The sequence below is a fragment of the Streptomyces sp. NPDC001668 genome, assembly GCF_042893155.1.
In the GTDB taxonomy this organism is placed as follows: domain Bacteria; phylum Actinomycetota; class Actinomycetes; order Streptomycetales; family Streptomycetaceae; genus Streptomyces.
This window is the reverse complement of record NZ_JBIAUQ010000027.1, coordinates 1-52011: the sequence shown is the minus strand read 5'-3', so window position 1 is coordinate 52011 and position 52011 is coordinate 1. Positions and strand designations below refer to the sequence as shown.

General features: G+C 70.3%; 52 protein-coding genes. 31 read left to right on the top strand and 21 right to left on the bottom strand.

Translation table 11 applies throughout. The annotated features are described in order from the left end of the window. Positions 1–118 precede the first annotated feature (118 nt). From ACFYZ8_RS44490 to ACFYZ8_RS44450, 9 genes are all read left to right on the top strand, one after another. Positions 119–763: an HAD family hydrolase gene (locus ACFYZ8_RS44490; protein WP_388542352.1), complete on the top strand. Its 645-nt coding sequence runs from the start codon at positions 119–121 to the stop codon at positions 761–763. A gap of 69 nt (positions 764–832) precedes the next feature. Continuing rightward, positions 833–1516 (top strand): VC0807 family protein, encoded by a 684-nt coding sequence (locus ACFYZ8_RS44485; protein WP_388542354.1) that lies wholly within the window; start codon positions 833–835, stop codon positions 1514–1516. Between the two features lie 66 nt (positions 1517–1582). Next, positions 1583–2797: an MFS transporter gene (locus tag ACFYZ8_RS44480; RefSeq protein ID WP_388542356.1), complete on the top strand. Its 1215-nt coding sequence runs from the start codon at positions 1583–1585 to the stop codon at positions 2795–2797. Continuing rightward, the gene (locus ACFYZ8_RS44475) at positions 2748–3920 is read left to right on the top strand and encodes an acetoin utilization protein AcuC (protein ID WP_359039428.1); all 1173 of its coding nucleotides are present in this window, start codon (positions 2748–2750) and stop codon (positions 3918–3920) included. Before ACFYZ8_RS44480 ends, ACFYZ8_RS44475 begins: the two co-directional genes overlap by 50 nt. A 176-nt stretch (positions 3921–4096) precedes the next feature. Then, complete coding sequence (locus ACFYZ8_RS44470; protein ID WP_359039426.1) at positions 4097–4912, top strand: phosphatase; 816 nt, start codon at positions 4097–4099, stop codon at positions 4910–4912. Between the two features lie 129 nt (positions 4913–5041). Continuing rightward, positions 5042–5251 (top strand): helix-turn-helix domain-containing protein, encoded by a 210-nt coding sequence (locus tag ACFYZ8_RS44465; protein ID WP_016437488.1) that lies wholly within the window; start codon positions 5042–5044, stop codon positions 5249–5251. A 178-nt stretch (positions 5252–5429) separates the two neighbouring features. Continuing rightward, positions 5430–5528 carry a 30S ribosomal protein bS22 gene (locus ACFYZ8_RS44460; protein ID WP_003948845.1) on the top strand — a complete coding sequence of 33 codons (99 nt, stop codon included), beginning with the start codon at positions 5430–5432 and terminating at the stop codon, positions 5526–5528. Between the two features lie 218 nt (positions 5529–5746). Next, a complete protein-coding gene (locus ACFYZ8_RS44455) occupies positions 5747–6808 on the top strand; it encodes an NAD-dependent epimerase/dehydratase family protein (RefSeq protein ID WP_359039424.1) in 1062 nt (353 codons plus the stop codon). A gap of 14 nt (positions 6809–6822) precedes the next feature. After that, positions 6823–7875 (top strand): lysophospholipid acyltransferase family protein, encoded by a 1053-nt coding sequence (locus ACFYZ8_RS44450; RefSeq protein ID WP_388542359.1) that lies wholly within the window; start codon positions 6823–6825, stop codon positions 7873–7875. A 69-nt stretch (positions 7876–7944) separates the two neighbouring features. Here the strand turns inward: ACFYZ8_RS44450 and ACFYZ8_RS44445 are convergent, their stop codons facing one another. From ACFYZ8_RS44445 to ACFYZ8_RS44435, 3 genes are all read right to left on the bottom strand, one after another. Further along, on the bottom strand, positions 7945–9165 hold the full coding sequence (locus ACFYZ8_RS44445) for a DUF5667 domain-containing protein (protein WP_388542361.1): 1221 nt from the start codon (positions 9163–9165) through the stop codon (positions 7945–7947). Between the two features lie 233 nt (positions 9166–9398). Continuing rightward, the gene (locus ACFYZ8_RS44440; RefSeq protein WP_356096583.1) at positions 9399–10172 is read right to left on the bottom strand and encodes an ECF subfamily RNA polymerase sigma factor, BldN family; all 774 of its coding nucleotides are present in this window, start codon (positions 10170–10172) and stop codon (positions 9399–9401) included. A 315-nt stretch (positions 10173–10487) separates the two neighbouring features. Further along, positions 10488–11390: an HAD family hydrolase gene (locus ACFYZ8_RS44435; RefSeq protein ID WP_388542363.1), complete on the bottom strand. Its 903-nt coding sequence runs from the start codon at positions 11388–11390 to the stop codon at positions 10488–10490. A gap of 94 nt (positions 11391–11484) precedes the next feature. Here ACFYZ8_RS44435 and ACFYZ8_RS44430 point away from each other — a divergent pair, with 94 nt between their 5' ends. The 12 genes from ACFYZ8_RS44430 (at position 11485) to ACFYZ8_RS44375 (ending at position 26705) form a co-directional block, all read left to right on the top strand. After that, entirely contained in the window at positions 11485–11772 is a 288-nt protein-coding gene (locus ACFYZ8_RS44430) for a glutaredoxin family protein (RefSeq protein WP_388542365.1), read from the top strand. 235 nt (positions 11773–12007) lie between these two features. Beyond that, positions 12008–12781 carry a redox-sensing transcriptional repressor Rex gene (locus ACFYZ8_RS44425; protein ID WP_359039413.1) on the top strand — a complete coding sequence of 258 codons (774 nt, stop codon included), beginning with the start codon at positions 12008–12010 and terminating at the stop codon, positions 12779–12781. Then, complete coding sequence (locus ACFYZ8_RS44420; protein WP_388542367.1) at positions 12778–14487, top strand: glutamyl-tRNA reductase; 1710 nt, start codon at positions 12778–12780, stop codon at positions 14485–14487. Before ACFYZ8_RS44425 ends, ACFYZ8_RS44420 begins: the two co-directional genes overlap by 4 nt. Beyond that, positions 14484–15443, top strand: coding sequence for a hydroxymethylbilane synthase (hemC, locus tag ACFYZ8_RS44415; protein WP_359039408.1), 960 nt, complete (start codon positions 14484–14486; stop codon positions 15441–15443). The genes ACFYZ8_RS44420 and hemC overlap by 4 nt, the downstream gene beginning before the upstream one ends. Beyond that, on the top strand, positions 15440–17143 hold the full coding sequence (locus ACFYZ8_RS44410; protein ID WP_359039406.1) for a bifunctional uroporphyrinogen-III C-methyltransferase/uroporphyrinogen-III synthase: 1704 nt from the start codon (positions 15440–15442) through the stop codon (positions 17141–17143). Before hemC ends, ACFYZ8_RS44410 begins: the two co-directional genes overlap by 4 nt. A gap of 184 nt (positions 17144–17327) precedes the next feature. Next, entirely contained in the window at positions 17328–21278 is a 3951-nt protein-coding gene (locus ACFYZ8_RS44405; RefSeq protein ID WP_388542369.1) for a helix-turn-helix domain-containing protein, read from the top strand. A 352-nt stretch (positions 21279–21630) separates the two neighbouring features. Beyond that, entirely contained in the window at positions 21631–22281 is a 651-nt protein-coding gene (locus ACFYZ8_RS44400) for a hypothetical protein (RefSeq protein ID WP_388542371.1), read from the top strand. A gap of 84 nt (positions 22282–22365) precedes the next feature. Further along, positions 22366–23244, top strand: a complete 879-nt coding sequence (locus tag ACFYZ8_RS44395; protein WP_388542373.1) for a glycine betaine ABC transporter substrate-binding protein — start codon at positions 22366–22368, stop codon at positions 23242–23244. A 41-nt stretch (positions 23245–23285) separates the two neighbouring features. Beyond that, complete coding sequence (locus ACFYZ8_RS44390) at positions 23286–23645, top strand: hypothetical protein (protein WP_359039398.1); 360 nt, start codon at positions 23286–23288, stop codon at positions 23643–23645. Between the two features lie 81 nt (positions 23646–23726). Beyond that, positions 23727–24719: a porphobilinogen synthase gene (gene hemB / locus ACFYZ8_RS44385; protein WP_359039396.1), complete on the top strand. Its 993-nt coding sequence runs from the start codon at positions 23727–23729 to the stop codon at positions 24717–24719. Positions 24720–25012: 293 nt separating this feature from the next. Continuing rightward, a complete protein-coding gene (locus ACFYZ8_RS44380) occupies positions 25013–25369 on the top strand; it encodes a DUF805 domain-containing protein (RefSeq protein WP_388542375.1) in 357 nt (118 codons plus the stop codon). A gap of 433 nt (positions 25370–25802) precedes the next feature. After that, positions 25803–26705 carry an SAM-dependent methyltransferase gene (locus ACFYZ8_RS44375; RefSeq protein WP_359039392.1) on the top strand — a complete coding sequence of 301 codons (903 nt, stop codon included), beginning with the start codon at positions 25803–25805 and terminating at the stop codon, positions 26703–26705. A gap of 186 nt (positions 26706–26891) precedes the next feature. Here the strand turns inward: ACFYZ8_RS44375 and ACFYZ8_RS44370 are convergent, their stop codons facing one another. The 11 genes from ACFYZ8_RS44370 to ACFYZ8_RS44320 all read right to left on the bottom strand — a co-directional run bounded on the left by ACFYZ8_RS44370 (position 26892) and on the right by ACFYZ8_RS44320 (position 35648). Then, a complete protein-coding gene (locus ACFYZ8_RS44370; protein ID WP_388542377.1) occupies positions 26892–28094 on the bottom strand; it encodes an acyl-CoA dehydrogenase family protein in 1203 nt (400 codons plus the stop codon). A 1-nt stretch (position 28095) separates the two neighbouring features. Beyond that, positions 28096–29070 (bottom strand): 3-hydroxyacyl-CoA dehydrogenase NAD-binding domain-containing protein, encoded by a 975-nt coding sequence (locus tag ACFYZ8_RS44365; RefSeq protein WP_388542379.1) that lies wholly within the window; start codon positions 29068–29070, stop codon positions 28096–28098. After that, positions 29067–29813, bottom strand: a complete 747-nt coding sequence (locus tag ACFYZ8_RS44360) for an acetoacetate decarboxylase (RefSeq protein ID WP_388542381.1) — start codon at positions 29811–29813, stop codon at positions 29067–29069. Before ACFYZ8_RS44360 ends, ACFYZ8_RS44365 begins: the two co-directional genes overlap by 4 nt. Before the next feature lies 1 nt (position 29814). Further along, a complete protein-coding gene (locus tag ACFYZ8_RS44355; protein WP_388542383.1) occupies positions 29815–30594 on the bottom strand; it encodes a crotonase/enoyl-CoA hydratase family protein in 780 nt (259 codons plus the stop codon). Positions 30595–30613: 19 nt separating this feature from the next. After that, positions 30614–31774 (bottom strand): CoA transferase, encoded by a 1161-nt coding sequence (locus ACFYZ8_RS44350; RefSeq protein WP_359039382.1) that lies wholly within the window; start codon positions 31772–31774, stop codon positions 30614–30616. Positions 31775–31894: 120 nt separating this feature from the next. Beyond that, on the bottom strand, positions 31895–32803 hold the full coding sequence (locus tag ACFYZ8_RS44345) for a LysR family transcriptional regulator (RefSeq protein ID WP_388542385.1): 909 nt from the start codon (positions 32801–32803) through the stop codon (positions 31895–31897). 88 nt (positions 32804–32891) lie between these two features. Then, positions 32892–33395 carry a hypothetical protein gene (locus tag ACFYZ8_RS44340; protein ID WP_388542387.1) on the bottom strand — a complete coding sequence of 168 codons (504 nt, stop codon included), beginning with the start codon at positions 33393–33395 and terminating at the stop codon, positions 32892–32894. Then, positions 33392–33640, bottom strand: a complete 249-nt coding sequence (locus tag ACFYZ8_RS44335; RefSeq protein ID WP_388542389.1) for a polymorphic toxin type 24 domain-containing protein — start codon at positions 33638–33640, stop codon at positions 33392–33394. The genes ACFYZ8_RS44340 and ACFYZ8_RS44335 overlap by 4 nt, the downstream gene beginning before the upstream one ends. A 71-nt stretch (positions 33641–33711) precedes the next feature. Continuing rightward, on the bottom strand, positions 33712–34536 hold the full coding sequence (locus ACFYZ8_RS44330) for a DUF4253 domain-containing protein (RefSeq protein WP_388542391.1): 825 nt from the start codon (positions 34534–34536) through the stop codon (positions 33712–33714). A gap of 42 nt (positions 34537–34578) precedes the next feature. Then, positions 34579–34824 carry a DUF397 domain-containing protein gene (locus ACFYZ8_RS44325; protein WP_388542392.1) on the bottom strand — a complete coding sequence of 82 codons (246 nt, stop codon included), beginning with the start codon at positions 34822–34824 and terminating at the stop codon, positions 34579–34581. Then, entirely contained in the window at positions 34821–35648 is an 828-nt protein-coding gene (locus ACFYZ8_RS44320; protein ID WP_388542394.1) for a Scr1 family TA system antitoxin-like transcriptional regulator, read from the bottom strand. The genes ACFYZ8_RS44325 and ACFYZ8_RS44320 overlap by 4 nt, the downstream gene beginning before the upstream one ends. Before the next feature lie 113 nt (positions 35649–35761). On the opposite strand from ACFYZ8_RS44320, the gene ACFYZ8_RS44315 reads away from it, so the two are divergent. Beyond that, entirely contained in the window at positions 35762–36262 is a 501-nt protein-coding gene (locus tag ACFYZ8_RS44315) for an ATP-binding protein (protein ID WP_388542395.1), read from the top strand. Further along, complete coding sequence (locus ACFYZ8_RS44310; RefSeq protein WP_388542397.1) at positions 36186–37016, top strand: phosphotransferase enzyme family protein; 831 nt, start codon at positions 36186–36188, stop codon at positions 37014–37016. Before ACFYZ8_RS44315 ends, ACFYZ8_RS44310 begins: the two co-directional genes overlap by 77 nt. Here the strand turns inward: ACFYZ8_RS44310 and argS are convergent. Next, positions 36994–38748 (bottom strand): arginine--tRNA ligase, encoded by a 1755-nt coding sequence (argS, locus tag ACFYZ8_RS44305; protein ID WP_388542399.1) that lies wholly within the window; start codon positions 38746–38748, stop codon positions 36994–36996. The two genes, ACFYZ8_RS44310 and argS, sit on opposite strands and share 23 nt — an antisense overlap. A gap of 127 nt (positions 38749–38875) precedes the next feature. Here argS and lysS point away from each other — a divergent pair, with 127 nt between their 5' ends. Beyond that, positions 38876–40624: a lysine--tRNA ligase gene (gene lysS / locus ACFYZ8_RS44300; RefSeq protein ID WP_388542401.1), complete on the top strand. Its 1749-nt coding sequence runs from the start codon at positions 38876–38878 to the stop codon at positions 40622–40624. Positions 40625–40683: 59 nt separating this feature from the next. Here the strand turns inward: lysS and ACFYZ8_RS44295 are convergent, their stop codons facing one another. The 3 genes from ACFYZ8_RS44295 to ACFYZ8_RS44285 form a co-directional block, all read right to left on the bottom strand. Next, on the bottom strand, positions 40684–41937 hold the full coding sequence (locus ACFYZ8_RS44295; RefSeq protein WP_388542403.1) for a DUF2637 domain-containing protein: 1254 nt from the start codon (positions 41935–41937) through the stop codon (positions 40684–40686). Between the two features lie 104 nt (positions 41938–42041). Then, a complete protein-coding gene (locus ACFYZ8_RS44290; RefSeq protein WP_388542405.1) occupies positions 42042–42950 on the bottom strand; it encodes a DUF3558 domain-containing protein in 909 nt (302 codons plus the stop codon). Between the two features lie 133 nt (positions 42951–43083). Continuing rightward, entirely contained in the window at positions 43084–43896 is an 813-nt protein-coding gene (locus ACFYZ8_RS44285) for a DUF3558 domain-containing protein (RefSeq protein ID WP_359039358.1), read from the bottom strand. 218 nt (positions 43897–44114) lie between these two features. On the opposite strand from ACFYZ8_RS44285, the gene ACFYZ8_RS44280 reads away from it, so the two are divergent. Beyond that, positions 44115–45308 (top strand): RtcB family protein, encoded by a 1194-nt coding sequence (locus tag ACFYZ8_RS44280; RefSeq protein ID WP_388542407.1) that lies wholly within the window; start codon positions 44115–44117, stop codon positions 45306–45308. A 7-nt stretch (positions 45309–45315) separates the two neighbouring features. On the opposite strand, the gene ACFYZ8_RS44275 is transcribed toward ACFYZ8_RS44280, so the two are convergent. Next, on the bottom strand, positions 45316–45450 hold the full coding sequence (locus tag ACFYZ8_RS44275; protein WP_359039354.1) for a hypothetical protein: 135 nt from the start codon (positions 45448–45450) through the stop codon (positions 45316–45318). Beyond that, entirely contained in the window at positions 45447–46223 is a 777-nt protein-coding gene (locus ACFYZ8_RS44270) for an SDR family NAD(P)-dependent oxidoreductase (protein WP_388542409.1), read from the bottom strand. The genes ACFYZ8_RS44275 and ACFYZ8_RS44270 overlap by 4 nt, the downstream gene beginning before the upstream one ends. Positions 46224–46357: 134 nt before the next feature. On the opposite strand from ACFYZ8_RS44270, the gene ACFYZ8_RS44265 reads away from it, so the two are divergent. Beyond that, a complete protein-coding gene (locus tag ACFYZ8_RS44265) occupies positions 46358–46789 on the top strand; it encodes an ester cyclase (RefSeq protein WP_388542411.1) in 432 nt (143 codons plus the stop codon). 10 nt (positions 46790–46799) lie between these two features. Here ACFYZ8_RS44265 and ACFYZ8_RS44260 read toward each other — a convergent pair whose 3' ends face one another. Continuing rightward, positions 46800–47135 carry a YnfA family protein gene (locus ACFYZ8_RS44260; protein ID WP_359039348.1) on the bottom strand — a complete coding sequence of 112 codons (336 nt, stop codon included), beginning with the start codon at positions 47133–47135 and terminating at the stop codon, positions 46800–46802. A gap of 130 nt (positions 47136–47265) precedes the next feature. Here ACFYZ8_RS44260 and ACFYZ8_RS44255 point away from each other — a divergent pair, with 130 nt between their 5' ends. From ACFYZ8_RS44255 to ACFYZ8_RS44235, 5 genes are all read left to right on the top strand, one after another. After that, positions 47266–47724, top strand: coding sequence for a hypothetical protein (locus tag ACFYZ8_RS44255; RefSeq protein ID WP_359039346.1), 459 nt, complete (start codon positions 47266–47268; stop codon positions 47722–47724). A 131-nt stretch (positions 47725–47855) separates the two neighbouring features. Next, positions 47856–48947: an LLM class flavin-dependent oxidoreductase gene (locus ACFYZ8_RS44250; protein ID WP_359039344.1), complete on the top strand. Its 1092-nt coding sequence runs from the start codon at positions 47856–47858 to the stop codon at positions 48945–48947. After that, entirely contained in the window at positions 48944–49549 is a 606-nt protein-coding gene (locus tag ACFYZ8_RS44245) for an FMN reductase (protein ID WP_359039342.1), read from the top strand. Before ACFYZ8_RS44250 ends, ACFYZ8_RS44245 begins: the two co-directional genes overlap by 4 nt. Positions 49550–49634: 85 nt before the next feature. Further along, complete coding sequence (locus ACFYZ8_RS44240; protein ID WP_388542415.1) at positions 49635–50351, top strand: response regulator transcription factor; 717 nt, start codon at positions 49635–49637, stop codon at positions 50349–50351. Then, entirely contained in the window at positions 50352–51776 is a 1425-nt protein-coding gene (locus tag ACFYZ8_RS44235) for an ATP-binding protein (RefSeq protein ID WP_388542413.1), read from the top strand. Positions 51777–52011 lie beyond the last annotated feature (235 nt).

Sequence of the window (52011 nt, the reverse complement as noted above, 5' to 3'; positions counted from 1 at the left end):
TGGTACTGCAGGGGGGACCCTGTGGGAGAGTAGGACACCGCCGAACAATTTTTGGGAAAACCCCCGTGCCATTCGGCACGGGGGTTTTCTGCGTTCAGGGTCGTTTAGGGTCAATGACATGCGCTATGACCTCGTCATCTTCGACAACGACGGTGTCCTCGTCGACAGTGAGCCGATCTCCAACCGGCACCTGGCCGCCTATCTGACGGAGCTCGGGCACCCGACCTCCTATGAGGACTCCGTCCGGGACTACATGGGGTCCGCCATGCACCGGATCCATGACCTCGTCCTGGAGCGGACCGGGCAGCGGTTGCCGGCGGACTTCGACGACGTCTTCCATGCGAGGGTCTTCGCCGCGTTCGAGCGGGAGTTGAAGGCCGTGGCCGGCGTCACCGGCGTACTGGAGAAGCTGACCGCCGACGGGGTGCCGTACTGTGTCGCCTCCTCCGGGAGTCATGCGCGGATCCGGGTGGGGCATCGGGCGGCCGGGCTGGACCGGTGGTTCGACGACGCGCGGATCTTCAGCTCGGAGGATGTGGGGCGGGGGAAGCCGGCGCCGGATCTGTTCCTCCATGCCGCCGCGCGGATGGGGGTCGAGCCCCGGCGGTGTGTGGTGGTCGAGGACAGTCCGCTGGGGGTGCGGGCGGCCAACGCGGCGGGGATGGACGTGTACGGGTTCACCGCCATGACGCCTCCGGACAAGCTCGCGGGTGCCACTCAACTCTTCTCCGGCATGGGCGAGTTGGTGGACCTGCTCGTCTGACATTTGTCATGCCGAGGTCCGGACGATCGTTTCTACTGGCACCCCCTCGCCGGACGAGAAGCTGAGGGCATGACGACGAAGACGAACTCGAAGCGCGCGAACCTGGTTCCTCTGATCGTGGACGTGGCGGTGCCGATCGGGGCGTACTACCTGCTCAAGGACGGGCTCGGGATGAGCACGCTGATGGCGCTGGGCCTCAGCAGTGTCGTGCCCGCGGTGCGGACCGGCTGGAGCGTGGTGAAGGAGCGGACGGTCAACGGCCTCGCCGCCCTCATCCTCGTGGTGAACGTCGCGGGGCTGCTGCTCAGCTTCGTCGCCGGTGACCCGCGGCTCATGCTCGCCAAGGACAGCGGGGTCAGCAGCGTGGTCGGGATCGGCATCCTCGTCTCTGTGGCGCTGGGGAGGCCGATGATGACCGCGGGGATGAAGCCCTGGCTGGTGAAGGGCGTCGCGGAGCGGGAGGCCGCCTGGACGCGGCTCCTGGAGGGGTCCGCGGACTTCCGGCGGGCCGAGCGGCGGTTCTCCGTGGTGTGGGGTGTCGTACTGCTGGCGGAGTGCGTGCTGCGGGTCGTGGGGGCGTACACGCTGCCGGTGGACACGATGGTGTGGCTCGGGTCCGTGGTCATGGTCGTGTCGATGGCGGTGGCGTTCCTGGTCAGCGGGGCGATCGGGGCCGGACCCATGGCCCGGATGCTGATCGCCGAGACCCGGGTGTGCGCTCCCGCGAGGCCCGAGGTCGCCCTCGCCCGATAAAGCTGAGGGAAATTCATCTTTGGCTGGATCTACCCACGAGTACGCCGGGGCCCTACGCTCGCCGCCATGACAGATGTGCTGCGGCGCGGTAGGGCCTCGCTGGCGTTCAGCTTCTTCGCGCAAGGTGTTGCCTTTGCTCTGCTGGTGACGCGGATCCCCGCCATCCAGGACCGGTACGGCGTCTCCGACGCGCTGCTGCCGGCGTTCCTGGCCGCCGTGCCGATCCTCGCCGGGGTCGGAAGCGTCTCGACCGAGCACCTGGTGAAGCGAATACGGCCCAGCCGGCTGCTGCGGTTCGCCCAGCCCGTCGTGCTCCTGGCGCTGCTCGGGGTGGGGGCCGGGGACACGACGGTCGAACTGGGGGTCTCGCTCGCCGCGTTCGGGCTCGCCGTCGGCATGCTCGACGCGTCCATGAACATGCTCGGAGTGAGCCTGCAGCGGTCGTACGGGCGCAGCATCATGCTGAGCTTCCACGCGGTGTTCAGTCTCGGCGGGATCGTGGGGGCCTCGCTCGCCTGGGTGGGGGCGCACTGGCATCTCGCGCTGTTCGTGTCCTACCTGCCCGTCGTGGTGGTGCTGGCGCCGCTGTGCCTGGTGGGGAGCCGGTGGTACGTCGACGGGGACGGCGCCGCGGTGGAGGAGAAGGCGGCGGGGGGTGGGGACGGGATCGTCTTCAAGTTGCTGCTGCCGCTGTGCCTGGTGATGACCTTCGCCTATATCGGGGACTCCACCGTCTCCAACTGGAGTGCGAAGTACCTCCAGGACGTGCTCGGGAGCAGCGAGCAGCTGGCGACCGTGCCGTACAACGTCTACATGGTGACGACCCTGCTGGGGCGGGCCATCGGGGACTTCGGGGTACGGCGGTTCGGGGCGGCGACGGTCGTACGGGCCGGGGCGCTGGTGGCGGCCGGGGGGTTCGCGGTGGTGGCCGTGGCGCCCGGGCCGTGGGTGGGGATGCTCGGGTTCACGCTGCTGGGGCTGGGGCTGTGCGTGCTGGTGCCGCAGACCTTCGCGGCGGCCGGGCGGTTGTTCCCGGGGGCCTCGGATGCGGCGGTCGCGCGGCTCAATGTCTTCAACTATGTGGGGTTTCTGGTCGGTTCGCCGTTGGTGGGGGCCTTGGGGGACGCGTGGAGCTATCGCGGGGCCATGCTGGTGCCGATGGTGTTGGTGCTGGTGACGCTGGTGTACGCCAAGTCGTTCGCCGCTCAACCGGACCGATACGGTGGCGGGCATGAGCGGCCGCGCACAGCTGATGTGGGACGAGGCAGTAACGGGCTATGACTTCGGCCCGGACCATCCGATGGACCCGGTCCGGCTCGACCTGACCCGGCGCCTGGTGGACGCCTTCGGGCTGGACCGGGACGTGGAGGTCGTGGCCGCGAAGGCGGCGGGCGAGTCGACGCTGCGGCTCGTACACCGGGAGGACTACGTCGAGGCCGTGAAGGCGGCTTCCGTGGACCCGGAGGCGGCCGACCAGTCGTACGGGCTCGGGACGATGGACGATCCGGCCTTCGCGCGGATGCACGAGGTGTCCGCGCTGATCGCCGGGCAGTCGGTGGGGGCCGCGGAGGCCGTGTGGCGGGGGGACGCGCTGCACGCGGTGAACTTCGCGGGCGGGCTGCACCATGCGATGCCGGGTGGGGCGTCGGGGTTCTGCATCTACAACGACGCCGCGCTGGCGATCGCCCGGCTGCTGGAGCTGGGGGCGCAGCGGGTCGCCTATGTGGACGTGGACGTGCATCACGGGGACGGGGTGCAGGCGGCGTTCTGGGAGGACCCCCGGGTGCTGACGATCTCCCTGCACGAGCATCCCCGGACGCTCTTCCCGCAGACCGGGTGGCCGGAGGAGACCGGGGCGGACTCGGCCGAGGGCAGCGCGGTGAACGTGGCGTTGCCGGCGGGGACGGGGGACGCGGGGTGGCTGCGGGCGTTCCACGCGGTGGTGCCGGAGCTCATCGCCGACTTCCGGCCGGATGTGCTGGTGACGCAGCACGGGGCGGACACACACTTCGAGGATCCGCTGGCTCACCTCGCGGTGTCGCTGGACGCCCAGCGGGCTGTGCAGGTCGCCTGCCATGAACTGGCGCACGAGTACGCCGGGGGGAAGTGGATCGCGCTCGGGGGCGGGGGGTACGCCGTGGTGGAGGTCGTGCCGCGGTCCTGGACGCATCTGGTGGGGATCGCCGCGGGGCGGGAGATCGAGCCGGAGGCCGTGATTCCTGAGGGGTGGAGGCAGGAGGTGTTCGCCCGGACGCGGCAGTTGGCGCCGGCGCGGATGACGGATGGGCGGTGGCCGGTGTCCTACGCGTCGTGGGATGCGGGGTACGACCCTGCGGATCGGCTGGATCAGGCTGTGCTGGCTACTCGGCGGGCGGTGTTTCCGTTGCGGGGGTTGTTGGCGTAGCGCGTTGTGGGGTGCCGGGTGCGGTTGTGTGGCGGCCGCGGGTGCGGTGGGGCTGGTCGCGCCCACGCGGCGGAGCCGCATATCGACAGGGCCCCGCGCCCCTGAGTTACTCCGACTGAGCGGCGTTCCTCGGTTCCCGTCCCCTCCTCACCCCTCCATCCGCCACCATCACTCCCGTGTTGAGCACCGGTGCCCTCCGCGCCCATCTGCTGGCCGCTCGTCTCGCCGGGCCCGTGGCCACCTCCCGTGAGGAGAGTCTGCGGAGTTATCGGTTGTTCGCGGCGCGCGATCCCAGGGTGCTGATCGGAATTGATCCTGAATGGTCCTGGAATGAGCGGGATTTGATCGGGCTCATGGCCGACAAGTGCGGGGTTTCCGGCGATCCGAGGCACACAAGTGGCCGTGATGTGATCGATCCTGAACGGACGCTCGTCGCGCTCGACGCCTTCGCCGAGCGCCTCGCGGCAGTTGCCCAGCGCAGCGGGCCCGTGCTTCTCGGTACCGGCCATCCGCACCGGCTGCTCGGGTTCTACGCCGCCGTCGCGGACGCCCTCTCGGCGGCGGGATGTACCGTCCTCACCCCTGCGCATGGTCGCCGTGTCGACATAACGACCCGGTTCGGTCTACGCACGTACAACCTTGACTACGTACGAGGAGTCGCGCTCGTGCGGGCGCCGGACGCGGAGAGCTCCGGTTGTGAGCCCGGCGCACACACGCACTCGCCGCTCCCGGTTCGTATCGCCCTGGCGGCCGCGACGGAGAGTGGCGGGCCGCTTCCCGAGCTCGTGATCGGGGATCACGGATGGGTCTGCGGAGCAGGTCAGCTGGGGTTTGAGGCCATTGGGCTGGCGGATACGGATGACCCCGCGCTCTTTGTGGGGGAGGCCGAGGGGGCCGTGTCCGTCGTCGTTCCACTTGATGACGCTGTGCGGTCTGATTACTACCTGCCGCTGACCCGCTACGTACTCAATCGAGCGTGTCTGTCACAGTAGGCCGCCGATGGGTGCACCTCTTCCCCACTTGCATCACCCGCCCCTACATTGGGGAGTGAGCACGCAGCGACGAAGAGTCACCGGAAGGGGAAGCCGGTGGCCGTCGAGTGCGGAAGGTTCAGGTGTGTCATGGCTGCTGAACAGAGGCCTCTGAGCGAGGTTCAGTTCCTTACCGTGGCGGAAGTCGCCTCGGTGATGCGAGTGTCGAAGATGACCGTGTACCGGCTGGTGCACAGTGGTCATCTGCCCGCGATCAGGGTGGGACGGTCCTTCCGTGTCCCCGAGAACGCGGTTCACGAGTACCTCCGCGAGAGCTATGTGGGGGTGGAGACGGCCTGACGGCGAGCGGACTCGGGGAGGTTCCAAGGGGGCCTCAGGGCACTCGTGGACCCCTGCCGGATCTCCCCGGTTCACCTCGATTACGACCTCAGCGCTCGGGCGGGTAGGCTAACCCCTCGTAGGTCGTGTGGGCCCATGATGCCCAGCACCGAGTGATGAGAAGTGAGCGAGGGTAGTCGTGGGCTCTGTTATCAAGAAGCGGCGCAAGCGGATGGCTAAGAAGAAGCACCGCAAGCTGCTCAAGCGCACGCGCGTTCAGCGTCGCAACAAGAAGTAAGCGACGCCGCGGAAGCGTGTTTGTGGCCCCCCACCCAATGCCGGTGGGGGGCCACACGCGTGTACCGGGCGGGCCGGTGGGCTGGATGTCGTCACCTCATGCAGTGGGCGGTCATCACAGCGCAACATCGACCCGCTAAGTTGGCGGAACACGGGGAACGCGGCACAGGACTGGGGCTGTACCAGAGCGGGACTACGGCTGGAAGGAAGGCGCTGATCTTGGGAAAGGTCGTGCTCGTGACCGGGGTGGCCCGACAGCTGGGGGGCCGGTTCGTACGACGCATACAGCGTGACCCGCAGGTGGACCGGGTGATCGCCGTGGACGCGGTGTCGCCGGAGCATCATCTGGGCGGTGCCGACTTCATCCAGGCCGACATCAGACAGCCCGGCATCGCGCGGGTGCTGGCCGAGACGGCCGCCGACACCGTCGTACACCTGGACGTGACGGCGATGGCGCTGGGCAGCGGGAGCCGGACCACGGTCAAGGAGACCAACGTCATCGGCACCATGCAGCTGCTGGGGGCCTGTCAGAAGTCGCCGAACGTGCGGCGGCTCGTGGTGAAGTCCAGTACGAACGTGTACGGGTCCGCGCCCCGCGATCCGGCCGTGTTCACGGAGACCACCCCGCCCAAGTCCCTGCCGTCCGGCGGCTTCGCCAAGGACACCGTGGAGGTCGAGGGGTATGTGCGGGGCTTCGCACGGCGGCGCCCCGACGTGGCCGTGTGTGTGCTCAGGTTCGCCAACATCCTGGGGCCGACGGCCGACACCCCGCTCGCCTCGTACTTCGCGCTGCCGGTGCTGCCGACCGTGTTCGGGTACGACCCCCGGTTGCAGTTCGTGCACGAGGACGACGTGATCGAGGTGCTCAGGATCGCCTCCCACGAACCGGAGCGGGGCACGCTCAACAGCGGCACCTTCAACATCGCGGGCGACGGCGTCCTGCTGCTCTCGCAGTGTTCCCGGCGGCTCGGGCGGCCCACCGTGCCCCTGCTGCTGCCGGCCGTCACCTGGGCCGGCTCGCTGGTGCGTACGCTGGGAATGACGGACTTCTCGCCCGAGCAGATCCGGCTGCTCACCCACGGCCGGGTCGTGTCGACGGTCCAGATGCGTGAAACGCTCGGATTCCGGCCGAAGTACACGACGGCCGAGACCTTCGCGGACTTCGCGCGCAGCCAGGGCCCCGGGCTGCTGCCGCCGGAGGCCCTCGCGGGGGCCGTCGACCGGATCGCCGCGCTGCCCCTCGCGGGTGGCGGCCACCCCCCGACGCAGAGCGCCAACTGAGGAGCGCATCAACGATGGCGGACGCCAAGGTCATTCCGTTCGACGACGACCGGTCCCGTGCAGGCGCCGTACAGCGGCCGGCGCGGCGCCGGAGCGCGGGGAGCCGGCGCAAGGGCACCGAGCCCGCGCTGGTCCGTGAGGTCCAGCCCCTGCCCAGCGGGCCTTCCGCGCAGGATGATGTTCCTGTGACGCGTGAGGAACAGCCGCCGCAGCAGGCGCATGACGAGGGCGGCCTGGAGCGGCGGATCGCCGGGGGCCTCAGTTTCCTGCGCCGCCGGCTCACCGGGGACTACGAGGTCGACGACTTCGGCTACGACGAGGAACTCACCGACCAGGTCCTGATGTCGCTGCTGCGGCCGGTGTACGAGAAGTACTTCCGGGTCGAGGTGAAGGGCGTCGAGAACATCCCGGCGGAGGGCGGCGCGCTGATCGTCGCCAACCACTCCGGGACGCTGCCGCTGGACGGCCTGATGATGCAGGTCGCCGTCCACGACCACCACCCCGCGAACCGGCATCTACGGCTGCTCGCGGCGGACCTGGTGTTCATGCTGCCGGTGGTCAACGAACTCGCCCGCAAGGCCGGTCACACCCTCGCCTGCGCCGAGGACGCCGAACGGCTGCTGGGGCGCGGTGAACTGGTCGGGGTGATGCCGGAGGGCTTCAAGGGCATCGGCAAGCCGTTCAGCGAGCGCTACAAGCTGCAGCGCTTCGGCCGGGGCGGGTTCGTCTCCACGGCCCTGCGCCAGCGCACCCCGATCATCCCGTGCTCGATCGTGGGCGCGGAGGAGATCTACCCGATGATCGGCAACGCGAAGACCCTCGCGCGGCTGCTCGGCTTCCCGTACTTCCCGCTGACGCCGACCTTTCCGTGGCTCGGCCCGCTGGGCGCGGTCCCGCTGCCGACCAAGTGGACGATCCAGTTCGGCGAGCCGATCCCGACGGACGGCTATCCGCCGGAGGCGGCCGAGGACCCGATGCTGATGTTCAACCTGACCGACCAGGTGAGGGAACAGATCCAGCACACGCTGTACAAGCTCTTGGTGCAGCGGAGGTCGGTGTTCTTCTGATCTTGTTCGTTGTACGTCGTTGGGGGCGCCCTTCTCAGGAAGGGCGCCCCCAACGACGTACTGGGAGGGCTAGTTCGCGTCCTCGCCGTTGATGCCCAGGCCGGGGAGGAGGCCCGGGAGGAGGGGCGGGACCGTGACGTCCGGGTCGGCTGACGGGGACGGGGAGGTCGAGGTGGTGCTGCCGGTGTCCTTCGGGGGGTCCAGGAGGCCGCCGGTGCTGCCGCCGATCAGGCCGTCGTCCGTGCTGCCGGACGGGGCCGACTTGCTGGGGTTGCCGCCGCCGCTGTGCTCGGAGGAGCCGCCGGTGCCCGGGGCCGTCGAGCGGCCGGAGCCGGTCGAGGTGTCCGAGGACGCCTGGCCGGAGCCGCCCTGCCGCCTGCCGCCGCCCTTGTCGCCGCTCTGAGCCGGGGGCTCGGGGAGCAGGGACTGGAGCGGGGCGACCTCTTCGTCTATGGCGTCGAAGACCTCGGACACCTGCTCGCTGACGTCGCCGAGCTGCATGGGGAGCCGGTCGCGGAGCGCGCCCCAGGCCTCGCGGTGCGAGCGGGAGAAGCCGGCGAGGGCCTGGATGGGGCCCAGGGAGTCCGGGTCGCGCTCGTAGGCCGCGTGCAGCAGGCGGTGGCCCTCGGCCGCGTCGTGCTGCATACCGGACAGGGTGCGGCGGATCTCGCCCAGGGACTCGTGGTCGAGGTGACCGCCCCGGCCGCGCTCCATCAGGCGACGGGCCTCGCTCAGCCGGGTGGAGGCCTGGTCGAGGTAGGCGACACCGCGCTCGTCGTCCCCGTCGGACAGGTGGTTGAGCTTGAAGTCCTCGATGCCGCGCTTGAGGCCGTACAGCGAGTCCCCGGGCAGAGCGTCCGAGCTGGCCGCGGCGACTCCGCCGAAGGCTCCGGCGGCGACCGAGACGCTCAGGCCGCCCGCGGCCAGGCCCTTGGTGAGCCGGGAGCGCGGGCGCAGTTTCCCGAGCGGGCTCGCCCGGTGGGTGCCTCCCGCCCGATGGGAGCGCTGCTCGGGGACCGCGGGTTCCCGCCCGTCGCCCTCCAGCAGCATGGCCTCCATCGCGGCCACCAGCTGGGCTCGCTGGACGACCTTGACCTCGGGGTCCAGCTCAGGCCTGGGCAGCTCGCCGAGACACTCCGCGAGGGCCAAAAGACGGCCCGGATCGGGGTGTTCCGCGGCGGCCGGAGCTGGTCCTTCGGACTGCTCGGCCGCCGGTTCCCGGTCGGACTGCTCCTCCAGAGCCTGGGCGAAGGCGTTCGCCCGCCGGTGCGCCGATACGTTCGCGATCACTGGCGGCACCTCCTCTCGTCATGACGGTCGACTCCCCAGGGGGTCCTGAGGGTTGCACACCCTGAACGCAAGCACCCGATCGAGTGATCGGAGTCGGCCAGGGTGTGACCACAGGGAGCCTGCATCCCGCACAACGAGCGGCGTGGCACTTGGGTTACGGACTGAGGATGATCGGATCGGGGAGTCAACGGACTTTCACCGAGAGCGAGTTGATGGTTACCGGGCGTGCGCTCTCAGCGGGCGTCGTCCGGGAGGAGCCGGGCCAGGGTGCGGACGGCCCGGTACTGGAGGGTTTTGATGGCGCCCTCGTTCTTGCCCATCACCCGGGCGGTCTCGGCGACCGAGAGGCCCTGGAGGAAACGGAGGGTCACACACTCCTGCTGCTGTGGATTGAGCCGGCGGACGGCGTCCAGCAGCGCGGCGTTGGAGAGGGACTCCAGGACGGAGTCCTCCGGGGAGCGCTCGACCTCGTTGGCGTCGAGCATCTCGCCGGTGGTGACCTCGAGCCGGAACCGGCTCGACTTGAAGTGGTCGGCGACGAGGTTGCGCGCGATCGTGACGAGCCAGGCGCCGAAGTCGCGGCCCTGCCAGGTGAACGTGCCGATCCTTCTGAGCGCACGCAGGAACGTCTCGCTCGTCAGGTCCTCGGCGGTGGCCTTACCTCCTACCCGGTAATAGATGTACCGGTACACCGTGTCGCTGTACTGGTCGTACAGGCGGCCGAAGGCGTCGGCCTCGCCGGCCTGGGCGCGTTCGACCAGGTCCATCATGCGGGCGCTGTCGCTGTCCGCGGCGGGACGGCGGGCCGGTGCGGCACCGGTCGAACGCCCTCGTCTGCCGACGGCCGCGGAACCGTCGGCCAGTGCGTAGCACGGGCCGATCGGTGCCGCGGCTACGGCGAGGGCGGGGACGGCGTACGCGGTGGGGACGAAGCCGCGCAGCAGGTCCTGGACCGTTGCGCGCAGCGTAGCCAGGCCCGAGGCGTCAACCCCGACGTGTGGGTACACGGGACTCCCAGAGGCAGAGCTTCCATCACGTGCAGTGCGGGACCGTTCACCCGTCGTAGCGACGGAAGGGGTACCGGATTGCGTCTGAGGAGAATAACGCTTAGTGCAGGCGCTGCTACACCCAGTTGCTCTATTCATCGATTACGTCGCTTCTGTAACCGATTGGGAGCAGTTCAAGTACCGCAGAGTGACCAGTTGTTGATCGAAAACGGTCACGTTCTGCCAGGGAACGGGGCGTGTTGTGGCCGTGTGCAGCCAATGTGCCTGCACACGGAGTTACGCGTACAAAACCCGGGGATTGGTGTGTTTGCCCGGTTACCGGCGGCGCTTGTGCAGGGCGATCGCCGCGGCGGTACCGCCCGCCACCGCTCCCACGCCCGCCGCGGCCGGGATGCCGACCTTCGCCGCCTTGCGGCCGGTGCGGTAGTCGCGCAGTCGCCAGTCCAGTTGACGAGCGTGCTTGCGGAGCTTGGTGTCCGGGTTGATGGCGTAGGGGTGGCCCACCAGGGACAGCATCGGGATGTCGTTGTGGCTGTCGCTGTACGCCGCGCAGCGCGAGAGATCGAGCCCCTCCGCCGCCGCCAGGGCCCGGACCGCCTCCGCCTTCGCGGGGCCGTGCAGGGGCTCGCCGACCAGCTTGCCCGTGTAGACGCCGTCGATGGACTCCGCCACCGTGCCGAGGGCGCCGGTGAGGCCGAGGCGGCGGGCGATCACCTGGGCGATCTCCACCGGGGCGGCGGTGACCAGCCACACCTTCTGGCCCGCGTCGAGGTGCGCCTGCGCCAGCGCGCGGGTGCCCGGCCAGATGCGCTCGGCCATGTACTCGTCGTAGATCTCCTCGCCGATCGACTGGAGTTCGGCGACGCGATGGCCCTTGACGATGGAGAGCGCCGAGTCGCGGGCCTCCTGCATGTGTTCGGGGTCCTCGGAGCCGGCCAGCCGGAACCAGGCCTGCTGCCAGGCGAAGCGGGCCAGGTCGCGGGTCTCGAAGAACTTCCGCTTGTACAGGCCGCGGCCGAAGTGGAACAGGGACGCGCCCTGCATCACGGTGTTGTCCAGGTCGAAGAAGGCGGCGGCCTTGTCGTCGCCCAGGACCGGGAACGCGGGTTCCTCTTCGGGCACCGACTTGCGCGCTGCCTCCGCCGAGGCCTCGCCTGCCAACACGCTCCGCGCCGTGGCGGAGCGCCTACGGGGAGTGAGCCATCCGAGAGCGGCCATGGCGTGAGCATAGCCAGTCTGCTCGGTGGTTCCGGAGTCGAGAGGTTTGGAAGGTGTGAACTCTCCGCGACTCCGCCGTTAAACACGCGGGAGAATGGCCGGCATGAGTCCCATCTTCCGCCGAAAGCAGGCCAGGGCCCCCGAGGACCGGCTCGTCACCCTGATCCGCAAGCCGGGTTGCCATCTGTGTGATGACGCACAGCTGGTGATCGAGAAGGTATGTGGAGATCTCGGGGTTCCCTGGGAGTACAAGGACATCGACCAGGATCCTCAACTCCACGAGCAGTACTGGGAACAGATCCCGGTCGTACTCGTCGACGGTGAGCAGCACACGTTCTGGCGGGTGGACGGGGAACGCCTCCGCAAGGCCCTGACCGACTAGTCCAACTGGTGCGGCCGGTCGCTTAGGATCGATGGCGAAGTGGTCTTGGGGGCAGGATTGACGAGGGAAGTGTGCGGTTTTGCCTCCGAGAGAGACGCGCGTGACCCCGGTCACGTTGGCCGGGCAAATCGGACACCATCTTTGTGCACGCGTTCACAAAGACATAGCCTGCATTCGACGGGGCGGTCCGGGGACGTGTGACCGCCTACAGCCCCGCTCTACCCGCAGGAGCACCGTGGCAACTGGCCGAACTCACCGACCGGCGACCCGTAGCCGAGGGATTCCCGAGGCCACCGTCGCCCGCCTTCCGTTGTACCTCCGCGCGCTGACGGCACTGTCCGAGCGCTCGGTACCCACGGTCTCCTCCGAGGAGCTCGCGGCCGCGGCGGGGGTCAACTCCGCCAAGCTGCGCAAGGATTTTTCCTACCTGGGTTCTTACGGAACGCGCGGTGTCGGCTACGACGTCGAGTATCTCGTCTACCAGATCTCGCGTGAGCTGGGCCTGACCCAGGACTGGCCGGTTGTGATCGTCGGTATCGGTAACCTCGGCGCCGCTCTCGCCAACTACGGCGGGTTCGCGTCCCGTGGGTTCCGGGTCGCCGCGCTGATCGACGCCGATCCGGCGATGGCCGGAAAGCCCGTCGCGGGCATCCCGGTGCAGCACTCGGACGACCTGGAAAAGATCATCGAGGACAACGGCGTGTCCATCGGTGTCATCGCGACCCCCGCCGGTGCCGCCCAGCCGGTCTGCGACCGGCTCGTGGCCGCCGGGGTCACCTCCATCCTGAACTTCGCGCCGACCGTGCTGTCCGTGCCGGACGGCGTCGACGTGCGCAAGGTCGACCTCTCCATCGAGTTGCAGATCCTCGCCTTCCACGAGCAGCGCAAGGCCGGTGAGGAGGCCGCCGCCGGTTCCGACGGAGCCGGTCCGGCCGCCGCGGGCCGCGGTGCCTCCGCCGCCGCCGACAAGGGGCCCGACGGGGACGTACCCGCCGTGATGCCGGCATGAGTCTCCTCGTCGTCGGACTGAGCCACCGCAGCGCGCCGGTCAGCGTGCTGGAGCGGGCGACGCTGCATGCCGATGCGCAGGTGAAGCTGGTCCAGGACACGGTCGCGGCGGAGCCGGCCACGGAGGCGGCGGTGCTCGCCACGTGCAACCGCATCGAGCTGTACGCCGACGTGGACAAGTTCCACGCGGGCGTGGCCGAACTGTCGACGCTGCTCGCGCAGCACAGCGGGGTGGGGCTCGATGAGCTCACTCCTTATCTGTACGTGCATTACGAGGACCGGGCCGTCCACCATCTGTTCTCCGTGGCCTGTGGGCTCGACTCCATGGTCGTGGGGGAGGGGCAGATCCTCGGGCAGATAAAGGACTCCCTCGCCCGGGCGCAGGAGCTGCACACGGCCGGGCGGTTGCTGAACGACCTCTTCCAGCAGGCGCTTCGGGTCGGCAAGCGGGCGCACTCCGAGACCGGGATCGACCGGGCCGGGCAGTCTCTGGTGACGTTCGGGCTGGAGCAGCTGGCCTCCGGCACGGCTGTGCAGGACTGGGCTCTCGGCAAGAAGGCGCTGGTCATCGGGGCCGGGTCGATGTCCTCGCTGGCCGCGGCGACGCTGGCGCGGGTCGGGGTGGCGGAGATCGTGGTCGCCAACCGGACCGCTGAGCGGGCCTCGCGGCTGGTGGAGATCCTCAACGACGCGGACGACACGGACGTGGTTGCCCGTGCGGTACCGATGGACTCGGTGTCGGACGAGCTGACACGTGCCGATGTCGTGGTGTCTTGTACGGGGGCCACGGGGCTTGTTCTGACTGCTGAGGCTGTTGCTGCCGGGCGGGGGGTGGACACGCAACCCGGCGCTGACGGGGTGCCGCCCTTCCGTGGGGCGGGAGCCGCCCAAGCGGCACGACAGCCCGCCGATTCCGTGACGGAAGAGAACTGTCCGCTCGACCTGGCCCCCATACAAGCCACCCCCGGTTTCTCCGTGCTCGGCGAAGCCGCCGTCGCCGGGATGGCTGCCTCCGAGCTCGAGCAGCATGCCGCCTGGGTGGACAACGCACCCCGGCCGCAGACAGCCGTCGGCGTGGTCGATCCCGCCCAGGAAGCCGACACGATCGCCGCTCTCGCCGCCACCGCCGCTGCCATCGGGCGGGTGCCCGAGCGGCGCAGGCCCGAGCCGGTGGCCGAGATCCCGCGGCCCGCTCCCTCGCTCTTCCTGCTCGACCTCGCCATGCCCCGGGACATCGACGCCGCCGTGCACCGGCTGGCCGGAGTGCGGCTGGTCGACATCGAGTCGCTCGCCGAGGCTTCGGCGAACGCCCCGATGGCGGCCGACGTCGACCAGGTCCGTCGTATCGTCGCCGACGAGGTCGCCGCCTTCGGGGCGGCGCTTCGGGCCGCGCACATCACGCCCACCGTCGTCGCGCTCAGGACCATGGCCGCCGATGTCGTCGCGAACGAGATCGCGCGGCTCGACGGGCGGCTGCCGGGCCTTGACGACAAGCAGCGCGGGGAGATCACGCAGACCGTGCGGCGCGTGGTCGACAAGCTGCTGCACGCGCCGACCGTACGGGTCAAGCAGCTCGCGGCCGAACCCGGCGGTGCCGGGTACGCGGACGCGCTGCGGACCCTGTTCGACCTCGACCCCGAGACGGTGGCCGCCGTCTCCCGCGCCGAGGACAGCACCACCGATGAGAAAGACCGAGGCTCGTCATGAGTACCAAGGCGCTACGGCTCGGGACCAGGCGGAGCAAACTCGCCATGGCCCAGTCCGGGCAGGTGGCGGACGCCGTGAGCCAGGTGACCGGACGGCCCGTCGAGCTCGTCGAGATCACCACGTACGGCGATGTGTCCAAGGAGGCGCTCGCGCAGATCGGCGGCACGGGTGTGTTCGTGACCGCGCTGCGCGAAGCCCTCCTCAAGGGCGAGGTGGACCTCGCGGTGCACTCGCTGAAGGACCTGCCGACCGGGCAGCCGGACGAGCTGGCGCTGGCCGCGATCCCCGAGCGCGAGGATCCGCGGGACGTCATCGTCGCCCGGGACGCCCTGAAGTTCACCGACCTGCCCCCGGGCGCCCGCATCGGTACCGGTTCGCCCCGGCGGACCGCGCAGCTGAACGCGTACGCCCGCGCGCACGGACTTGATATCGAGACGGTTGCGATCCGGGGGAACATCGACACCCGGGTGCGGTTCGTGCGCGATGGTGAGCTCGATGCGGTGGTGCTGGCTGCGGCAGGGATGCAGCGCATCGGCCGTATCGACGAAGTGACCGACTTCCTGTCGGTCGACACGGTTTTGCCCGCTCCCGGCCAGGGAGCACTCGCGATCGAGTGCACCGCGGACAACGCGGACCTGATCGCGGCGCTCGGCGAGCTCGACGACCCGTTCACACGGGTCGCCGTGACCGCCGAGCGGTCACTGCTCGCCGCCCTGGAGGCCGGCTGCTCCGCCCCTGTGGGCGCGCTGGCCGACCTGCTGGCCGACGGGCAGATTGTCAAGGAAATGCGCCTGCGGGGCGTCGTCGGTACCACCGACGGCTCGCGCATGGTGCAGTTGTCCACCACCGGTCCCGTGCCCGAGACGTACGACCAGGCAATGGCGCTCGGCCGTGAACTCGCGGCCGAGATGCTCGCCCAGGGCGCGGCCGGTCTGATGGGGGAGCGAGCACAGTGAGCCCCACCACTCTTCCCGCCGGTCCTGAACACGGGCACGTCACCTTCCTGGGTGCCGGACCCGGAGATCCGGGACTGCTGACTCTGCGCGCCGTCGAGGCGCTCACGAACGCGGACGTTCTCGTCGCCGGGCACGAGGTGCTCGACGTCGTACGCGTCCACGCTCGGTCGGGCGTCGCCGTCGTGAACACGGACACGGAGTCGCCTTCGGCTCCGCTTCCGGGCACGGGCGCGCCCCAACTGACAGTCGTTGACGGCACGTCAACAACCGCTCCCGTCCCCGCTGTACGGGATGCGGCACATCTTGTCATGGAGGCCGCGCGGGGCGGCAGGCGGGTCGTGCGTGCGGTGTCCGGGGACCCCGGGCTCGACGCGTACGCCGCCGAGGAGATGCTGGCCTGCGCCCGCGCGGGCGTGCCCTTCGAGGTCGTGCCCGGTGTGGCCGCGGCCGTCGGCGTGCCCGCCTACGCCGGTGTCCCGCTGCGGGACGCGCAGGGCGCCGATGTGCGGTTCGTGGACGCGCGCACGGCCTCCGACCGGTGCTGGACGGAGGTGGGGGTGTCGGACGGGACCGTGGTCGTGTCGACGACCCTGGACTCCGTGGGCGCCGCCGCCGGTGAGCTGGTCGCGGCCGGGCGCAAGCCCGACACCCCGATGACGGTCACCGTCGCCGGTACGACCACGCGCCAGCGGACCTGGACGGCGACCCTGGGCACCATCGCCCAGACGCTCAAGCAGGCCAAGGTGCTGCCCTCGCCCGAGGGCGGGCGGCCGGTGATAGCCGTGGTCGGTGAGCGGTCCGCCGCCGCACAGCGCGACCAGCTGTCGTGGTTCGAGAACAAGCCGCTGTTCGGCTGGAAGGTTCTCGTGCCGCGTACGAAGGAGCAGGCGGCCTCGCTCTCCGACCAGCTCAGGTCCTACGGGGCCGTGCCGCACGAGGTGCCGACGATCGCCGTCGAGCCGCCGCGGACGCCCCAGCAGATGGAGCGGGCGGTCAAGGGGCTCGTGACCGGGCGCTACGAGTGGATCGCCTTCACCTCCGTCAACGCGGTCAAGGCGGTGCGTGAGAAGTTCGAGGAGTACGGGCTCGACGCGCGTGCCTTCGCGGGGATCAAGGTCGCCGCGGTGGGGGAGCAGACGGCGAACGCGCTGGTCGCCTTCGGTGTGAAGCCCGACCTGGTGCCGAGCGGTGAGCAGTCGGCCGCGGGGCTGCTTGAGGACTGGCCGCCGTACGACCCCGTTTTCGACCCGATCGACCGGGTGTTCCTGCCGCGGGCCGACATCGCCACCGAGACGCTGGTCGCCGGGCTCATCGAGCTCGGGTGGGAGGTCGACGACGTCACCGCCTACCGGACCGTGCGGGCCTCGCCGCCGCCGGCGGAGACGCGGGAGGCGATCAAGGGGGGCGGGTTCGACGCCGTGCTCTTCACGTCGTCCTCCACCGTGCGGAACCTGGTGGGTATCGCCGGGAAGCCGCACAACGTGACCGTGATCGCGTGTATCGGTCCCGCCACGGCGAAGACCGCCGAGGAGCACGGGCTGCGGGTGGATGTGATGGCTCCCGAGCCGTCCGTGCACAAGCTGGCCGAGGCGCTGGCCGACTTCGGGCTGCGACGGCGTGCTGCCGCGGTGGAGGCGGGGGATCCCGTGACGCGGCCGAGCGAGCGGCGGCCGGGGGCCAGGCGGCGTCGTAGCACCTGATTCAGGCCGGGACCGCTCTTGGCTGCAGAGCGGTCCCGTAGTGCCGCAGTGGGGCAGGACCCGGGCGGCGTCGGCGATGGCAAGGCATCGCGGGCGCCGCCTATACTTCGACCCGATACTTTAAAGTGCAAGGAAATCGCTTGCTGGGTCTGCTGGGCTGTGTGCCCTGAAGTGAGGTGGCGTCTTGGGCCGTCCCGAACGACCGGTGGACCCCGGCGCCGGGCCCGTACAGCGCTTCGCGCACGAACTGCGGTCGCTGCGCAGGGACAGCGGATCACCGTCGTACCGGACGATGGCCCAGCGCACCGGCCTCTCCGTGACCGCCCTGTCGCGGGCCGCCTCCGGCGAGCGGCTGGCGTCGGCCGCGGTGGTGCGGGCTTACGCACAGGCCTGTGGAGCGGATCCGGACGAGTGGGAGCGCCGTCGGGAGGCCGTCGCCGAGGAGGCGGCGCCGCAGGGAGCGGAGGAGGGGGACTCGCCCTATCAGGGGCTGGCGAGGTTCGAGCCGGAGGACCGGGATCTGTTCTTCGGCCGGGACCAGCCGGCCGAGGACGCGCTGAAGCTGGTGGTGGACCACCGGTTCGCGGTGCTGCACGGCACCTCCGGCAGCGGGAAGTCCTCCCTGCTGCGGGCCGGGCTGCTCCCGCGTCTGGAAGACCTGATCCGGGAGCAGGCCTGCGAGATGGAACTCCGGCTGATCACGCCGGGGCCCCGGCCCGCCGCCACCCACGAGCGACTGCTCGAACCGGCGCCGGACGGGCCGGAACGGTTCGTGGTGGTGGACCAGTTCGAGGAGATCTTCACGCTGTGCCGGGACCGGGCCGACCGCTGGCGGTTCGTGGACCGCCTCCTGGCCGCCCGGGACCCGGCGAGCCGGCTGCGTGTGGTGATCGCGGTGGGCGGCAGCTTCCTCCCGCGGTGCGCACAGCACGACGGTCTGGCCCACGCCTTACGGCACCATGCCCTGGCCGTCCGGCCCATGACGCGGGCGGAGTTGCAGGAGGCGGTGGTCAAGCCGGCCACGGCGGCCGGACTGCGGGTGGAGCGGGAGCTCACCGCCCGGATCGTCGAGGACGCCATGGGCCGGCCCGGCGCGCTGCCGATGCTCTCGCAGGCCCTGCGGGAGACCTGGCGGAGGCGGACCAGCGGCGTTCTGACACTGGCCGCGTACGAGGCGGCGGGCGGCATCCACGGCGCGATCGCCGCGGCCGCCGAGGAGGTCTACGGCGGTCTCTCGCCCGTCCAGGCCGCCACCGCCCGGCGACTGCTGCTGGCGCTCATCACCCCCGGCGAGGGCAGCGCCGACACCCGACGCCCCGTCAGCCGCGCCGATCTGCGCGAGTGGCCCGATCCCGAGCTGCCCGTCGTCCTCGACCGGCTCGCCCGCGGCCGGCTGGTCATCCTGGACGAGGCGAACGTCGAACTCACCCACGAGGCCCTGATCACCCACTGGCCGCGGCTCCAGGGGTGGATCGAGACGAACCGGGAACGGCTGCGCGAGCACCGGCGCCTCAGCGAGGCCGCGCGGCTGTGGAAGGAGCGCGACCACGACCCCGGCAGCCTCTACCGGGGAACCCATCTCGCTGTCGCCGACCAGCTGTTCGACCGGGGCACGAGCGACCATGACCTCACCGGGCGGGAGCGGGCCTTCCTCAGTGCCTCCCGGGTCGCCGACTCCATGGAGCACTGGAAGGCGCGCCGGATACGACGGCGGATGCGGTCACTGGCGGTGGGATGCACCGCCGTCGCGGTGGGCGCGCTGCTCGCCACGCAGATCGCCTGGCAGCGCAGCCACACGGCCGATCTGGAGAACATCCGCGCCACGGCCCTGGAAGCCGCCGCCCTCGCCGCCCGGACCCAGTCGGTCGATCCCCGTACCGCCGCCCTGCTCAGCGTCGCCGCCTGGCGGCTCGCCCCCTCCCCGGTCAGCCGCGCGGCCCTGATCGGCACGCTCGCCGAAGCCGAGGAAGACGTCCTGGCCGGACCGGTGCTCGGTGACCACGACCGTGCCTTCCTCACCGACTCCGGGCGCACGCTGCTGGTGGCGGGCGCCGGCGTCTGGTCCTCCTGGGACGTGGTCACGCACCGGCCCACCGGATCGGGTGCGCTGCCCGACGACCAGGTGGCCGAGGCCGACCCGGCGGACGGGACACGGCTGCTGACCGCCGGCGGGCGTCTGTGGCAGCTGGACGCGGGCACCGGCACCCATCGTCTCGTGACGGGTGGCCGCGTCCTCGGCTTCGGGGCCGACGGACACAGCTATGTCGTACGGGACTCCGGACCGGACCCCAAGGTGCGGGTGCGCACGGTCGAGGGCGGAAGGACGGTCTTCGAGGCGGCGGGCGACGCTCGTCCCGTCCTCTCGCCGGACAACGGGCTGGTGGCCGTCTGCCGGCCGGGCCGGGCGCCGGAGGTGTGGGACACCGCCCGCGACGAGACCCGGCCGGGCGCCTGGAGGACCCTCCGGGGAGCGGACTGCTCGTCGTCGACCGTCGTCTTCGGCGCGGGCGGCACACGGCTCGCCGTGGCCACGGACACCGGCGTCCGCGTCTGGGACACCGCGAGCGGGCGACAGCTCGCCGACCTCGCGGGGCCCTCTCCCGGGCACCTCGCCTTCACGCCGGACGGAGCGTTCCTGGCCGCGTCCGGTCCCGAAGGCGTCACGGTCTGGCGGATCGCGGCGCCAGGGCTGCCGGTGCTGCGCCAGCCGGTGCCCGGGAACTCCGTCACCGCCCTCGCCTGGGACCCCGCCGGCCGGACCCTGCGCTACCTGACGGGCAGCACCGTGTACTCCCTCGACCTGGCCCCGACCCTGGCCGCGCCCTGGCGGGAGCGACCCGTGGACGCCGTCCTGCTCAGTCCGGACGGCCGGCTCCTGGCCACCGCGCGACGGACCGCGGCCGGTTACCGGCTCCGGATCCAGGAGATCCGTTCCGGCCGCGTCGTCGCCGAACAGGCCATCCCCCGCGGGGACACCGAACCCCTCGGGGCCTCCCGCCCGCTGCTGGCCTTCAGTCCGGACAGCCGCAGCATCGCCTACGGCACCGCCGCGGTGTCCGGGCCCGGGCACACCGCGCGGTTCGCGATACGCGATGTCTCACCGACCGGCCGCAAGGCCACCACGTTCGACGTGACGGGTCCGGCCGGGTCCACGGCCCGCGGCATCTTCCTCACCGCGCACGGCCGGCACCTGCTGGTCGGCTGGCGCACGCCCGCGGGCCTGCTCGCCGTGCAGATGTGGGACACCGCGCACGGGCTTCCGTGGGTGCGGTCGAACGATCCGAAGGCAGCGGTCAAGGAGGCCCTGGCCACCGGCTTCAGCGGCCGGATGACCATATCGCCCTACGCACCCGACCCCCATCCCGTGTTCATCGACGGACGGCAGACCTACGCCATCGCGGTCAGCGCCGGCGGTGCGCACACGGCCACGGGCGGGGCCTTCGGCACCGTCACCGTATGGGACCGCGGAACGGACCGGGTGCCCCGGGCCGTGATCCCCGCGCCCTCCGCCGACACCGGCTGCGCGGCCTGCGCGCGGGTCACCGCCCTGGCCTTCAGCCCCGACGGCACCACCCTCGCCATCGCCTACGGCTCGGGAACCGTGAGTCTGTGGGACCTCGACCTGAACCGGCCCCTGGGCGAGAGCCCGGCCGGCTCGGGCGACGCGATCGACTCGCTGGCCTTCGGACTCGACGGCTACCTCTGGGCCGCCGGCCCACACGTCTCCCTCCACGCCTACCCGGTCGCCCCCGCGCAGGTCGCCGCCCGGCTCTGTGCCCGCGCGGGCCGGTCCCTGACCGTCGCCGAGTGGCGGCGCTACCTTCCCGGGGTGTCCTATCGGCGCGTCTGCGACGGCCCCGGCGTGGACGACGGGTCCGCGCAGATCGAGGCCGGCCCCGGCCTCGTCGAGCCCGCCGGCACCCCCTCGGCGGCGGCCGTGCCGCCGGACACCGACCAGGCGGCACCCCTGGCCTCCCCCGATCCCGGGCCCCGGGCACAGGCGGAACTCCGGACGGACGAGAACCGGGCGGATTCCCGCGAGAAGCGGACGGCTCACGGCGAGAACCGGAAAGCGGAAAAGCCGGCGGCCGGAGAAAAGCAGACCGAGGGACCCGGTCACCGGACCTCTCGGTGACCCCGATCGGTGACGAAGGCCCACCGGCACGTCCTGTGCACCCTGCCGTGATGGTGGTGTCACACCGCCGTCTCATACCCGGCGGTAACGTCTGCGATCGCGTTGTTTACTCCTCTGACCTGCATTGATCAACAATTCCGGGGCTTCGAAAGTGGATGTCGAACGGCCCGCTCCACCGCCGGCTCTCCCCCCCCGGTTCGGTGGTGGCGCGGTCACCGTGCCGGCCCTCACACCCCCGAGGGCCGGCAAATCCAAGTAGCGCCCGCAGATCCCCGCAGCGCAGAGCAGTTACCGGATTTTCGTCAGCCGCGCTTCCCACGTCATGGGAAGCCGACTTCCCCTGGAGTATTCGATGCGATTCGCGCTCCGCTCAACCCCCACCACCCGCACCCGCCGCCTCGCCCGCAGTGCCGGTGCCGTCGCCGCCCTCGCGCTGGGCGCCTCCCTGATGGCGGCCCCGCAGTCCTACGCCGCCGACAGCCCCTCCGTCGCGGACCTCCTCCAGCGCTGCGGCTCGGCCGACGTGTGCAAGTTCCACCCGCAGAGCTACACCGCGTACACCGGCCCGGCCCACCAGGTCGGCGCCACCTACTACAACTGCACCCACGAGAACGCCACGAGCACCGTCTCCTGGGCGGACACGACCGCCACCACGAACTCGGTCGGCGTCGCGATCGAGGCGCAAATGGAGTTCTGGAAGGTCTACAAGGCCTCCGTCGAGGTCTCGTACTCCCACTCCTGGACGACCTCCCACACCAGCACCGACAGCAAGGGCATCAGCGTCCGCCCCGGATACAAGGGCTGGCTCGTGCGAGGCGAGGCCAAGCAGAAGGCCAAGGGCTGGTACGAGCTCCACTTCGGCAAGCGCTACTACGGCCACTACATCTGGTACATCAACAACTACCAGGCGGCGGGCTGGGACGCCGACCACCCCGGGAACGCCTACGTCGACGCGCATGACGCGGTGATGACGTCGGCCGAGCGCGCCGCGCACCACTGCTGAACCGTCCCGTAGAACAGCGGGCGGCCCGGCGCAGGCAACGGACCGTGCCGGGTCGCCCGCCCCCACCAGAAGTGGTGTTCCGTGATGCCAGACAGTCGTCTTCGTCCGCGCGCCGCCGTAGCCGCCGCCCTGTGCTCGCTGCTGTTCCTCACGGGCTGCGGCGGCGCGGCGAAGGGAAACAGCGCGACCGCCTACGCGGACGAGGTGGGGCCGACGGTGATCGGCACCGACGGTTCGGCCGAGAGCCGGGTCGTCGCGGCCCTGTACGGCGAACTGCTCGCCGACGCGGGCGTGAAGGTGCGTACGGCGAGCACCCGTTACTCCTCGCCCGCCGACACCACGCGGGCCGTGGCGGAGGGCCGGATCGCCCTCGCGCCCGCCTACGAGACCGCGACGCTGCGCGCCCTGCCCGCGGCCCAGACCCTGCCCGGCAACATGGCCGCCACCCTCAGCATGGCCCTGCCCCCGGGCATCGACGCCCTGCCGCCCGCGCGGGCACAGAACGGTGTCGTCCTCGCGGTCACCCGGGCCACCGCCCGCAAGCACGGCCTGCGCACCCTCGCCGACCTCGCGAAGGCCGGCCGCCTCACCCTCGGCGGCCCCGCCTCCGGCGATCCGGACGCCCCGTCGGCCGCCTCGCTGCGGAAGGTCTACGGCACCCAGCTCACCGGGACCGGTACCTCGGCCACCGCCGACGTCCTGGTCCTGCGCGGCACCGACCCCGTCATCACCCGCGACGGCCTGGTCGTGCTGACCGACCCGAAGAACGCCCTGCCGCCCGAGCACGTCTTCCCGCTCATCGGCGCCCCCTATGCGGACCTGGCCGCGAGCAAGGCCCTGGCCCGCCTCAACTCCCGGCTCACCACAGCGCAGTTGGCCGCACTGGCCGCCGCCGTTGACGGCGGGTCCTCCCCGTCCGGCACAGCGCGGACCTGGCTGCGGTCCAACGGCCTGCTCGGCTGAGCCCTCCACGCCCTTCCCCGACAGCGAAAGGCACCATCGACATGGGCAACCTCCGCAGAAAGCTCACCATCGCCGCGCTCGCCGTGGCCTCCGCCACCGGCGTCCTCGCGGCGCCCGCGACGGCCAGCGCCGCCACCGCCAACGTGCAGATCCAGATCTGCAACGACAACGGCTCCGCCCTGAAGTTCTTCCTCGTCGGCACCAACGACCAGGGCGACTGGGTCGGCTCCCGGTTCTGGGACGTCCCGGCCCACGGCTGCACCACGGCTTCGAACTACTGGTGGCAGGCCAACAGCTCGGTCGAGTTCCACTACGTCCGTCCGCCGGCCGGCTGGACCTGGCACCAGGTGTACGTCCCGAAGTCCAAGAACGGCAGGACCTTCACCTACCACCAGGGCTAGGCACGACCATCGCCCGCCCCGGGACCCGTTGCGACAGGACGTCGGCAAAGGTGCCCCCGGGGCGGGCGTAGCGTAGACGGCATGTCGAAGTACGGATCCTTCCCCGGTACGCGTCCTCGGCGGTTGCGTACCACCCCCGTCATGCGCCGGATGGTCGCCGAGACCCGGCTGCACCCCGCCGACCTCATCCTTCCGGCGTTCGTGCGGGAGGGCGTCAGCGAGCCCGTGCCGATCTCGGCGATGCCCGGGGTCGTGCAGCACACGCGGGACAGTCTGAAGAAGGCGGCCGCGGAGGCCGTGGCGGCCGGGGTCTCCGGAATCATGCTCTTCGGGGTGCCGGAGGAGTCGAAGAAGGACGCCCTCGGGACGCCGGGGACCGATCCCGACGGGATTCTGCAGGTCGCCATCCGGGACGTGCGGGCCGAGGTCGGTGACGAACTGCTCGTCATGTCCGACCTGTGCCTCGACGAGACCGTCGACCACGGGCACTGCGGGGTGCTGGACGACCAGGGGCGGGTCGACAACGACGCCACCCTGGAGCGGTACGCCGAGATGGCCCAGGTGCAGGCCGACGCGGGCGCCCATGTGGTGGGGCCCAGCGGGATGATGGACGGGCAGATCGGGGTCGTGCGGGACGCCCTCGACCAGATCGGGCGGGAGGATGTCGCCATCCTCGCCTACACCGCCAAGTACGCCTCCGCCTTCTACGGCCCCTTCCGGGAGGCCGTCGGCTCCTCCTTGCAGGGGGACCGCAAGACGTACCAGCAGGATCCCGCGAACGCGCGTGAGTCGCTGCGGGAGCTCGCCCTCGATCTGGAGGAGGGCGCCGACATGGTGATGGTCAAGCCGGCCGGTCCCTACCTCGACATCCTCGCGCGGGTCGCCGACGCCGTGGACGTGCCGGTCGCGGCCTATCAGATCTCCGGTGAGTACTCGATGATCGAGGCCGCCGCGGAGAAGGGCTGGATCGACCGGGACCGGGCGATCCTGGAGACGCTGACCGGAATCAAGCGGGCCGGCGCGCGGAACATCCTCACCTACTGGGCGACCGAAGTGGCTCAGAAGCTCGGCTGACGAAGCCGCCGGACGGCGTGTTGCGGCAACGGTTCGAGCTCGGTCCGGATACGGACGGGGCTCGTTCCGGCCAACGTCCGGATAACAGCGCCCACTTCGCTCGGTGATCTTCTGGTGTTCTGTCCGTAATCGCATCCGGATGCGGTGGATTTGTCGGGCTGCGTCCGCCCATCGGCTTGATGAAACGCTTACATCCGTCGAATTGACGAGTTCCCGACACCCTCCATATCTTCTGCGCCTGGCCTGATCCATTCGGAACGGTTCCGAACGGCGATCTCTGGGGGGACACCACCATGAGCTGGTTCATCGAAGTTCTCAAGAAGTACGCGGTCTTCAGCGGGCGTGCGCGCCGCAAGGAATACTGGATGTTCGTGCTGTTCGCCACGATCATCTACGCCGTGTTCCTCGTCATCAGCCTCGTCGCCAAGCAGCCGTTGATCGTGTTCGTCCCCATCGTCGCCTTCCTGCTGCCCGGCCTGGCCGTCACCGCGCGCCGTCTGCACGACACGGGCCGCAGCGGCTGGTGGATCCTGTTCCAGTTCGTCCCGCTCGCCGGGCCCATCACCCTGTTCGTCTTCTCGCTGCTGGACGGCGAGCCGGGCGACAACCAGTACGGCCCCAACCCGAAGCTGGCCCCGGCGCACGTGTGATGCCGTAACCGCGCTTCCAGGCCGCCCGGTCAGTACCGGGCGGCCTTCTGGTTTTCCACGGACGGCTGCCGCCCGGTCGGCGGCCGGGCCCTCGTCGCGTACGCCCTGGCCGTCCTTGCAGCCCGTCAGTGTGGCCAGGGCGAGGAGGGCGAGGGCCGTCGCGGCGAGCACGCGGGGGGTGGGGGGTCGGCTGTGCATGGGATCAGGCTGCGGGGGAGAGCGCCCGATCGCCAGGCCTGGCCGGGGATTCGGGACGGGATCGTCGCGGGGGACGCGCTGACCTGCGCGGATGTGGCTTCCCGCGTCCCCCGCGTGGGATGCGGGACGTCGGATATCGGGCACCGGGCACCATCAAGTCGCCCCGGGAGTTAGGTTCTTGACCATCGCGGTGGTGGTCCGCCGAGGGACCGACGCACTCACAGGGGAGACGACCATGTCCGGTGACGCGCTGAGCCAGGACCCGGCCGAGCTGGCCAGGAGGATCGACACCACCAGGGCGCATCCGGCCCGCGTCTACGACGTCTTCCTCGGCGGCAAGGACAACTACCCCGCCGACCGCGAGGCGGCCGCCGCCGCGCTCGCCGCCAACCCGCGCGGCTATCTCGACGTACGCCACAACCGTGACTTCATGCGCCGGGCCGTGGACAGGCTGGCCTCGCGGGACGGGATCCGGCAGTTCCTCGACATCGGCACCGGGCTGCCCACCGCGGAGAACGTCCACCAGATCGCCCAGCGGATCCGGCCGGACTCCCGGGTCGTGTACGTCGACAACGACCCGGTGGTGCTGGCGCACGCCCGCGCGCTGCTCACCAGCGGGCCCGAGGGGCGTACGGACTACATCGACGCCGACTTCAAGAGTCCCGCGCAGATCCTCGAACAGGCCGCCAAGACCCTGGACTTCGACCAGCCGATCGCGCTGTGCCTGGTCGCGATCCTGCACTTCGTCGAGGACGAGGAGGCCTATCCGATCGTGCGGGAGCTGGTGGAGGCGCTGCCCGCGGGGAGCCGGATCGTGCTCAGCCATCTGACCGACGAGATGCATCCCGAGCCCACCCGCGCGGTCCAGCGGACCTACACCGAGCGCGGGTTCACCTTCGTGTTCCGGTCCAAGGCGGAGGTGGAGCGGTTCTTCACCGAGGTGCCGGGTGTGTCGCTGGACGAGCCCGGTGTGGTGCCCGCGCATCTGTGGCACCCCGGCCCCGCGCCCGCGCCGCCCGCCATCGACGTGGAGGACTTCGAGTCCCTCGACGACATCGAGAAGATCCGCTACCGGGACATCAACGACGTCACGGACGACGACATCAACGTCTACGGGGCGACCGGCACCAAGGCGTGAGCGGGTGTCCCGGGCGAGCGGAACCGGTGGTGCGGGAGCGGCCCAGCGCCGGGCCTGCGTGGTCGCCGAGCAGGCCGCCGATCTGCACACCCCGAACGTCAACCAGCTCGCCGAGCGGCGGGACGCCTCGCGGGGCGGGCCGTGCCTCGTGGAGAGGTACGGCCCGTGCGGGGGTGTTGCGGGGGCTCAGACGAAGGCGCTCTGGCCGGTGATCGACTTTCCGACGATCAGGGTGTTCATCTCGCGGGTGCCCTCGAAGGAGTAGATCGCCTCGGCGTCGGTGAAGAAGCGGGCGATGTCGTAGTCCAGGACGATGCCGTTGCCGCCGAAGATCTCCCGGCTCCAGGCGACGACCTCCCGCATCCGCGAGGTGACGAACGCCTTGGCCAGCGAGGAGTGTTCGTCGCGGAAGATCCCGGCGTCCTGGAGACGGGCGAGCTGGACCAGCATGCCCCAGGACGCGGTGATGTTGCCGAGGCTCTTCACCAGCAGGTCCTGCACCAGCTGGAACCGGGCGATCGGGCGGCCGAACTGCTTGCGCTCCTTGGCGTAGTCCAGGGCGAGTTCATAGGCGCCGGTCATCACGCCCAGCGCCTGCCAGGCGACCCCACCGCGGGTGGCGCGCAGGATCTCGGCGACGTCCCGGAAGGAGTCGATGTTCTGGAGGCGGTTCGCCTCCGGGACACGGACGTCGGTCAGGGTGATCTCGGCGTTCTCGACGATCCGGAAGGCGACCTTGCCCTCGATCTTCGTCGGGGCGAAGCCCGGCGTGCCCTTCTCGACGACGAATCCCTTGACGTGGTTGTCGTCGACGTCCCTGGCCCAGACGATGACGTAGTCGGCGAAGGTCGCGTTGCCGATCCACTTCTTGGCGCCGTCGAGGATCCAGGTGTCGCCCTCGCGCCGGGCCGTGGTGCGCATGCCGCCGGCGACGTCGGAGCCGCCGAGCGGCTCGGTCATGGCGAACGCGCCGATCTTCTCCATGGCGGCCATCGCGGGCAGCCAGCGGTCGCGCTGCTCCTGGTCGCCGCCGGAGTGGATCGAGTACATCGCCAGTCCGTTGTGGACGCCGAAGAAGGTGGCCACCGAGGCGTCGACGCGGCTCATCTCCGCCGCCAGCATGCCGCTGAGCAGGTTGCTGACCGCGGGGCGGTGATCGCCGTAGCCCTCGTAGGGCAGTCCGGCGAGGCCGCTGTCGCGGAAGATGCCGATGAGCTCCTCGGGGAAGGTGCCGTTGCCCCAGTTCTCGTTCACCAGGGGCTTGACCTCGTCACGTATGAGGGCGCGGGCCTTCAGGAGGATCTTGCGCTCCTCGTCGGGGAGCAGGGCCTCGTAGGCGTAGAAGTCGGAGGTCAGCCGGTCTTCGAGGGGTTCCACGGTGGTCGTCATGTCAGTTCTCCTCCTTGGCGGTGGTGTCGGCGCTGTCCAGGGCGGCCAGGACAGCCAGTTGCCTGCGGTCGCGCGTCTCGGTGAGTTCCGAGTACGTGGAGGAGCCGTAAGCCTTTTCTACGGCTTCGATGAGCCGTTCCTGTTCCTCCTCGGTCTGGGACGGGGTGCCGAGGTCCGCCCACATCCGCTTCATCGAGGCGCCTATGTGCTCGGCCATGTGCCGGTAGCCGCCCGGGCCGCCGCCCAGGTGCGAGCCGAGGAACGGGCCGACCGTCGACCAGCGGATGCCGAGGGAGTTCGTCATCACCTTGTCGAGGTTCTCGGGGGTCACCACACCCTGCTCGACCAGGTGGATCGCCTCGCGGTTGAGGGCGTTCTGGAGACGGTTGCCGACGAAGCCGGGGATCTCCTTGCGTTCGACGACCGGGGTGCGGCCGACGAGGGTGTAGAAGTCGACGGCGGCCTGGACGGATTCCTCGGTGGTGCGTTCGCCGGGGACGACCTCGACCAGGGGGAGCAGATGCGGCGGGTTGAAGGGGTGGCCGATGAGGGTCCGGCCGGCGTCCTGCGGCTCCAGGTCCGCGGTGAACGCGGTCGACGGGATCGCCGACGAGGAGCTCAACAGGAGGGCGTGGGTGGGGGCTTGGCGGGCCAGGGTGGCGAAGAGGTCCTTCTTGAAACCGACCCGCTCCGGGCCGTTCTCCTGGACCACGTCCGCGTCCCGGACCGCCTCGCGCACGTCGGCGGCGAGGTGGACCCGGTCGGCGAGGCCCTCGACGTCCAGGCCCCGGGCCGCGAGCTGCGGGGCGAAGTCGTCCAGGGCCGCGGCGACCGCCTCGGCGAGGTCGGGGCGGGGGTCGGTGACGCGGACGGTGAGGCCGTGGGCGGCGAACAGGGCCGTCCAGGAGAGGCCGATGGTGCCGGCGCCGATCACGGCGGCCGTACGGAAGTCGGGGGTGCGGGACTCGGGGGTCATGACGCCGTTCCTTCCAGGTAGTCGTGGACCGGCTTGACCGGGGCCAGGGTCAGGTCGGTGAGGATGTGGCTCGCGGAGACGATCTCCAGGACCGGCAGATCGGCCAGGGGGGCGAGGACGTGCTGGAAGAGCTGGAGCCGCGCGGGGCCGGTGTAGGCCCACTTGACCTCGATGTCGGTGATCTCGGTGCGGACGAGTTCCTGCACGCGGGGCGAACCGTCGTAGCCGGGAATGGTTTTGAGCATGAAGGTGGGCACGGTGATCTGTGCCTCGGCCGCGCGCCGGTCGAGTTCCTGGTGCTTGTAGCCCATCGTCGCGGTGGCGACCCGCAGCGAGCCGTGGTCGAGGGTGCCGACGAGCGCGCCGTGGTCGACGTGGAGGCTCGGGGCGCCGATCGTCTTCGGGTACGCGCTGACCTCGCGGCCCGACGCGGTGGCCGGGAAGTTGTCGAGGTACATGGCGTGCAGGTATTCGCCGCGCTCGCCGTCGAGGCTGACCTCGATCGCCTGGCCGGACTCGGTGTAGGGGCCGTATCCGGTGACGTCGCCCATCCTCATGACCTCGAACCGGACCAACGGCTCGTCGATCCGCAGCGGTTCGGGGACCACGGCGCGCAGCGCGTCGGCGTCGGTGCGGTAGACGATGTTGAGGTACTCGCGGTCGGTGAACCTCGGGACCACCGGGGCGAAGGCCGGGCTGGTCAGCGGGGTGGTCAGGTGCCGCCGTACGTCTTCGGTCCGCATGTCACCTCCCCGTCCAGCGCGGGGCGCGGCGCTCGGCGAAGGCCGTCATGCCCTCGCGGACGTCGGCCGTGGCCATCAGGGTCCGCATCTCTTCGTGCTGTACGGCGAAGGCGTCGGCCTCGGGGACGCCGTCGGCGGCGCGCACGATCTGCTTGACCGCGGCCAGCGCGAGGGGGGCGTTCAGCGCGAGCTGTTCGGCGAGCTGGAGGGCCACGGCGGCCGCTTCGCCCTTGCCGGTGACCCGGTTGGCCAGGCCCAGTTCGCCGGCCCGGCGGCCGTCGACGGGTTCGCCGGTCAGCAGGAACTCCATCGCCAGGTGGTGGGGGATGCGCTTCGGCAGCCGGATGACTCCGCCGCCCGCGGCGATCAGGCCGCGCTTGACCTCGGGGAGGCCGAACCGGGCGTCCTCGGCGGCGACGATCAGGTCGCAGGCCAGGGCGAGTTCGAAGCCGCCGCCCATGGCCCAGCCCTCCACCGCGGCGATCAGCGGCTTGGCCGGCGCGGTCTCGGTGAGGCCGCCGAAGCCGCGGCCCTCGATCTCGGGGGACTCGCCGCGCAGGGCGGCCTTGAGGTCCATGCCGGCGCTGAAGGTGCCCTCCGCGCCGGTCAGGACGCCCACGCGGAGCGCGGGGTCGGCTTCGAGCTCGTCCAGTGCGGCGGCCAGGCCGGCGGCGACGGAGGCGTTCACGGCGTTGCGTGCCTGGGGGCGGTCGATCGTGATCAGGAGGGTCGAGCCGAGGCGTTCGGTGCGTACGTCCGTCTGTACTTCGGTGGTGCTCATGGGGTGTTTCCGCCTTCCGTTATCGGGTGGCCAGCTCGGCGAGGACGGCCGCGGTGTCCTGGCCGGCGACGGGGGCCAGGCGGCGGATCGAGCCGGGGGTGGCGGAGAAGCGCACCGGGATGCCCACGGTGCGGATCGCGCCCTCGGTGGGGTGCTCGACGGTGTCGAGGAGGTGGCCGTCGCGGACGTAGTCGTCCTCGTGCGCGTGGTCCAGCTCCAGCACCGGTGCCATCGGGATGCTGTGCTTGGAGCAGACCTCGTTCCACTCGGCGGTGGTCAGCGCCGGGGCGCACTCGTCGACCAGGGCGGACAGGGCCTCGTGGTCCTCGGTGGCGATGGCCTCGCCGTTGACGCGCGGGTCGGCGGCCAGGTCGGCGCGGCCCGCGGCGGCGAAGAAGTCGCGGAAGTTCCGCGGATTGTAGGGGATCACGCAGGCGAGCCCGTCCTTGGTACGGACGGCCCGGTGGCCCTTCGTCATGGACAGCGGGAAGCCCGTGGGGCCCTGGGCCGGCTCGTAGACGTGCCCGGAGAGGTGCTCGACCAGGTTGAAGGCGATCATGGTGTCCGTCATCGGGATCTCGACGCGCTGCCCCTGCCCGGTGCTGTTCCGGTGCAGCAGCGCGGCGAGCACGCTGTAGGCGATGGTCAGCGAGGAGACCTTGTCGGCGAGGATGGTCGGCAGGTAGACCGGCTCGCCCAGGGCGCGGTCGGCGATGTCGACGAGGCCGGAGGAGGCCTGCACGGTCTCGTCGTAGGCGGCGTCGCCGGCCCGGTCGGAGTCGCCGCGGAAGCCCTGGGCGTGTGCGTAGACCAGGCCCGGGTTGCGCGGGGCGAGGTCGTCGTAGGTCAGGCGCAGGCGGCCGAGTGCGTTCGGGCGCATGTTGGTGATGAGCACGTCCGCGGTGTCGATCAGTGCGAGGGCCTGGTCGCGCTGGGCGTCGTCCTTGAGGTTGAGGGCGACGCTGCGCTTGTTGCGGTTGACGTTGAGGTTGAGCGGGGTCATGCCGGGCGTGGTGCGGTACTGGCCGACGCGGACGGTGTCCGCGGGCGACTCGATCTTGATCACGTCGGCGCCGAGGTCTCCGAGGATCTGGGCGGCGTAGGGGCCCATCACGACGGTCGAGAGGTCGATCACACGCACGCCGTCCAGGGGGCCGGTGGGGGTGTTGGTGTCCGTCATCGCTCGTCCTTTCGCGTTTGCTTCGTTGCCTGAATTCGAAGCTAGTCGCGAGGGCGGAGAAACGGAATGATCATGATACGAACGACGGTATGACCACAGCGGACATACCGTCCGGAGTCGTTATGCGCGCAGGGGCTCGCTGAAGATCTCGCGGGCCGCTGCGACGAGTTCTGCCAGGTCACCGGTGTCCTCGTCGGCCCGGTCGCGGTTCCAGAGCAGGGCGGTCTCCAGCTGCGGATGGAAATCCGCGAAGGGGAGAACGGTCACATTCTCCATTCGATAACCACGCATGGGGCTTTTCTCGTCCTGCATGGAAATGGAGAACGCGAGGCCGCAGGAAATCACCTCGGCGGTCGCCCCGAATCCCGTGTTGGTGAGTTTTATGCGTTTCCTCACCCCGAGTTCCGCCAGCTGGTGGTCGAGCTGGTCGAAGTACGCGGGAGTGATCTCCGCGGGCGAGGCGGCGTAGGGGAGGTCGGTCAGCTCGGCCACCGCGATCTCCTCCCGCCCGGCGAACCGGTCCGCCGGGACGACCGCGGCGAGCCGCTCCGACATCACCGTCAGCTGCTCCAGCTCGGGACCGGCGACCGGGAGCCGGGCCAGCGTCAGCGCGAGGCGGCCGTCACGCACCGCCGTGACCAGGTCGGCGGTGGCGCCGGGCCAGCGCTTGATCTCGAACCGCTCCCGCACCCGCTCGGTGAGGGCGTTGACCCGTTCCCGCAGGTCCGGGTGGACGCCCTCGGGCATGCCGAGGAAGGCGGTCCTGCGCCGGGGCCGGGTCGCCTCGCTCAGCCGCCACGGGATGGAGCTGACCTGTTCCAGTACGTCCCGGGCGATCGGCAGCAGGGCCGTGCCGGCGGGGGTGAGCCGGACGTGGTGGGTGCTGCGGTCGAAGAGCCGGTGCCCGACCTCGTGCTCCAGGTCCTTGATCCGCTGGCTCAGCGGTGGCGTCGACATGTGCAGTCTGCGCGCTGCGGCGGTGAAGTTCAGTTCCTCGGCGACGGCCACGAAATAGCGCAGGTGCAGCATTTCCACGATGGTGACGTACCCGTCCTTGCCTGTCCTTACCTGGCCGTGGCCGGCCTTGTCTGGCCTTGTCCGTCCTCGCCGGTCGTACCTAGCCGAAGGGCGAGACGGCCGGGGCGGTCCAGAAGGTCACGGTCGGACCGTAGGAGCCGTCCTCCTCGTCGCTCACCTCGACGGTGATCTCCAGGTCGGGGTAGCGGGCGGACAGGACGCCCTGCCAGCACTCACCGAGAGCCAGGGCGAGTTGGGGCAGTTCCTCGCCGAGCTGGTCGTCGTCCGTCAGGGCCGTGTTGTTGAAGGTGTCCCACAACTTGACCTGGTTGGTGACCGCTTCGACGCGTTCCCGGTCGTCACCCAGCTTGGTGAACCAGTCGTCGACCGTGCTCTGGCGGAAGCGCTCCTTGAGGAACACGCCACCGCGGTACTCGACCGTCTCGGGGCAGAACAGCCAGGCCGCGGCCAGGACGAAGCGCAGGCCGCCCTCGAAGTCGAGGTAGTTGGCCGGGGCGAGTCCCTCGTCCTTCCAGTCCGTGCGCCACCGGGTGAAGAAGGCCGGCAGCTTCCGCTCGGACCACGACGGCTTGCTGCTGGTCACGGGATCTCCCAGGGGAACGCGGCGCGTACTTCGTTCGAGGGGCGCACGAAGACCTGACCGGTCTTCGGGTTGGTGTTGCGCTCGTACTCTACGACGTGCGGGGTCTCCACCCCGCCGTGCGGACGGCCCTCCAGGTCCACCCGCTTCACCGCACGGCCTTCGGAGTCGTACGTCGTGTAGTTGGTGACCTTTCCGGTCTGCGGGTCGGTCTTGTAGAGGGTGCCGTCCTTCGGGCCGTTCTCCACCGGCAGGTTGTTTCCCCCGCGGCCGCCGGTGCGAAAGGGAATTTGCTTGTGGGAGACCTCTGATTTGCCTTTCAGTCCCACCAGAAGGACCAGACGCGTTGGCCCAGTACCGCGTGTTCGGCGTAGGCGCGAAGGGTGTCGTGATCGCCCTGGGTGATGTTGTCCGGGCAGAGCGCGAAGTGCTCGGCCGCGACGGCTTCCGCCTCCTCCCTCGTCGTGGGCGGGGCGGCGACGGAGACGGTCAACTGGTCGAAGCCGAGCGCGATGACACGTATGCCGAAGCGGTCCTCCCAGTCGCGGAGGATCGAGCAGATACGGGCCGTGTCGTTCTCGTAGTTCACCGGCCCCGTCCAGCCGATCGCCGCCGGGATGTCCGCGCTGCGGCGGGCCGGGACCAACGCGAGACGCGGCTCCTTGAACCACGATCCCTCGTCGAGGAGTGCGTCGGCGGTCTCGGCGGCACGGGTGTCGGGGTCGGCCGGGAGGGACTCCGGGGCCGGGGCCGGCCCGGGCCAGGTCTCGTCGTACGGGGCGATCGTCTCGTCGAGGTCGTCGGGCTCCTCGACCGCGTACGCCCAGTACTCCGCCAGCAGCTCCTCCGGGTCGTGGTCCCCGGGGTACGACATCTCCCCGGGCATCAACTCCCACTCCTCCGGCCCGCCTTGCACACCGCCGACGTCTATCAGCACCGGCAGCAGACCGGTCCGCGCGGCCGGGGTGCCCAGGGCGGTCCAGACCCCGGAGGACGCGGCGTACTCGGCATGCCACAGCAGCGGTTCGTGCCAGGGCCCCTCGTCGGTCGCGTCGATCAGTCTCCCCAGGGGGAGTCCAAGGCCGAGGGAACGCCCACTCGGGTCTGCCGCGAGGGTGGGCAGCGGGTTGGGAAGAGTCGCCATGTCAGTGACTGTAGGGGGCGCCACTGACAATGGCCGACGGTGTCACTTGAGGGCGGTGGTGAAGGCGGTCCAGGTGGCGGGGGTGACCTGGAGGGTGGGGGCGGTGTCTTCGGGGTTCTTGGAGTCGCGGATGTGGATGGTGTGGGGGCAGGTGGCTACCTCGACACACTGGCCGCCCTCGCTGCCGCTGTACGTCGACTTGCGCCAGGCGATGGCGACTTCAAGGCACTGGCCGCCCTCATCGCCGCTGTAGGTCGACTTGAACCACTGAAGTGCTTCGGCGCTCATTGCTCTCCTAGCAGGCGGTCGAGCAGATCCCTGGAGTCCTGTGTGGTCAGGGCCTGAGTCCGCAGCATCGCATATTTGCGCGCCAGCCTGGACACCTCATCCGCGTCGGAAACCCACTGGCTGCCGCGCTGTGACTCGGTGTACGCGAGGTGCTGGTGGTCCGGTGTTTCGAGGAGGGTGAAGGGGCCGTTCAGGCCCGCGTTGTACGGACTGCTCAGTGGGAGGAACTGGAGTGACACGCAAGGGAGTTCAGTCAGCGCTCGCAAATGCCGCAGCTGCTCCCTCCAAACGTCCTGCCCACTGATCCTCATGTGCAGCACCGGCTCCCACACGATGAAGCTCAGCGTCGGCGGATTCCTGCGGTGCAGGATCTCCTGACGCTCCAGGCGGGCCGCCGTCCGCGTCTCGATCTCGTCCTCGTCGTACGCGGGAACGCGGTTGCGGAGTACGGCCCGGACGTACTGGTCGGTCTGAAGGAGGCCGGGCAGAACCGCGTTGTCGTACCAGGACAGGGAGATGGCCTCCCGCTCATGCTCCATGTACAGCTCGGCCCACATCGGGAACTGGTCGATGTCCGGCAGGTTCGCCACCCCCGCCGCCAACATCCCCTTGGTCTCCAGGACTTCGTCCAGCAGCGCGGCCAGGTCCGGCTTCAGGGCCCGTCTGCCCTGTTCGATCGACGCGATGGTCTCCTCGTCGACGCGGACGAGGCCGGCGAGGGCGGTCTGGGTGTGGCCCGCGGCGCGGCGGGCCGTGCCCAGCTGTTTGCCCAGCATCTTCATGGACGTGAGGTTCTTCGGCCGCGGCGGCTTCCTGGCGCTCATGCAGGTCTCCATCCCCCTCGGGACACGTACGTCACCGGGTGCGAGCCCGTACAAAAAATCTGTACGGGTTCACCGAGTGATCAACGGTAGTCACTCTCCGCAACTCTCGTCCCGTGAACGAGACGACCCGACTACCGCTCCTGCGCGAGAGGTTCTTCCGCCGTGACCGCCGATCCGCGCAGGCCGCCCGCCGTTTCACGGCCGAGGCCCTGGCCGGCTGGGCCCTCGCGGAGACCTCGCGGGCGGACGACGTACTGCTCTGCGTGAGCGAACTGGTGACCAACGCGCTGCTGCACGGCGTACCGCCCGGACGCCAGTTGCGGCTGTTCCTGCGGTACGACGGGCGCGCCCTGGTCGTGGAGGTGCACGACAGCGGGCCCGGTGTGCCCCACGTCGTGTACGACGGGGACGAGGGCGGGCGGGGCTTGTTGCTGGTCGCCGCGCTGAGCGACAAATGGGGGGTGCGGGAGCGGGAGTTGGGCAAGACTGTGTGGTGCGAGTTCATGGTGGGTGACACGGGAGAGGGGCCGGACGACGATGCAGGTGTCCGAAGCCCGGCGCGCCGTGGCCGCGGCCCTGTCGATCGCCTCTTCCCTCGGCCTGACCGCCGATGACGCGATCGTTCTCAACGACTCGAACAAGCTCACTCTGCGGCTGGGGCCCTGTGACGTCGTGGCCCGGGTGGCGCCTGTGGCGCAGCAGGTCTCGCAGTTCGAGGTGGACCTCGCTCTGCGGCTCGCCGCGGCGGGGTGTCCGGTGGCCGTCCCGGACCGCCGGGTCGAGCCGGGCGTCCATGAGCGGGACGGCTTCGTGGTCACGTTCTGGACCTACCACGAACCCGTGACCCCTCAGGAGCCCGAACCGGCCGACTACGCCCACGCGCTCGCCCGGCTGCACGCGGGCATGCGCACGCTCGACGTGCCGACGCCGCACTTCACGGACCGGATCGCGTACGCACGGGAACTGCTGGCGGACCGCGACCGCACTCCCGAACTCGGCGAGGCGGACCGGGAACTGCTCGCCGGCACGCTGCGCAGGATGACGCGGGTGATCGCCGAACGCGGCGGCCCCGAGCAGTTGCTGCACGGCGAGCCCCACCCCGGCAACCTCCTGGCCGCCGGGGAGGGGCCGCTGTTCATCGACTTCGAGACGTGTGTCCGCGGGCCCGTCGAGTTCGACCTCGCCCACGCGCCCGAGGAAGTCGCCGCGCACTACCCAGGTGTCGATCAGGACCTGCTGCGCGCGTGCCGGCTCCTCGTACTGGCGATCATCACGACCTGGCGCTGGCAACGCGGCGACCAACTCCCGGACGGGCGACGGCTGGCCGCGGAGTGGCTCGGCCGGATCAGAGCTTCTCAGGCGTCCTGATCCCCAGCAGGGCCATGCCCTGGTGCAGGGTGCGGGCCGTGAGGTCGCACAGGAACAGGCGGTTCTCGACGTGGGCCGGGGTGTCGGCCTTCAGGACCGGGCACTTGTCGTAGAACGACGTGTACAGGGAGGCCAGCTGGTAGAGGAACGCCGCCAGCTTGTGGGGGGCGTACTCCGCTGCCGCCTCGAAGACCGTGTCGCCGAACGCGTCCAGGTGCAGGCCCAACGCCCGCTCCGCCTCGGCCAGTTCGAGCTCCGGGTGGGCGGTCGGCCGTACCCCTCCCGCCTTGCGCAGGATCGACTGGATACGGGCGTACGCGTACTGGAGGTACACGGACGTGTCGCCGTTGAGCGAGACCATCTGGTCCAGGTCGAACTTGTAGTCGCGGCTGGGGGACGTGGACAGGTCGGCGTACTTCACCGCGCCGATGCCGACCTGCGTGGCCCGCTCCTGGATCTCGTCCTCGGTGAGGTCCAGCGCCTTCTCCCGTACGACCTCCGCCGCCCGCTGCACCGCCTCGTCCAGCAGGTCCTCCAGCTTGACCGTCTCGCCCTCACGCGTCTTGAACGGCTTGCCGTCCGCGCCGAGCACCGTGCCGTAGCCCATGTTGTGGGCGGTGACCTCGTCGGTCAGCCAGCCGGCCCGGCGAGCGGTCTCGAAGACCATCTTGAAGTGGAGCGACTGGCGTACGTCCACGACGTACAGCAGGGTCGTCGCGTGCAGGTCGGTGACCCGGTTCCGGATCGCCGTCAGGTCGGAGGCCGCGTAGCCGAAGCCGCCGTCGGCCTTCTGCACGATCAGCGGGACCGGCTGGTCGTCCTTGCCGCGGATCTCGTCGAAGAAGACGACCAGCGCGCCCTCGGAGCGGACCGCCACCCCCATCTCCTCCAGGAGCCGGGCGGTCTCGGGCATGCCGTCGTTGTACGCGGACTCGCCGACGATCTCCTCGTCGCGGATCTCCATGTCCAGCTTCTCGAAGACGGAGTAGAAGTAGACCTTCGACTCGTCCACGAACTGCTGCCAGAGTTCGAGGGTCTCCTTGTCACCGGACTGGAGGGCGACGACCCTCTTCCGGGCCCGCTCCTTGAACTCCTCGTCCGAGTCGAAGACCGCGCGGGACGCCTTGTACACCCGGTTCAGGTTCGACATGGCCTGCTCGCCGTCGACCTGGCCCGCGGGGGCCAGCTCGCCGGGGTTCTCGACCAGGTACTGGATCAGCATGCCGAACTGGGTGCCCCAGTCGCCGATGTGGTGCCGCCCGATCGTCTTCTCACCGGTGAAGTCGAGCATCGCGCGCAGCGCGTCGCCGATCACCGCGGAACGCAGGTGGCCGACGTGCATCTCCTTCGCCACGTTCGGCTGGGCGTAGTCGACGACCGTGATGCCGGGCCGCTCCGCGAGGGGGACGCCCAACCGGTCGGTGTCGGCGTACCGGGCCGCGAGGTTCTCGGTGATCGCCCGGTCCGTCAGGGTGATGTTCAGGAAGCCGGGCCCGGAGACCTCGACCTCCTTGATCGCCCCGCCGGTGGTGATCCCGGCGACGACCTGCGTCGCCAGCTCCCTCGGGTTCGCCTTGGCCTTCTTCGCGAGCGCCAGGATGCCGTTCGCCTGGAAGTCGGCCCGGTCACTGCGTCGCAGCAGGGGGTCCGCGGAGGTCTCCGGCAGTGCTGCGGAGATCGCGGAGGTGAGCTGCTGGTTGACGGCGTCGCTGAGGGACGTGACCGGGGCCATAGGAGTGGGTGCCGTTCTCCTCGTGGGATCAGATAGACCCCGTCAGTATCCCATGGGGGGTAAAGCGGTTTTCGCGCGCGCATTGCGGTCTGTGACAATGGAGCGTCACCCGTTCAGAAAGAAGGACGTGCCGATCGTGGGTCAGAGCACCGAGACCACCGACTGGGTCTCCCGTTTCGCGGATGAGGTCATCGAGGAGTCGGAGCGTCGGGCCCCGGGCAAACCGGTCGTCGTCGCGTCCGGTCTTTCCCCCTCCGGACCCATCCACCTCGGGAACCTGCGCGAGGTCATGACCCCGCACCTCGTCGCCGACGAGATCCGGCGCCGGGGCCACCGGGTACGGCACCTGATCTCCTGGGACGACTACGACCGCTACCGCAAGGTGCCGGCCGGTGTCCCGGGCGTCGACGAGTCGTGGGCCGAGCACATCGGCAAGCCGCTGACCTCGGTGCCCGCGCCCCAGGGGTCCGCCTTCCCGAACTGGGCCGAGCACTTCAAGGCCGCCATGATCGACGCGCTCGCCGAGCTCGGCGTCGAGTTCGACGGGATCAGCCAGACCGCGCAGTACACCTCGGGCGTCTACCGCGACCAGATCCTGCACGCGATGGCACACCGCGCGGACATCGACGCGATCCTCGACCAGTACCGCACCAAGAAGGCCCCGGCCGCCGCGAAGAAGCAGCAGCAGAAGCCGCTCGACGAGGCCGAGGTCGAGGCCGCCGAGGGGTCCGGCGCCGCCGCCGAGGACGACGGCTCCTCCGGCTCCGCCGGGTACTTCCCGTACAAGCCCTACTGCGGCAACTGCGAGAAGGACCTCACCACCGTCACCTCCTACGACGACGCCACCACCGAGCTGTCGTACACCTGCAACGCCTGCGGGTTCTCCGAGACGGTCCGGCTGAACGAGTTCAACCGCGGCAAGCTCGTCTGGAAGGTCGACTGGCCGATGCGCTGGGCCTACGAGGGCGTCGTCTTCGAGCCCAGCGGTGTCGACCACTCGTCCCCGGGGTCGAGCTTCCAGGTCGGCGGGCAGATCGTCGGGATCTTCGGCGGGAAGCAGCCGATCGGGCCGATGTACGCCTTTGTCGGCATCTCCGGCATGGCGAAGATGTCCTCGTCGAAGGGCGGGGTGCCCACGCCGGGCGACGCCCTGAAGATCATGGAGCCGCAGCTCCTGCGCTGGCTCTACGCCCGCCGCAGGCCCAACCAGTCCTTCAAGATCGCCTTCGACCAGGAGATCCAGCGGCTCTACGACGAGTGGGACAAGCTGGACGCCAAGGTCGCCGACGGCACCGCGCTCCCGGCGGACGTCGCCGCGCACTCCCGCGCGGTGGGCACGGCCGGCGGGGAGCTGCCCCGGACGGCGCGCGTGCTGCCGTACCGGACCCTCGCCTCCGTCGCCGACATCACCGCCGGGCACGAGGACCAGGCGCTGCGGATCCTCAGCGAGCTGGACCCCGACAACCCGCTGTCGACGCTGGACGAGGCCCGGCCCCGGTACGACAAGGCCGAGGCCTGGATCAACACACAGGTGCCCGCCGACCAGCGGACCATCGTGCGCGACGAGCCCGACGCCGAGCTGCTGAAGTCCCTCGACGAGGCGTCCCAGCAGTCGCTGCGGCTGCTGCTCGACGGTCTCGCCGAGCACTGGTCGCTCGACGGGCTCACCCACCTCGTGTACGGCGTGCCCAAGGTGCAGGCCGGGTTCTCCGCGGACGCCACGCCCAAGGAGCTGCCCGCCGAGATCAAGACGGCCCAGCGGTCGTTCTTCGCCCTGCTGTACCAGCTGCTGGTCTCCCGGGACACCGGGCCCCGGCTGCCCACGCTGCTGCTGGCGGTGGGGCAGGAGCGGGTCCGGGCACTGCTCGGGGAGTAACAGGCGGCACGGAAGAGGGGCCCTCCGGTGTGGAGGGCCCCTTCTCATGTCCGGGTGGCTCAGGCGATGTGGTCTTCCTGGAGTTCCGCCGTGTGGCGGTTGGTGAAGCGGTTGACCATGCGCTCGGCGTCGCGCTGGGAGAGCACGACGCCGTACGTCGCCTCCACGTCGCCCCTGAGCTGGCCGGGGGAGGGGTAGCTGCCGTCTATCGACTTCTTGAAGACCTGGTAGAAGTCGTCCTCGGTCGGTTCCGGAGCGCCGCCGCCCTCACCGAGCTCACGGGTGCGGCCGTTGCTCACCGGGATGGGAAAGCTGCCGGTCTCCTCCATCGAGGGTTCCCGGTCAGGCTCCTCGTACTGGATCTGCTGGAGCTCGTACTGCTCGGCTTCCAACTGCTCCTCGTACCAGCGGTTGTACTGCTCCGCGGGGTCGTAGTCCGGGTTGTAGCCGCCCTGGTACTCGACCTGCTTGGGGGTCTCGAACCACGGGCTCAGGTCGGGGTCGGGTTCCGGCTCGGGCTGGGGGGCGGCCTGCGGCGGGACGGGAGCCGCCACAGCGGGACGACTGTCCGCGGCCACGGCACGGGCGGCCGCGGGGAGTTCGGCGGGCTCCGGAGCCGGAGGCAGCAGCACCGGCTCGATGCCCGCCGCGGCCAGGCCCGCCGGGGCCGTCTCCGCCAGGGGGACGCCGTAGCGGGCCAGGCGCAGCGGCATCAGGGACTCCACCGGGGCCTTCCTGCGCCAGGCCCGGCCGAAGCGGGAGTGGAGACGGGCCTGATAGACCAGACGGTCCTGTTCGAGCTTGATGACCTGCTCGTAGGAGCGCAGCTCCCACAGCTTCATCCGGCGCCACAGCAGGAACGTCGGGATCGGGGAGAGCAGCCAGCGGGTGAGCCGGACGCCCTCCATGTGCTTGTCCGCCGTGATGTCCGCGATACGGCCGATCGCGTGCCGGGCCGCTTCCACCGACACCACGAACAGGACCGGGATCACCGCGTGCATGCCCACGCCCAGCGGGTCCGGCCAGGCCGCCGCGCCGTTGAAGGCGATCGTGGCGACCGTCAGGAGCCACGCCGTCTGCCGCAGCAGCGGGAACGGGATCCGGATCCACGTCAGGAGCAGGTCGAGGGCGAGCAGGACACAGATACCCGCGTCGATGCCGATCGGGAGGACGTAACTGAAGTTCCCGAAGCCCTTTTGGAGGGCGAGTTCACGGACGGCCGCGTACGACCCCGCGAAGCCGATGCCGGCGATGATCACGGCGCCGAACACGACCACGCCTATGAGCACGCGGTGCATTCGAGTCAGCTGCATGGGCGCGGCCACCCGTACTCCCCTCCCTGTGCGTGTTGTTGCGCGCAACAGAGTGGCACATATGTGCTGCGCACGGATGGCCGGTACTGGCCGTCAGTACTTCTTCAGCTCGTCTTCGCGGCCGACTTGGACGGAGATGCCGACTTCGACGCGGACTTCGCGGGGGACTTCGACGCCGAAGGGGACGCCGACTTCGAGGGAGCCTTGGAACCCGACGCGGACTCCGACGGGGCCGGGCTCGCCCCACCCTCGCCGTTCGCCGCCGACACCGACGTCACCGCCTCCTTGGCGGCCTGCTCCGCGAGCTCGGTGAGCGAGTCGGCGCTCGGCGCCTTGTCACCGGCCAGCCCCGCGCCGTTGTAGTCGACCGTCACCACGACGTTCTCCACACGCGCGACGACCGTCTGCTGCTTGAAGGCGCCTTCCTTCTTCTTCAGGTCGTACCGCACCAGCGTCGCCGCGTCACCCGTACCGGAGACCGGCTGCGACTTGCTGTTCTTCGCACCGGCCACCGACTGGGCGTCCTGGATCTGCTGCTCGTAGTACTTCTGCGCCTGCGCCTCACCCGTACCGCGCGAGGTGTCCGACTCGAAACGCAGCAACGACACGTTCAGCCAGCGGAACTGGGAGCCCTTCACACCGTTGTTGTCGAGGCTGCTCCAGGAGCAACTGCCGCGCGTCCCCGCCTCCGACGTGCCCTTCTTGCCGGACTTCGGCGCCTCCGGGACCAGTGACTTCAGGGTCTTCGAGGACAGCACCCCGCACGACTCGGGAAGCGACTTGTACGCCGCCGCCTGCACCGTGGGCGCCGCGCTCGCCGAGGCGGACACCGTGGCACCGCCGTCCGCGCCCTGGGCGGCGCTGTCGGAGCCACCGCTGCCACTGCCACTGCCGGAGTCGGAGGAGCAGCCGGCGGCGATCAGCATCACCGGGACTGCTGCCGCGCAGACAAGGATGCGGTGAAGACGCTTCGCCGGCTGGGCACCCTGGTCACGCTCTGCTCGTCGCTGCATGGTTCCTTCACTCATGACGCTTGTGGTTCCTGCCGTCGGATCGGGTCCGAGGGGCCACGGTACGCGGTGAGGATGGAGTGCGGTCCAGCTTCGAATCCTTTGTGCGCACGGGTGAGGGCCGTGTGGAGAGCGCTCAGCCGGACAGCGACCCGGCCAGCTGAGAGGCCAGTTTCCGGGCGTTGTCCTGCATTTCCTTGCTGTCCGGGGTGACGCCGATCGTCGTCGGCTGCTCCTCGTACTCGATGGTCACGATCACGTTGGACGTGCGGAACGCCACAGTCACCTTGCGCTGCTGGGCCGTGGAACCGGAGTTGCCCAACACGTCGTCCAGGAACGCCTCGTCGCCCAGATCGTCCAGCAGACGCGGCTGCAGATCGGACGGCGTCGCGGAGGCCGAACCGCTCGGACTCGCGGAACCGCTCGGGGTGGCTGTGGGGGAGGCCGTGGGGGAAGCGGTGCCCGTCTCCGCCACGTCCGAGGTGGCACTGGACGTCGCCGCCGGCAGATCCGCCTTCTCCTCGGTCTGCGCGAAGAGCTGCTGCGCCTGGCTGTCGTCGCTGACCGCGTTGTCGTACGACACCACGCGCTCGAAGTCGACCGACAGGTACTCGGTGGCGTCCGTGGCCTCCACCTTCCAGCGGCAGCCGACCTTGCGGTCGGTGTCGAAGGTCGACGTCGCCTCGCCCTCGTAGGCCTGGGCACGCTGGTCCGCGTCGGCGATCTGCTGGATGCCGGGCAGGAGCACGTCGAGGGTGCTCTGACTCACCACACCGCACGCCTCGGGCAGGGTGCGGTACTTGCCGGGCTGGGCGACGACGGAGGCGGTGCCGGCGTCGTCGGGGTTCGCGTCGTCCGTCGTGCCGTCGGTGCCGGAGCTGCCGGTGCAGCCGGCGAGCAGCGCCGCGAGGAGGGCGGCGACGCCGGGTACGTAGGCCTTCCGCTGCACGGTGGGGCTCCTCTCGGAATGACTCCGGCTCGTGGGGGATCTCGGTGTCGATCCCAGTGTCCCCGCAGGTTATTCGCTTGCCGCACGGGGGTGATCCCTGGAGACAATGTGTATCGCACGCACTGCCGTGAACGCCGGTCCGTCATCCCATACGTCGACCTTGGCACCGGTTTTGCGATTTAAGACTTCTGTTGGTTTTCCGGGGGAATGAGGACGATATGTCGTACGTGGAGATGCCGGGCGCGAAGGTCCCGATCCGCATGTGGACCGACCCGGCGACGGTGGAGGACGTGGCGCTCCAGCAGCTGCGTAACGTGGCCACCCTGCCGTGGATCAAGGGCCTCGCCGTCATGCCGGACGTCCACTACGGCAAAGGGGCGACGGTCGGGTCCGTGATCGCCATGCAGGGTGCGGTGTGCCCGGCGGCGGTGGGGGTGGACATCGGCTGCGGGATGTCGGCGGTGAAGACGTCTCTCACGGCGAACGACCTGCCGGGGGACCTGTCCCGGCTGCGGTCGAAGATCGAGCAGGCGATTCCGGTGGGGCGGGGGATGCATGACAGTCCTGTGGATCCGGGGCGGCTGCACGGGTTCGGGACGGCGGGGTGGGACGGCTTCTGGGGGCGGTTCGACGGGATCGCCGATGCGGTCAAATTCCGTCAGGAACGTGCTGAGAAGCAGATGGGAACGCTCGGATCCGGAAATCACTTTGTCGAGGTCTGCACGGACACGACCGGTTCTGTCTGGCTGATGCTCCACTCCGGTTCCCGGAACATCGGCAAGGAACTGGCTGAGCATCACATCGGCGTGGCTCAGAAGCTCCCGCACAACCAGGGGCTGGTCGACCGCGACCTGGCCGTCTTCATCGCGCAGACCCCGCAGATGGAGGCGTACCGCCACGACCTGTTCTGGGCGCAGGAGTACGCCAAGTACAACCGCACGATCATGATGGCGCTCCTCAAGGACGTGGTCCGCAAGGAGTTCAAGAAGGCGAAGCCGACCTTCGAGCCGGAGATCAGCGCACACCACAACTACGTCGCCGAGGAGCGTTACGACGGGATGGACCTGCTCGTGACCCGCAAGGGCGCGATCCGGGCCGGTTCCGGCGAGTACGGCATCATCCCGGGCTCCATGGGGACGGGGTCGTACATCGTGAAGGGTCTCGGCAACGAGAAGGCCTTCAACTCGGCCTCCCACGGCGCGGGTCGGCGCATGAGCCGGAACGCTGCCAAGAGGCGGTTCACGACGCGTGACCTGGAGGAGCAGACGCGGGGCGTGGAGTGCCGTAAGGACTCCGGCGTCGTGGACGAGATCCCGGGCGCCTACAAGTCGATCGACCAGGTCATCGACCAGCAGCGGGACCTGGTGGAGGTCGTGGCGAAGCTGAAGCAGGTCGTGTGCGTGAAGGGGTGACCCGCGCTCACTTCGGAGCGTGGGTCACCGCGTAGATCATGACGAACGCCACGATGTGGATGCCGAAGAGGAAGTAGGCGAGCCACCACCACATCTGGCGTTCGTCGTGGGGGTCTTTCTTGTCCTTCTCGTTCCCGCTCACAGGTCTCTGTGGACCTTCGTGTTGGACGCCTGGGCGCGGGGGCGCAGGACCAGGAGGTCGACGTTGACGTGGCTGGGGCGGGTGATCGCCCAGGTGATGGTGTCGGCGACGTCGTCGGCGGTGAGGGGCTCGGCGACGCCCTGGTAGACCTTCTCCGCCTTCTCCCGGTCGCCGCCGAAGCGGGTCAGGGCGAACTCGTCGGTCTTGACCATGCCGGGCGCGATCTCGATGACGCGGACAGGGCGGCCGACGATCTCCAGGCGCAGGGTCTCCGCGAGGACGTGGGCGCCGTGCTTGGCGGCGACGTAGCCCGCGCCGCCCTCGTAGGTGCCGTGACCGGCGGTCGAGGAGACGACGACGACCGTGCCGTCGCCGCTCGCGTCGAGCTTGGGGAGCAGGGCCTGGGTGAGGTTCAGGGTGCCGATGACGTTGGTCTCGTACATCGAGCGCCAGTCGGCGGGGTCGCCGGTGGCGACCGGGTCGGCGCCGAGGGCTCCGCCGGCGTTGTTGACGAGGACGCCGACCGTCTTGAAGGCGGTGGCGAACTCGTCGACGGCCTCGCGGTCCGTGACGTCCAGCTGGTAGGCGGTGGCCTGGTGGCCCGCCGCGTTGATCTCCTCCGCGAGCGCCTCGATGCGGTCCTTGCGGCGGGCGGTCAGGACGACCCGGTAGCCGGCCGCGGCGAGCTGCCGTGCGGTCGCCGCGCCGATTCCGCTGCTCGCGCCGGTGACGATCGCGATCCGGGAGGCGGGGGACGGGGCGGCGGATGCCATGGCTGCTCCTCGAGCGGGCGTGGGTACGGGCTCCCGCCAGGATAGGTCGGCCGCGGGCCGGGGCTTCGGGCGGTCCGGATCGCGGGCCGGTGAGACGATGAGGTGGGTGATCCCCTGAGATATGGAGGTGGATCATGGGAGAAGCGCGTGAGGTCATGGACCGGCTCACCGATGCGGTCACGCATCCGGATCTGCAGGTCATCGCCGAGCTGTACGCGCAGGACGCGGTCGCGGTCACCCCTGACGAGGGGGAGATCCACGGGCGCGACAACATCGTCGCCTACTGGCGGCAGATGACGGAGATGGTGCCGGACGGCAGGTTCGAGACGCTGCACGCCTACGAGGCCGGGGACACGGCCATCGACGAGGGCGTCTTCAGCGGACGCAACACCGGGCCGATCCAGCTGCCCACCGGGGAGACGCTTCCGGCGACGCAGAAGGAGGTCAGGATCCGCGGCGTGGACATCGCCACGGTGAAGGACGGCCGGATCACCGACTACCGGCTCTACTTCGACGAGATGGAGTTCCTCGGGCAGCTGGGGCTGCTGCCCGACGAGACGGCCTGAGTACGGCCGCTCACTCGCCCCGCGGGGCGTACATGATCACCGCCATGCCCGCGAGGCAGATCAGCGCGCCCGTGATGTCCCAGCGGTCGGGGCGGTAGCCGTCCGCCGCCATGCCCCACAGGATCGAGCCGGCCACGAAGATGCCGCCGTACGCGGCGAGGATGCGGCCGAAGTGGGCGTCGGGCTGGAAGGTGGCGACGAAACCGTAGGCGCCGAGGGCGAGGACGCCGCCCGCGGTCCACATCCAGCCGCGGTGCTCCCGTACGCCCTGCCAGACGAGCCAGGCGCCGCCGATCTCGAAGAGGGCGGCGACGACGAAGAGGGCGGCGGAACGGGCTACGAGCATGAGGGCCAGCCTCGCATACCGGTTCGCCGGTGCCCCTGTCACCTGATGGAGGGCGCCTGTCGGCTGCCGTACGTGGGATACATCCATGCGACCACGGCGGTTCGGGCGGCTGGAGCGAGGAGTGGGTGGCATGCGGGTGCTTGCGGTGTGGGGTGCGGTGGCTGCGGTGCTGGCGGGTGGGGGTACGGCGGCCGCCGCGGGCGGGCCGGAGGCGGATCTGGCGTATCACGGGGCCGCGTCCATGGCCGGGGGGCGGGTGGACGTGCGGTTCACGCCCCGCAATCACGGGCCCGCCGCCGTGCCGGACGCGACGGTACGGCTGCGCTGGTCCGAGCCGCTGGTGGAGGGGCAGGCGTTGCCGGAAGGGTGTGCGCGGTCGGCGGAGCGGGTCGTGTTGTGCCGGGTGGGGGCGCTGGCGGCGGACGCGGTGGGGGAGCGGGTCGCGATGCGGGTACGGCTGCGGGGGGTGCCGTCGGAGGTGCTGCTGGAGATCGACACGGTGTGGAGCGGGGGGACGGTGGACCGGAACGGGGAGAACGACCGGCAGCGGGTGCTGGTGCTGGACAGCGGGGACGAGTACTACTTCTGACGGCCCGTCGCGGCGTTCCTCGCGCCCCCTTGGTGGGTGTCCCGGTCCGGCGGGAATAGGGCCGGGCGGGGTCTCGTTCTCCGGGTACGCGGTTATAGTTGAACCGTAAACAACCTGGAGGGTGAGCGACCATGCAGTTCGGGATCTTCAGCGTCGGCGATGTCACGCCGGACCCGACGACCGGACGTACGCCGACCGAGCGCGAGCGGATCAAGGCCATGGTCGCCATCGCGCTGAAGGCGGAGGAGGTCGGGCTCGACGTCTTCGCGACCGGTGAGCACCACAACCCGCCGTTCGTGCCGTCGTCGCCGACCACCATGCTCGGGTACATAGCCGCGCGGACCGAGAGGCTCATCCTCTCCACCTCGACCACGCTGATCACCACCAACGACCCGGTGAAGATCGCCGAGGACTTCGCGATGCTCCAGCACCTGGCCGACGGCCGCGTCGACCTCATGATGGGCCGCGGCAACACCGGCCCGGTCTACCCCTGGTTCGGCAAGGACATCCGCGAGGGCATCAACCTCGCCATCGAGAACTACGCCCTGCTGCGCCGGCTGTGGCGCGAGGACGTCGTGAACTGGGAGGGGAAGTTCCGGACGCCGTTGCAGGGGTTCACCTCGACGCCCCGGCCGCTGGACGGGGTGGCGCCGTTCGTGTGGCACGGCTCCATCCGGTCTCCCGAGATCGCCGAGCAGGCCGCCTACTACGGTGACGGGTTCTTCCACAACAACATCTTCTGGCCGGCCGACCACACCAAGCGGATGGTCGAGCTGTACCGGCAGCGGTACGCCCACTACGGACACGGCACGCCCGAGCAGGCGATAGTCGGCCTCGGCGGCCAGGTGTTCATGCGCCGCAACTCCCAGGACGCGGTGAAGGAGTTCCGTCCCTACTTCGACGTCGCGCCGGTGTACGGGCACGGGCCCTCCCTGGAGGACTTCACCGAGCAGACCCCGCTGACCGTCGGCTCCCCGGAGCAGGTCATCGAGAAGACGCTGAAGTTCCGCGAGTACGCCGGCGACTACCAGCGCCAGCTGTTCCTGCTGGACCACGCCGGACTGCCCCTGAAGACCGTCCTGGAGCAGCTCGACCTGCTCGGCGAGGAGGTCGTCCCGGTGCTGCGCAAGGAGTTCGCGGCACGGCGCCCGGCGGACGTCCCCGAGGCCCCCACCCACGCGTCCCTGCTGGCCGCCGCACAGGACAAGGAGGTCGTCGCATGAAGCTCGTGGTCGTGTCCGCGGGACTGAGCGTCCCCTCGTCCACCCGGCTGCTGGGAGACCGGCTGGCCGCCGCGGCCGGCCGGCTGACCTCGGCCGACGTCCAGGTGGTCGAGCTGAGGGAACTCGCCGTGGAGATCGCGCAGAACTTCACCAACGGCTTCCCGGGCCGGGCGCTGGCCGCCGCGCAGGAGGCGGTGGCCGGGGCCGACGGGCTGATCGTCGTCACGCCGGTGTTCTCGGCGTCGTACAGCGGACTCTTCAAGTCCTTCTTCGACGTGCTGGAGCCGGAGGCGCTGGCCGGGAAGCCGGTGCTGATCGCCGCGACCGGCGGGACGGCCCGGCACTCCCTGGTCCTGGAGCACGCGCTGCGGCCGCTCTTCGCCTACCTGAAGGCCGTCGTCGTGCCGACCGGGGTGTACGCCGCGTCGGAGGACTGGGGCGCGGAGGGACTGGACGGGCGGATCGAGCGGGCGGCCGGGGAACTGGCCGCGCTGATGGCGGGACTGTCGGGCGTGCGCGGGCCGCGCGCCCACGAGGCGGACGCGTTGCCTGTCGTCGTGCCCTTCGAGGAGCAGCTCGCCGCGTTGCGTCCCACGGGGTGAGAGGCCAGTAAGAAGGGCCGTCGGTGAGCAGCTCATCACACGTACGAGTCGGTGGGCACGGCACACTGAGCATGTGCCCCAAAATGTGCTGCTCGCCGAAGACGACCGTGCCATCCGTCACGCCCTGGAGCGCGCCCTGACCCTGGAGGGCTACCAGGTCACCGCGGTCGCCGACGGGGTCGAGGCGCTGGCGCAGGCCCACAGGACGCCGCCGGACGTGCTCGTCCTCGACGTGATGATGCCCGGGATCGACGGGCTCCAGGTCTGCCGGGTGCTGCGCGCCGAGGGCGACCGTACGCCGATCCTCATGCTGACGGCGCTCGTGGAGACCCAGGACCGGATCGCCGGCCTGGACGCGGGCGCCGACGACTACGTGGTCAAGCCGTTCGACGTCGAGGAGGTCTTCGCCCGGCTGCGGGCCCTGCTGCGGCGCACCAGCCCGGAGGGGATGGCCCCGGCGGCCGGTGCGGTGGCGAAGGCCCCCGCGCCCGAGCTGCCCGAGGGGCGCATCGAGGCGGCCGGGCTGCGCATGGACATCCAGGCGCGGCGGGCCTGGCGGGGGACGCGCGAGCTGGAGCTGACCCGCACCGAGTTCGAGCTGCTGGAACTGCTCGTGCGCAACGCGGGCATCGTGCTCGACCACTCGACCATCTACGACCGGATCTGGGGCTACGACTTCGGGCCCGGCTCCAAGAACCTCGCCGTCTACGTCGGCTATCTGCGTCGCAAGCTCGACGAACCCGGCGCGCCGCAGCTGATCCACACGGTGCGCGGCGTGGGTTACGTGCTCCGGGAGGACTGAGTGGGGCGGCTGGCTCGGCTCTGGGCCCGGCCGCGGCCCCGGCTGCTGTCCCTGCGGACCACGTTCGTGGTGTCCTTCGCCGCGGTGACGGCCGCGGTGACCGTACTGGTCGGTGTGCTGTCCTACAGCGCCGCCGCCCGTCTCGTGCGGGTGGACCAGGAGACCGTGTTCGACCAGGTCGTGCAGGATCTGCGGGACGAGGTCAGCCATCAGCGGATGACGCCGGAGGACTTCTCGTCCTCGGCGCCGGGGCACGACCTGGTCCGGCCCGCCCGTACGGACGTCCAGGTGCTGGGGCCCACCGGCGCGGTCGCCGATCCCGGGCGCCCCGCGCTGCCGGTGACCTCCGGCGACCGGCGGATCGCGGCCACGGGGGTGGCCGGGCGGATGGTGCTGCACAAGGAGGTCTCCGTCGGCAGCGACGTGTACCGGATCGCCACCGTCTCGCTGGGCGGCGGGCGGGGCGCGGTGCAGGTCGCGCAGGAGTTCAGCGACACCGAGGATCTGCTGCGGGCCCTTCAGCAGCGGACCTTCCTGCTCATGGCGGCCGTGGTGGTGGGCGCCGGGCTGTTCGGGTGGTGGCTGGCCCGGAGGATCACCCGGCGGCTGGTCATCCTCACCTCCGCCGCGGAGGACGTGGCCCGCACCCGGCGGCTCGAGATCGAGGTGCCGGTCACCGGATACGACGAGGTGGGGCGGCTGGGGCGGGCCTTCGACCGGATGCTGGGGCGGCTCGCGCAGTCCGAGGAGGACCAGCGGCGGCTGGTGCAGGACGCGGGGCACGAGCTGCGGACACCGCTCACGTCGCTTCGGACGAACATCTCGCTGCTGCGCCGGATCGACGAGCTGCCGCCCGCCACGCGCGACGAACTGGTCGCCGATCTCACGCAGGAGGCGCGGGAGTTGACCGACCTGGTCAACGAGCTCGTCGACCTCGCGGCGGGGCAGTCGGACAACGAGCCGCCGCAGCGGGTGGATCTCGCCGATGTCGCGGAGGAGGTGGCGGGGCTGGCCCGGCGGCGGACCGGGCGGGAGATCCTGGTGCACACGAGAGGGTCGACGGTGACGGACGGGCGGCCGGGGATGCTGCAGCGGGCGGTGTCCAACCTCGTGGAGAACGCGGCGAAGTTCGACCGGGACGGGACTGCTCCGATCGAGATCTCGGTGTCGGCGTTCACGGTGGCGGGGCCGGTGCGGGTGGAGGTGCTGGACCGGGGGCCGGGGATCACGGACGCCGATCTCGTGCGGGTGTTCGACCGGTTTTACCGGGCTGCGGATGCGCGGTCGTTGCCGGGGTCGGGGCTGGGGTTGTCGATCGTGCGGGAGGTGGCGTTGTCGCACGGGGGGGCGCCGTTTGCGTTTCCTCGGGAGGGGGGTGGGACGGTGATCGGGTTCACCGTGGGTGGGGATGCCTCCGGCGGTTGAGCGGTTCTTGTTCGGGTGCGGGTTGGTGGGGGCGGGCGTTGTGCGCAGTTCCCCGCGCCCCTGAATGCCTGCGGCGGCCTGGCTCGGCTTCGGTGGGGGCTTGTGTAGCGCGTTCTGTTCGGTGGGTGGGTCGGGGGCGGGGGGGGGGGGGGGGGGGGGGGGGGGGGGGGGGGGGGGGGGGGGTTTTTTTTTTTTTTTTTTGGGGCGGGGGGGGCGGCGGGGGCGCCCCCCCCCC

Bases quoted from the DNA above. Each gene is read 5' to 3' on its own strand.
- ACFYZ8_RS44490 (WP_388542352.1), top strand. From the start codon at position 119: ATGCGCTATGACCTCGTCATCTTCGACAACGACGGTGTCCTCGTCGAC.
- ACFYZ8_RS44485 (WP_388542354.1), top strand. From the start codon at position 833: ATGACGACGAAGACGAACTCGAAGCGCGCGAACCTGGTTCCTCTGATC.
- ACFYZ8_RS44480 (WP_388542356.1), top strand. From the start codon at position 1,583: ATGACAGATGTGCTGCGGCGCGGTAGGGCCTCGCTGGCGTTCAGCTTC.
- ACFYZ8_RS44475 (WP_359039428.1), top strand. From the start codon at position 2,748: ATGAGCGGCCGCGCACAGCTGATGTGGGACGAGGCAGTAACGGGCTAT.
- ACFYZ8_RS44465 (WP_016437488.1), top strand. From the start codon at position 5,042: ATGGCTGCTGAACAGAGGCCTCTGAGCGAGGTTCAGTTCCTTACCGTG.
- ACFYZ8_RS44450 (WP_388542359.1), top strand. From the start codon at position 6,823: ATGGCGGACGCCAAGGTCATTCCGTTCGACGACGACCGGTCCCGTGCA.
- ACFYZ8_RS44435 (WP_388542363.1), bottom strand. From the start codon at position 11,390: ATGGCCGCTCTCGGATGGCTCACTCCCCGTAGGCGCTCCGCCACGGCG.
- ACFYZ8_RS44430 (WP_388542365.1), top strand. From the start codon at position 11,485: ATGGCCGGCATGAGTCCCATCTTCCGCCGAAAGCAGGCCAGGGCCCCC.
- ACFYZ8_RS44420 (WP_388542367.1), top strand. From the start codon at position 12,778: ATGAGTCTCCTCGTCGTCGGACTGAGCCACCGCAGCGCGCCGGTCAGC.
- hemC (WP_359039408.1), top strand. From the start codon at position 14,484: ATGAGTACCAAGGCGCTACGGCTCGGGACCAGGCGGAGCAAACTCGCC.
- ACFYZ8_RS44400 (WP_388542371.1), top strand. From the start codon at position 21,631: ATGCGATTCGCGCTCCGCTCAACCCCCACCACCCGCACCCGCCGCCTC.
- ACFYZ8_RS44395 (WP_388542373.1), top strand. From the start codon at position 22,366: ATGCCAGACAGTCGTCTTCGTCCGCGCGCCGCCGTAGCCGCCGCCCTG.
- ACFYZ8_RS44390 (WP_359039398.1), top strand. From the start codon at position 23,286: ATGGGCAACCTCCGCAGAAAGCTCACCATCGCCGCGCTCGCCGTGGCC.
- hemB (WP_359039396.1), top strand. From the start codon at position 23,727: ATGTCGAAGTACGGATCCTTCCCCGGTACGCGTCCTCGGCGGTTGCGT.
- ACFYZ8_RS44380 (WP_388542375.1), top strand. From the start codon at position 25,013: ATGAGCTGGTTCATCGAAGTTCTCAAGAAGTACGCGGTCTTCAGCGGG.
- ACFYZ8_RS44375 (WP_359039392.1), top strand. From the start codon at position 25,803: ATGTCCGGTGACGCGCTGAGCCAGGACCCGGCCGAGCTGGCCAGGAGG.
- ACFYZ8_RS44370 (WP_388542377.1), bottom strand. From the start codon at position 28,094: ATGACGACCACCGTGGAACCCCTCGAAGACCGGCTGACCTCCGACTTC.
- ACFYZ8_RS44365 (WP_388542379.1), bottom strand. From the start codon at position 29,070: ATGACCCCCGAGTCCCGCACCCCCGACTTCCGTACGGCCGCCGTGATC.
- ACFYZ8_RS44360 (WP_388542381.1), bottom strand. From the start codon at position 29,813: ATGCGGACCGAAGACGTACGGCGGCACCTGACCACCCCGCTGACCAGC.
- ACFYZ8_RS44355 (WP_388542383.1), bottom strand. From the start codon at position 30,594: ATGAGCACCACCGAAGTACAGACGGACGTACGCACCGAACGCCTCGGC.
- ACFYZ8_RS44350 (WP_359039382.1), bottom strand. From the start codon at position 31,774: ATGACGGACACCAACACCCCCACCGGCCCCCTGGACGGCGTGCGTGTG.
- ACFYZ8_RS44345 (WP_388542385.1), bottom strand. From the start codon at position 32,803: ATGCTGCACCTGCGCTATTTCGTGGCCGTCGCCGAGGAACTGAACTTC.
- ACFYZ8_RS44330 (WP_388542391.1), bottom strand. From the start codon at position 34,536: ATGGCGACTCTTCCCAACCCGCTGCCCACCCTCGCGGCAGACCCGAGT.
- ACFYZ8_RS44325 (WP_388542392.1), bottom strand. From the start codon at position 34,824: ATGAGCGCCGAAGCACTTCAGTGGTTCAAGTCGACCTACAGCGGCGAT.
- ACFYZ8_RS44320 (WP_388542394.1), bottom strand. From the start codon at position 35,648: ATGAGCGCCAGGAAGCCGCCGCGGCCGAAGAACCTCACGTCCATGAAG.
- ACFYZ8_RS44310 (WP_388542397.1), top strand. From the start codon at position 36,186: ATGCAGGTGTCCGAAGCCCGGCGCGCCGTGGCCGCGGCCCTGTCGATC.
- argS (WP_388542399.1), bottom strand. From the start codon at position 38,748: ATGGCCCCGGTCACGTCCCTCAGCGACGCCGTCAACCAGCAGCTCACC.
- ACFYZ8_RS44295 (WP_388542403.1), bottom strand. From the start codon at position 41,937: ATGCAGCTGACTCGAATGCACCGCGTGCTCATAGGCGTGGTCGTGTTC.
- ACFYZ8_RS44290 (WP_388542405.1), bottom strand. From the start codon at position 42,950: ATGCAGCGACGAGCAGAGCGTGACCAGGGTGCCCAGCCGGCGAAGCGT.
- ACFYZ8_RS44280 (WP_388542407.1), top strand. From the start codon at position 44,115: ATGTCGTACGTGGAGATGCCGGGCGCGAAGGTCCCGATCCGCATGTGG.
- ACFYZ8_RS44270 (WP_388542409.1), bottom strand. From the start codon at position 46,223: ATGGCATCCGCCGCCCCGTCCCCCGCCTCCCGGATCGCGATCGTCACC.
- ACFYZ8_RS44265 (WP_388542411.1), top strand. From the start codon at position 46,358: ATGGGAGAAGCGCGTGAGGTCATGGACCGGCTCACCGATGCGGTCACG.
- ACFYZ8_RS44260 (WP_359039348.1), bottom strand. From the start codon at position 47,135: ATGCTCGTAGCCCGTTCCGCCGCCCTCTTCGTCGTCGCCGCCCTCTTC.
- ACFYZ8_RS44255 (WP_359039346.1), top strand. From the start codon at position 47,266: ATGCGGGTGCTTGCGGTGTGGGGTGCGGTGGCTGCGGTGCTGGCGGGT.
- ACFYZ8_RS44250 (WP_359039344.1), top strand. From the start codon at position 47,856: ATGCAGTTCGGGATCTTCAGCGTCGGCGATGTCACGCCGGACCCGACG.
- ACFYZ8_RS44245 (WP_359039342.1), top strand. From the start codon at position 48,944: ATGAAGCTCGTGGTCGTGTCCGCGGGACTGAGCGTCCCCTCGTCCACC.